Source organism: Aeromonas sp. ASNIH2 (assembly GCF_002934795.1).
Lineage (GTDB): Bacteria > Pseudomonadota > Gammaproteobacteria > Enterobacterales > Aeromonadaceae > Aeromonas > Aeromonas caviae.
Genome location: NZ_CP026406.1, coordinates 2,230,001 through 2,287,289 on the forward strand (window position 1 = coordinate 2,230,001; position 57,289 = coordinate 2,287,289).

Consider the following 57,289-nt stretch of genomic DNA (forward strand, 5'->3'; position numbering starts at 1 on the left):
TGGGCAGGTTGAAGGTTGAGTAACATCAACTGGAGGACCGAACCCACTAACGTTGCAAAGTTAGGGGATGACCTGTGGCTGGGGGTGAAAGGCCAATCAAACTCGGAGATAGCTGGTTCTCCCCGAAAGCTATTTAGGTAGCGCCTCGGACGAATACTACTGGGGGTAGAGCACTGTTTGGGCTAGGGGGTCATCCCGACTTACCAACCCCATGCAAACTCCGAATACCAGTAAGTACTATCCGGGAGACACACGGCGGGTGCTAACGTCCGTCGTGAAGAGGGAAACAACCCAGACCGCCGGCTAAGGTCCCAAAGTTCTGGTTAAGTGGGAAACGATGTGGGAAGGCTCAGACAGCTAGGATGTTGGCTTAGAAGCAGCCATCATTTAAAGAAAGCGTAATAGCTCACTAGTCGAGTCGGCCTGCGCGGAAGATGTAACGGGGCTCAAACCAGGCACCGAAGCCGCGGATTCACGCTAAGCGTGAGTGGTAGGGGAGCGTTCTGTAAGTCTGCGAAGGTGTGTCGAGAGGCATGCTGGAGATATCAGAAGTGCGAATGCTGACGTAAGTAACGATAAAGGGGGTGAAAAGCCTCCTCGCCGGAAGACCAAGGGTTCCTGTCCAACGTTAATCGGGGCAGGGTGAGTCGACCCCTAAGGTGAGGCCGAAAGGCGTAATCGATGGGAAGCAGGTTAATATTCCTGCACGACTTGTAATTGCGATGGGGGGACGGAGAAGGCTAGGTGGGCCAGGCGACGGTTGTCCTGGTGAAAGTGCGTAGGTGGTGTTTCTAGGCAAATCCGGAGACACAACACTGAGACACGAGACGAACGCACCACGGTGCGGAAGCCATTGATGCCCTGCTTCCAGGAAAAGCCTCTAAGCTTCAGATTACAAGTCATCGTACCCCAAACCGACACAGGTGGTCGGGTAGAGAATACCAAGGCGCTTGAGAGAACTCGGGTGAAGGAACTAGGCAAAATAGAACCGTAACTTCGGGAGAAGGTTCGCTCTTGATGGTGAAGTCCCTTGCGGATGGAGCTGTCGGGAGTCGCAGTGACCAGATGGCTGGGACTGTTTATCAAAAACACAGCACTCTGCAAACACGAAAGTGGACGTATAGGGTGTGACACCTGCCCGGTGCCGGAAGGTTAATTGATGGGGTTAGCGCAAGCGAAGCTCTTGATCGAAGCCCCGGTAAACGGCGGCCGTAACTATAACGGTCCTAAGGTAGCGAAATTCCTTGTCGGGTAAGTTCCGACCTGCACGAATGGTGTAACCATGGCCATGCTGTCTCCACCCGAGACTCAGTGAAATCGAATTCGCCGTGAAGATGCGGTGTACCCGCGGCTAGACGGAAAGACCCCGTGAACCTTTACTACAGCTTGGCACTGAACATTGAACCTACATGTGTAGGATAGGTGGGAGGCTTTGAAGGCGTGACGCCAGTTGCGCTGGAGCCGTCCTTGAAATACCACCCTTGTATGTTTGATGTTCTAACGCAGGGCCCTGAATCGGGCTCGCGGACAGTGCCTGGTGGGTAGTTTGACTGGGGCGGTCTCCTCCCAAAGAGTAACGGAGGAGCACGAAGGTTGGCTAATCCTGGTCGGACATCAGGAGGTTAGTGCAATGGCATAAGCCAGCTTAACTGCGAGACGGACAGGTCGAGCAGGTACGAAAGTAGGTCATAGTGATCCGGTGGTTCTGAATGGAAGGGCCATCGCTCAACGGATAAAAGGTACTCCGGGGATAACAGGCTGATACCGCCCAAGAGTTCATATCGACGGCGGTGTTTGGCACCTCGATGTCGGCTCATCACATCCTGGGGCTGAAGTCGGTCCCAAGGGTATGGCTGTTCGCCATTTAAAGTGGTACGCGAGCTGGGTTCAGAACGTCGTGAGACAGTTCGGTCCCTATCTGCCGTGGGCGTTGGATGATTGAAGGGAGTTGCTCCTAGTACGAGAGGACCGGAGTGAACGAACCTCTGGTGTTCGGGTTGTCACGCCAGTGGCACTGCCCGGTAGCTAAGTTCGGAATCGATAACCGCTGAAAGCATCTAAGCGGGAAGCGAGCCCTGAGATGAGTCATCCCTGACCCCTTGAGGGTCCTAAAGGGCCGTTGGAGACCACAACGTTGATAGGTGGGGTGTGTAAGCGTAGCGATACGTTGAGCTAACCCATACTAATTACCCGTGAGGCTTAACCATACAACACCCAAGAAGTGTTTCTGGCCTTGTAGCGAATGAGTGAACTACTTACAAATTCAGTGATAATGACAAGCAACTAGCAAAGTCGTTATTCACGTCAGCTTTCTGGATTAAGATTTTGCCTGGCGGCAATAGCGCAGTGGAACCACCTGACCCCATGCCGAACTCAGAAGTGAAACGCTGTAGCGCCGATGGTAGTGTGGCATTCGCCATGCGAGAGTAGGACACTGCCAGGCACCCAATTTTAGATTACGCATTGAGCGTGGTCTTTACCGGTTAGTGTGCTGATATGGCTCAGTCGGTAGAGCGCATCCTTGGTAAGGATGAGGTCCCCAGTTCGATTCTGGGTATCAGCACCATTAAATAAGAAAGCCTCCCAATCGGGAGGCTTTTTTGTGTCTGCCTTTCAGCCATCCATCGCAAATTGCAGTCCTGCAATGTCGCACCTTCTTGTTGCTGAGATATCTTCCCTTTCTATCCCGTATGCTTTCCGGGCGGCGCTTCTCTATTAAAGGGATCCGGGCTAAGTTGTGGATTGGCAAAGACAACTACGCTTTCGAAGGGGAAAGAACATGCTGATTAGGAATGTGCGTCTGGCGGGCAGGGAAGGGATGTGGCAAATCCTCTGTCAGGGAGGCGTGATCCGGGCCATTGAGCCCATGAGCACTCAGCTGCTCTCTGTCCGCGAGCTTGATGGTGAGCAAGGCCTTGTCATCCCCCCTTTATCGAACCGCACATTCACCTCGATACCACCCAGACGGCTGGCGAGCCGAGTTGGAACTTCTCCGGTACCCTGTTCGAGGGGATCGAGCGTTGGGCCGAGCGCAAGGCGCTGCTGACCCATGAGGATGTGAAACAACGCGCCATCCAGACACTGAAATGGCAGATTGCCAACGGCATCCAGTTCGTGCGGACTCACGTGGATGTTTCCGACCCCAATCTGGTCGCCTTGAAGGCGATGCTGGAGGTGCGGGAGGAGATGAAGGAGTGGGTGGAGCTGCAGATCGTCGCTTTTCCGCAGGAGGGGATCCTCTCCTACCCCAACGGCAAGGCATTGCTGGAAGAGGCTCTCAAGCTGGGGGCCGACGTGATCGGTGCCATCCCCCATTTCGAGTTTACCCGGGAGTACGGGGTCGAAAGTCTGCACTACGTCTTCGATCTTGCGGAGAAGTATCAGGTTCTGGTGGATGTGCATTGCGACGAAATCGATGACGAACAGTCCCGTTTTATCGAGACGCTGGCAACCCTGGCCTACGAGCGCGGTATTGGCCATAGGGTGACCGCCAGCCACACCACCGCCATGCACTCCTACAACGGAGCCTATGCCTCGCGGCTGTTCCGGCTGCTCAGGATGGCGGACATCAACTTCGTGGCCAATCCGCTGGTGAACATTCACCTGCAGGGGCGCTTCGACAGCTATCCCAAGCGTCGTGGGATCACCCGGGTGAAGGAGATGCTGGAGGCGAACATCAACGTCTGCTTCGGCCACGACGACGTGTTCGATCCCTGGTATCCCATGGGCACGGCCAACATGTTGCAGGTGCTGCATATGGGGCTCCATGTCTGCCAGATCATGGGCTACGAGCAGATCAACGACAGCCTCAAGCTGATCGGCAGCCACAGCGCCCGCACCCTGAACGTGCAGGATCGCTACGGCATCGAGGTGGGCAAGCCCGCCAACCTGCTGATCCTTCCTGCAGAGAATGGTTTCGATGCGGTGCGCCGCCAAGTGCCGGTGCGTTATTCCATCCGCCATGGCAGAGTCATCGCCGATACTCGCCCGGCCGAGACGACCCTCCATCTTGTGAATGCAGAATCGGTAGACTTTCGCCGCTAGGGTCTAGCAGGGTCGATTAATTGCCCGGCTGTCCCCTGCTGCCGACATTTTGCATAATGCCAACCTGACAATCTTGGAGACTGCTTGATGCAAACCTGGTTATTTGTCGCTGCCGGAGGCGCCTTCGGTGCCTGCCTGCGTTTTGGCATCGCCGAGCTGATGGCCTGGCTGCTGGGACGCCACTTTCCCTATGGCACCCTGGTGGTCAACGTGGTGGGTTCCTTCATCATGGGGATTGCCTATGCCCTGATCAGCCATGGTCACGTGGTGGAGCACCCGATGAAGCCATTGCTGATGGTGGGTATCCTCGGCGCCTTGACCACCTTCTCCTCCTTTGCCCTCGATACGGTCGTGCTGGCCCAGCAAGGGGCCTATCTGAAGGCGCTGCTCAATATCGGTCTCAATCTGTTCCTCTGTCTGGCCATGGTCGTGCTGGGGATGCAGTTGGTCACAAGCCGGGTTTGAGGTGTCCGCACGCCATCGGCTCTGGTAAACTGGCGGCCATTCTTTGCTCTATGGGTATTTGAGGGATGTCGGAACAGACTACTACTACGCATTTTGGCTATAAAACCGTGGCAGCGACCGAGAAGGAAACCCTGGTCGCCGGTGTCTTTCATTCGGTAGCGGCCAAGTATGATCTGATGAACGATCTGATGTCGTTCGGCATCCATCGCCTCTGGAAGCGCTTTACCATCGACTGCTCCGGTGTCCGCAAAGGACAGAAGGTGCTGGATCTGGCTGGCGGCACAGGGGATTTGACCGCCAAGTTCTCCCGCATCGTGGGTGAGACCGGCCAGGTGGTCCTGGCAGACATCAACGACTCCATGCTGAAAGTGGGCCGCGACAAGCTGCGCAACCTGGGGGTGGCCAACAACGTCTCCTACGTACAGGCCAATGCCGAGGCGCTCCCGTTCCCTGACAACCATTTCGACGTCATCACCATCGGCTTCGGCCTGCGCAACGTCACCGACAAGGACAAGGCGCTTGCCTCCATGTTCCGGGTGCTCAAGCCGGGTGGCCGCCTGCTGGTGCTGGAGTTCTCCAAGCCGGTGAGCGAAGTGATCGCCAAGCTTTATGATCTCTACTCCTTCAAATTGCTGCCGAAAATGGGTGAAATCGTCGCAAACGACAGCGAAAGCTACAAATACCTGGCGGAATCTATCCGCATGCACCCGGATCAGCAGACCCTGGCGGGCATGATGGAGCAGGTCGGGTTCGAGCAGGTGGAGTTCTACAACCTGACCCAGGGCGTGGTCGCCCTGCACCGCGGTTACAAGTTTTAAGGTCGCCTATGCCGATGGATGCTATGGTCACCGCGGTGATCGAAACCAGCCTCAACCAGTTGCTGGCCCTGGACAAACAGAGCCCGGAGCGGTTGCGCAAGCTGACGGGCAAGGTACTCAAACTGGAGCTGCGCGAACTCAAGCCGCTCTGGTTTGTCTTCTCAGAGCGCCGTCTGGATGTGCTGGCCAGGTTTGAAGGGGAGGCGGATGCGGTGCTGAGCCTCTCCCTGACTGCCCTCGGCCTGCTCAAGGAGCCTTCCGCCCTGACCCGCTACATCCGCGAGGAGAAGCTGGACCTGAGCGGTGACCCCCAGCTGGTGCAGGCATTCAGCGCCCTGCTTGGCGAGCTCGATATCGACTGGGAAGAGGAGCTGTCCCGCTACACCGGCGATGTGGTGGCCCACACCCTGTGCAGTGGTGCCCGTCAGGCTCGCCGTTTTGTGGGGCGAGAGTTGTGCCGTTCCCAGCGTCAAGTGGCCGAGTATCTGACCGAGGAGGCGAGGCTTGCCCCGGGTCCGCTGGAAGTGGCGAGCTTCAATGACGATGTCGAAGAGCTGGCCCAACAGATGAAGGCGATCGAGTTGCGGCTTGCTCGCCTCGAACAGCAGGTGAGCTGATGACCCCGAAGGAGTTCAAACGCCTCTATCGCATCGTCAGCATCCTGCTGGAACAGGGCATCGACGAGCTGGTGCCCGCCCGTTATCAGCCCTGGCCTGGCCGTCTGGCCCGTCGCAGTCTGTTCTGGCTCAAGAACAAGCAACAAGGCATGAGCCGTGGCGCCCGTATTCGTCTCGCCTTCGAGGCTCTGGGCCCCATCTTCATCAAGTTCGGCCAGATGCTCTCGACCCGCCGAGACCTGCTGCCCCCTGACATTGCCGAAGAGCTGGCCCTGCTGCAGGACAGGGTGCCTCCCTTCTGTGGTCAGGCCGCCCGTCGCCAGATAGAAGAGAGCCTAGGTTGCCCCGTCGAGACGCTGTTCGATGAGTTCGACGAGACGCCGCTGGCATCCGCCTCCATCGCCCAGGTGCACACCGCCCGGTTGAAGGAGAACGGCCGCGAGATCGTCATCAAGGTGATCCGTCCCGATATCGAGCCGGTCATCGAGGCCGACCTGCGCCTGATGCAGGCCCTGGCCCGTCTGGTGGCCCGTTTCGTGCCCCAGAGCGGACGACTGCGCCCCGTCGAGGTGGTGGAGGAGTATCGCAAGACCATACTCGACGAGCTCAACCTGATGCGCGAAGCGGCCAACGCCATCCAGCTGCGCCGCAACTTCACCGGTTCCGAGGCGCTCTATGTGCCCGAGGTGTTCACGGACCATTGCCGTGAGCAGGTGCTGGTGATGGAGCGTATCTACGGCATTCCGGTCTCCGACATTGCCGCGCTGGAAGCCAACGGCACCAACATGAAGCTGCTGGCCGAGCGCGGAGTGGAGGTGTTCTTCACCCAGGTGTTCCGCGACAGCTTCTTCCACGCTGACATGCACCCGGGCAACATCTTCGTCTCTTTCGAACACCCCGAGAATCCGCTCTGGATCGGCATCGACTGCGGCATCGTCGGCACCCTCAACCGGGAAGACAAGCGCTACCTGGCGGAGAACTTCCTCGCCTTCTTCAACCGCGACTACCGCCGTGTGGCCGAGCTGCACGTGGAGTCTGGCTGGGTACCGCCCGATACCAAGGTGGACGAGTTCGAGTTCGCCATCCGCACCGTGCTGGAGCCCATCTTCGAGAAACCGCTCTCCGAGATCTCCTTCGGCCACGTGCTGCTCAATCTGTTCAACACCGCCCGTCGCTTCAACATGCAGGTGCAGCCGCAACTGGTGCTGCTGCAAAAGACCCTGCTCTATGTGGAAGGGCTGGGTCGCCAGCTTTATCCCCAGCTGGATTTGTGGCAGACCGCCAAGCCCTATCTGGAAAACTGGATGCACGAGCAGGTCGGCCCCAAGGCGGTGTGGAATGCCATCAAGGAGAAGGCGCCGTTCTGGGCGGAGAAACTGCCGGAGCTGCCGGAGCTGGTCTATGAGACCCTGCGTCAGGCCCGCCATCAGCAGCACCACTTCGACCAGATGTTTGCCGATTTCCGTCGCCACAGTCGCCGTCAGGGGCAAGCCCGCTACCTCTTAGGGGTTGGAGCCAGCCTGCTGCTCGCGGGTGTATTCTTGCTGACCCAGAAACAACACATTGAGTGGGGACAAATCAGCCTCGCCGGCGCCGGGTTATGCTGGCTGCTGGGTTGGTTGCGAACCCGTTCCCATTAAAAAACCTGCGCCATCGGGCGCCTATCCGGAGAGAAAGTCATGGGTGGTATCAGTATTTGGCAGTTGTTGATCATCGCAGTCATCGTCGTGCTGTTGTTCGGCACCAAGAAATTGCGCGGTATCGGCGGCGATCTGGGCGCGGCGGTCAAGGGGTTCAAGAAGGCGCTCTCCGATGAGCCGGCCGACACCAAACCCGAGCAGAAAGATGCCGAGTTCCCGACCAAGCAGTTGAACGAGACGGCCAGCAACGCCGAAGCCGCCAAGCAGAAAGACAAAGATCAGGCCTAAGCCATGTTCGACATCGGTTTTTGGGAGCTGGTCGTCATCGGCGTCGTCGCCTTGGTGGTGCTGGGTCCCGAGCGGTTGCCGGTTGCGATCCGCACCGCCAGCCACTGGATAAGGCTGATCCGCAGCACCGCCAACTCGGTCAAGGCCGAGCTGGAACAGGAGCTCAAGTTGCAGGATCTGCACAACGATCTGAAGAAGGCCGAACGGTTGCAGATGAACAACCTGAGCCCCGAGCTGCAGGAATCCATCGAGCAGTTGAAAGCGGCCGCCCAGTCGGTGAATCGTCCCTATCAGGGGGAGAACGAGATCCGCCCGCCTCGGGAGCCCGCCCAGGCCGAGCCAGCCATTCCGGTGGCGGCCTCGGTGCCCGTGACCTCAGAGGTGCCACCGGTCAACAGTCAGCGAGAGAGCGAGCCAGTGCCCGCCAGCGAGTCCGCAGCCAAGGGGGAGGGTAAGCCATGAGTCAGGCAGAACAACCCCTCATCAGCCATCTGGTGGAGCTGAGAACGCGCCTGCTGCGTTCCATCACCGCCATTCTGCTGGTGTTCATTGCGCTGATCTACTTCTCCAACAACATCTACGACTTCGTGGCCCAGCCGCTGCTCAGCCAGCTGCCGGAAGGGACCAGCATGATAGCGACGGATGTGGCGACCCCCTTCATCACGCCCATCAAGCTGACCCTGGTGGTCTCCTTCTTCGTGGCGATCCCTTATCTGCTCTACCAAGCCTGGGCCTTCATTGCCCCCGGTCTGTACCAGCATGAACGGCGTCTCATCATGCCGCTGGTCGCCTCCAGTGCCGTGTTGTTCTACGCCGGCATGGCGTTTGCCTACTACGTGGTGTTCCCCCTGGTGTTCGGTTTCTTCACCAGTACCGCCCCCGCCGGGGTGACGGTGGCGACCGACATCGCCAGCTACCTGGACTTCGTGCTGACCCTGTTCTTCGCGTTCGGGGTGGCGTTCGAGATCCCGGTGGCCACCATACTGCTCTGCTGGACCGGGGTGACCACCCCCAGGAGCCTGAAGGAGAAGCGCCCTTACGTCATCGTCGGGGTCTTCGTGGTCGGTATGTTGCTGACGCCGCCCGATGTCTTCTCCCAGACCCTGCTCGCGATCCCCATGTGGGGCCTGTGGGAGATAGGTCTGTTCTTCGCCCGCTTCTACGTGAAGAAAGAGGACGAGGAGCAGCAACAAACGGAAGAGGGGAGCTGAGGCTCCCTTCCTCTTTTCATGCATCCGTTCGAGGCGTATGGTAAGGCCCCATCGAGTAGATGGTTTTCAAATGCCTGATATGCACCTCGTTTGTCCGGAACCCCTGACTCCATGATCGACATCGGTTTGAACCTGACCAGCAGCCAGTTCGCCGGCGAACAGGCCGACCTGGTGGAACGCGCGCGCGCCGCCGGGGTGGAAGCCTTGATCCTGACCGGCACCGATCTGGCCGGCAGCCGCGAGAGCGCCGCATTGGCCGCCCGCTGGCCCGGTTACTGCTTCTCCACCGCCGGGGTACATCCCCACGATGCCAAAAGCGTCGATGAGGCGACCCTGCCCGCCTTGCGCGAACTGGCGGCCCTGCCCCAGGTGGTGGCCATCGGCGAGTGCGGTCTCGACTACAACCGGGACTTCTCCCCCCGTCCGGTGCAGGACGCGGTGTTTGACGCCCAGCTGGCGCTCGCCGCCGATCTCGGGATGCCGGTGTTTCTCCACTGCCGCGATGCCCATGACAAATTCGTCGAGATCCTGCGCCCCTGGTTGCCCCGCCTGCCGGGGGCCGTGCTGCACTGCTTCACCGGCTCCGACGCCGAGCTGGACGAGTGCCTGGCGCTGGGGCTGCATATCGGGGTGACCGGCTGGCTCTGTGACGAGCGCCGTGGCCAGCTGCTGCGCGAGCAAGTGGCCCGCATTCCGGCGGGTCGCCTGATGATAGAGACAGACGCCCCCTACCTGGTGCCGCGGGATCTGAAACCCAGACCCAAACGCAACGAACCCGCTTTTTTGCCGCACATCGCCCAGGTGGTGGCGGCCTGCCGTGGTGAAGCGCCCGAGGCCTTGCTGGCCCATACCCGGGCCACCTCCGCCGCATTCTTCCAACTTCCGCTTTTGGAGTGATTCATGGCCACAACTCTTCCGGGGGCCTTCCCGGGCCGTCGCCTGCGCCGGGTGCGCAAACATGACTTCAGCCGCCGCCTGGTGCGCGAGAACGTACTGACCGTCGACGATCTCATCTATCCCGTGTTCGTGCTGGAGGGAGAGGGTCAGCGAGAGGCCGTTGCCTCCATGCCGGGGGTGGACAGGCTCTCCATCGATCTGCTGCTCGAAGAGGCCGCCGAACTGGTGGCCCTGGGTGTGCCGGCGGTGGCCCTGTTCCCGGTGACGCCGCTGGAGAGAAAGAGTCTGATGGCGGAAGAGGCCTACAACCCGGATGCCCTGGCCCAGCGGGCGACCCGTGCCCTCAAGGCTCGCTTCCCGGAGCTCGGGGTCATCACCGATGTGGCGCTCGACCCCTTCACCACCCATGGCCAGGACGGCATCATCGATGACGAAGGCTATGTGCAGAACGACATCACCACCGAGATCCTGGTGAAGCAGGCGCTCTCCCATGCCGCCGCCGGGGCCGACATGGTGGCCCCGTCCGACATGATGGACGGCCGCATCGGTGCCATCCGCGCCGCGCTGGAGGAGAATGGCTTCGTCAACGTGCAGATCATGGCCTACTCCGCCAAGTACGCCTCCCACTACTACGGCCCGTTCCGCGATGCGGTGGGCTCCGCCGCCAACCTCGGCAAGAGCAACAAGGCCACCTACCAGATGGATCCGGCCAACGGCAACGAAGCCCTGCACGAAGTGGCCCTCGACATCGCCGAAGGGGCGGACAGCGTCATGGTCAAGCCGGGCATGCCCTACCTGGACATCATCCGCCGGGTGAAGGATCAGTTCGGCGTGCCGACCTTCGCCTATCAGGTGAGCGGCGAGTACGCCATGCACATGGCGGCGATCCAGAATGGCTGGCTCAAGGAGAAGGAGTGCGTGATGGAATCCCTGCTCTGCTTCAAGCGGGCCGGGGCCGATGGCATCCTCACCTACTTCGCCAAGCGGGTCGCCCAGTGGTTGAAAGAGGACGCCCGACGCTGAGGCGGGGAGTGTCCATGCCCTCACAATGCCGGCCCTCGGGCCGGCATTGTCGTCTCTGGTAGATGAAATGCTGGTTTTATGAACAAAATGCCTGAAAAAGTGGGCAACATGCCCGTCTCTTGGCGGCAAAGGCTTGATAAATGGGGTTTCTGCCTACATCTTAGATGGTCCAAGCAGGCTTCTGGACGGCAGGGGCTGCAGAGCATTTAGAGGTACCGCAGATGACTAACCCTTTGCTGACAATGGACTCGCTGCCTCCCTTCAGCCAGATCCAGCCCGATCAGGTGCAACCTGCCGTGACGCAGGCCATCGCCGATTGCAAACAGAAGATTGAGGATGTGCTGGCCCAGAAGGAGCCTCACACCTGGGACAGCCTGATCGCCCCGCTGGAAGAGGTCAACGACCGCCTCTCCCGGATCTGGTCCCCCATCAGCCACCTCAATGCCGTGCAGAACAGCGAGGCGCTGCGAGCGGCTCACGATGCCTGCCTGCCGCTGCTTTCCGAATTCCAGACCTATGTCGGTCAGCATGAAGGGCTCTATCAAGCCTATCTGGCCCTCTCCGAGAGCGATGACTTCCCCCGGCTGGATGATGCCCAGCGCAAGGAGATCCTGAACACCCTGCGCGATTTTCGCCTCTCCGGCATCGGTCTACCTGCCGAGGCGCAGCAGCGCTACGGCGAGATCCAGGCCCGCCTCTCGGAGCTCGCCTCCCGTTTCAGCAACAACGTGCTGGACGCGACCCAGGGCTGGTACAAGCTGGTGACCGACGAGGCCGAGCTGGCCGGTCTGCCCGCGAGCGCCCAGGCTGCCGCGCGCCAGATGGCCGAACTCAAGGGCAAGGAGGGGTGGCTGTTCACCCTGGACATCCCCTCCTACCTGCCGGTGATGATGTACGCCGACAGCCGCGCCCTGCGTGCCGAGCTGTATGAGGCCTTCACCACCCGCGCCTCCGACCAGGGCCCCAACGCCGGCAAGTGGGACAACTCCGCCATCATGACCGAGTTGCTCACCCTGCGCCGGGAGCTGGCCCGACTGCTGGGCTTTGCCAACTATGCCGAGCTCTCCCTCGCGACCAAGATGGCGGACAAGCCGGAGCAGGTGGTGGACTTCCTCACCGACCTGGCTGCCAAGTCCCTGCCCCAAGGCAAGGCGGAGCTGGAGGAGATCCGCGCCTTTGCCGCCGAGCAGCACGGTCAGGACGAACTGGCGGCCTGGGATCTTGCCTATTACGCAGAAAAGCTCAAACAGCACAAGTTTTCGGTCTCTGATGAGCAGTTGCGTCCCTACTTCCCCGCCGGTCGGGTCGTGAAGGGGCTGTTCGAGGTGGTCAAGCGGGTGTTCGGCATGAAGGTGCGCGAGCGTCTCGGCATCGACACCTGGCACCCGGACGTGCGCTTCTACGACATCTTTGACGCCGATGACGAGCTGCGCGGCAGCTTCTACCTGGATCTCTATGCCCGCGAGCACAAGCAGGGCGGCGCCTGGATGGATGTCTGCCTGGGTCGCCGCTACCGTCAGGACGGCTCCCTGCAAAAGCCGGTGGCCTACCTGACCTGCAACTTCAACGGCCCGGTGGACGGCAAACCGGCCCTGTTCACCCACAACGAAGTGGTCACCCTGTTCCACGAGTTCGGCCACGGCATTCACCACATGCTGACCCGCATCGATGTGGCCGGTGTGGCCGGCATCAACGGCGTGGCCTGGGATGCGGTGGAGCTGCCTAGCCAGTTCCTCGAGAACTGGTGCTGGGAATCCGAGGCGCTGGCCTTCATCTCCGGCCATTACGAGACCGGGGAGCCGCTGCCCGCTGATCTGCTGGAGAAGATGCTGACCGCCCGCAACTTCCAGGCGGCGATGCAGATGCTGCGCCAGCTGGAGTTCGCCCTGTTCGACTTCCGTCTGCACCAGGAGTTTGACCCGGCCAGCGCGGATCAGATCCCTGCGCTGCTGGATGAGGTGCGCAGCCAGGTCGCCGTGATGACGCCTCCGGCGTTCAACCGCTTCCAGCACAGCTTCTCCCACATCTTCGCGGGCGGCTACGCGGCGGGCTACTACAGCTACAAGTGGGCCGAGGTACTCTCTGCCGACGCCTTCTCCCGCTTCGAGGAGGAGGGGATCTTCAACCCGGCCACGGGCCACTCCTTCCTGAAGAACATTCTGGAAAAGGGCGGCTCCAGGGAGCCGATGGAGCTGTTCCGTGCCTTCCGTGGCCGGGAGCCCCAGGTGGATGCGCTGCTGCGTCACAGCGGTATCGCCGCGTGAGGTCCCGCCGCCACAGTGAGCCTCGATTGGATGAGCTGCCGCGCCACTGCGGGAGCTTCAAGCAGGTACACATTTGCGGCATAGTGGGATCGAAACGTGATTTTTGATAGAAAAAGGGACCTTTTGGTCCCTTTTTCCAAGCCTTTTTAATATCTTGCGGAGTGCATGTTTGCACTGTCCCCGCCTCTTCAGTAGAGTCGGGTTCTACCTTCCAGGGAGAGAAAGAACCTTGCCATGAGGCGAGCACTCGAGTCTATCTATCAAATCATCTCCAGCCTGTCTCATTCGAGTGGTCAGGGATATTTTGATGCCTTTGTGAGTGAAATCGCCAACGCGGTGGGGGCTGACTTCGTCCTGGTGTCCGGCAAGGATCAGGCGGGTCTGTTCTTTACCGTGCATGCCGCCTATCCCGCCTCCCTCGACATCAACTCCTACAGCTTCCCCCTCGCCGACACTCCGGGGGAGATCGCCATGCAACAGGGTGAAGCCTGGTTCAGTGATCGCACCCGCCAGCTGTTCCCCCACGCCGCCGTGCTGGAGCGCTGCGAGGTGAGAGCCTATGCCGGCGTCGCGCTCAAGAACGCCGAGGGAGAGACCATCGGCCTGTGCAGCGTCATGTTCAAGCGGGCCATGCCGAGAATGGAGAAGATAGTGGGCCTGCTGCGTCTGCTGGCCCCGCTCGCCGGTCGTGAACTGGCGCTGATGTATCAGCAGCGCCAGAGCCAGGAGCAGCCGGCGCAACCGGAACATCACCACTTCCTGGACACCATGATGTCCCATGCGCCCGTGGGCATCGGCAAGGTGGATCTGGGCGGCAAGATCCTCTGGGCGAACCCGGCCATCGAGAAGATGCTCGGCTACAGCCAGGAGGAGCTGCAACAGCTCACCGTCGCCGAAATCAACCATCCGGACGACTGGCAGACCAGCATTGCGCTCTACGACGCCCTCAAGCGGGGGGAGCGTCCCGCGTTTACCCAGGAGAAGCGTTATCTCCATCGGGATGGGACCGTCCTGTGGGGACGGGTGACGGTGACCCTGATCCGCAACGAGCAGATGCACCCCGACTATCTCATGGTGGTGCTGGAGAACATCGATCCCATCAGGCGCCATGCGGAGCAGCTCAAGCTCTCCCACCGGGTCTATGACAACCTCTCCGAAGCCATTCTGGTGTGCGATGCCGACAGTCGCATCATCTCGGTCAATCCGGCCTTCGAGAAGATCACCGGTTACAGCGAGGAGGAGGCGTGTGGCCAGCGGCCCAGCATGCTCAAGTCCGGACTGCACGATCAGACCTTCTATGCGGACATGTACCACGCCCTGGAGCGGGTGGGGATCTGGCGTGGGGAGGTGTGGAACAAGCGCAAGAACGGCAAGCTCTATCCCCAGCAGCTGATGATCAGCGCCGTGCGGGAAGGGGGCAAGATCAGTCAGTACATCGCCATCTTCAGCGATCTTTCCCAGACCAAGCTGGCGGAGCAGAAGATCGCCGCCCAGGCCAACTACGACAACCTCACCGGCCTGCCCAACCGCTGGCTGTTCGGTCGCTGTCTGGCCCGCTTCTGCGAGCGGGGGGAGCGCTTCGCCCTCATGGTGCTCGACCTCAACAACTTCAAGGCGGTCAACAACAGCATGGATCACCATGTGGGCGACGCCCTGCTGCGGGAAGTATCGGATCGGCTGGTGAGCCGGGTGCGCACCGAGGACCTAGTGGCCCGCATCGGCGGCGACGAGTTTGCCTTCCTGGTGCCCGGCATCGTCAACCGCCGTCAGGCCGAGGTGTTTGCCAAGCAGGTGATCGGCGGTTTTGCCCGTCCCTTCATGCTGGCCAACCAGCACCTCTATGTGACCGCCACCCTGGGGATCACCCTCTGTCCCAATGACGGCGGCGACAGCGACGAGCTCTTGCGCAATGCCGAGCAGGCCCTGTTCGTCGCCAAGCGCCAGGGACGCCCCCTCGGCACCTACAACGCCTCCATGCGGGAAGAGGTGAGCCAGCGCCACCAGATGCAGCACGATCTGGCGGAGGCCATCAAGCTGGGCCAGCTGACCATGGCCTACCAGCCCATCTGGGACAACCGCAGCGGCCGGGTCGCCAAGCTGGAGGCCCTGGTGCGCTGGTATCACCCCCACTGGGGTCAGGTCTCACCGGCGGATTTCATCCCGCTGGCGGAAGAGGCGGGGCTCATCCAGGGGCTGGGTGCCCTGGTGCTGTGGCAGTCTTGCCGGGATCTGGCCAGATTGCAGCAGTCCGGCTTCCCGGATCTGCAGATGTCCATCAACCGCTCCACCCTGGAGTTCCAGACCATAGACCCGGAGGCCAACGAGTGGCTCAGGGTGATCCGTCACTTCAACCTGGACCCGGCGGACATCATCATCGAAATCACCGAGTCCCTGCTGATGGAGACCAGCGATCAGCACAGGGTGCGGATCGATGCCCTGCGCGAGGCGGGCTGCAAGCTGGCCATCGACGACTTCGGCACCGGCTACTCGGCCCTCAACTACCTGCGCACCTTCCCGGTGGATCTGGTGAAGATCGACCGCTCCTTCGTGCGCCACATCCCCTTCAACGAGCAGGACAGGCTGCTGCTCGACGGCATCATCAACATAGTGCACAACCTCGGCATGCAGGTGGTGATCGAAGGGGTGGAGACCCGGGAGCAGCTGAACTTCCTCTGCCTGAAGGGCTGTGCCTTCACCCAGGGCTACCTGCTCAGCCGTCCGCTGCCCTATGACGATCTGGTGGAGTACCTGGGCCTCAACCGTCAGGGGATGAACCTGACCACGGTGAGCTGATCTCCCGCTTCTGCTATCATGCCGGCTCCTGCGCCGTGATGAGTCCGTGTTATGCCCCATATTCAGGTTTTCAGTGAAGTCCCCGCCCGCGATGGCGAGCTCGACGCCCTGCGGCTGCGGCTGGCCGGGGTGGAGTTTCCGGCCCCCTTCGCGCTGGTGCTGACCGAGGCACGGCTGGAGCTGCGCAAGCTGGACGAGCCCAAGCTGGGGGCCGTCTATGTGGACTTCATCGAAGGGGCGGTGGCCCATCGCCGCAAGTTCGGCGGTGGTCGCGGCCAGTCCATCGCCAAGGCGGTGGGGCTGAAGTCGGGGGCCATGCCGACCGTGGTGGACGCCACCGCCGGGCTCGGCCGTGACGCCTTCGTGCTCGCCTCCCTCGGCTGCAGGGTGACCCTGATCGAGCGCAGCCCCGTGGTGGCGGCCCTGCTGCAGGACGGCCTGGCGCGGGCGGGCCAGGATCCCGAGATAGGCCCCTGGGTGCGCGAGCGGATGCAGCTGCTGCACGGGCCGGCGGTGGAGACCCTGCTGGCGCTGACCGAACGGCCCGAGGTCATCTACCTGGATCCCATGTTCCCCCACAAGCAGAAGTCGGCGCTGGTGAAAAAAGAGATGCGGGTGTTCCAGTCCCTGGTGGGGGCCGATCTGGACGCCGACGCCTTGCTGCCGGCGGCGCTCAGGATGGCGGAGAAACGGGTGGTGGTGAAGCGGCCGGACTACGCGGGCTGGCTCAACGAGCAGAAGCCGAGCATGGCCATCGAGACCAAGAGCAACCGCTTCGACGTCTATGTGATGGCGGCGCTGGCGGCAGGCTGAATCGAGCGCGCTTGAGGCAAGGTGTCAGATAGCAAGAGGGCCCGCAGCGCGGGCCCTCTTTCGTTGTTCGCACTCGGCGGCTAGAAGCGGATCCGCTTCTCTTCCCCCTGCCAGAGCAGCTCCAGACTCGCCAGATCCGCCAGGCTGAGGCGCTCGCCGCCTTGCAATAGCAGGTACTCGACGCCTTCTCTGGCCTCGATGGTGCGGATCCTGTCTGCCCACAGGCGGCCGTCCCGACCGGTGAGGGTGACCGGCAGCTGCCAGCGGGCGGCGATCTCGAGCCAGTCGTAGAGGTCGCAACTGATGGGTTGATACCCTGTCATGGTGCTTCTCCTACCTCGGCCCCAGGCCCGTCACTGGAAATTGATGCTGGTGGTCGGGGCCGTCACCGGCTGCGCCTTCAGCACCTGCTCCAGCTGCAGCGGGTCGTTGGCCAGCTCGGGATCATCCTCGTCGCCGTTGCAGACCAGCACCATGTCGTAGCTGCCGAGGTTGACGAAGCCCAGCTCGTAGCCGTAACCACCACCCGTCAGGGGAACGACGGGGGCGCTGGCGTAGAAGCCGTTGTCGAGGTCGGCCATGTCGGGATAGGCGTCATCTCCCACAGGGCGCAGTTCGTCGTAGAAGTAGACGAAGGCCTTGTCGGTGAGCTGGCCGCCGCAAAGCCCTGCCGCCACCGTGCCCCTGACGGTGGCGACCTCGGTGTTGTTCACCAGTCGCACCCCTCTGGGCTTGAGCTTGTAATGCTCCTCGTGGCCCGGCAGCACCATGGAGTGGCGCAGGTCGAACTCTGTGGTGAAGGCGCTGAGGCCGTTGGCGGCTATGGTGAAGGCATCCAGCTTGAGCTCGTTGCTCGGCACCTCCAGCGGCTTGATCACGCTGTCATCCTGCAGGACGTAGGAGTAGGGTGTGCCATCCGGGAATTGATTGCCTGCATCCCGGCCATCCAGGATCCGCAGCCGCATCTGGCTGTAGTCGCCGGGGACCACGCTCTGGCTGGCCAGCAGGGGGCGGCTGCTGGAGCCCGGGTATTTCAGCAGATCGATATAGGTGAACAGGGGGTGGCCTGAGGCGTCCAGAGGGATGATCTCTCCCGTCGGCGTGCAGCCATCGTCCTGGGCCGATGTCAGGAAGCTGGCGGTGGTCCAGGCCAGCTCGCTCCCCGAGACGGGGTGGATGCTGATGTTGGAGACGGCGATGCAGACCTTGCTGACCGAATCCACCGGGGCATCGGAGAAGGCCAGGGACATCTCGGCATTCTGCTGGCTGTTGTCGTCACTGCCGCCACCGCAGGCGGTCAGCAGGGCAGTCAGGGCTATCAGGGGTAAATGTTTCATGGTTTCCGTTCCTGTGAGAGAGACAACTCAACTCTAGCCGAGCCGCTGGCACAGGCTAGATGGCAGGGGGGAGCGGAGAACCGGAATTGGGTTGAAAGTACAATAAAATCAACGGTAAGGCGTTGAATGGCGCCAATGATGGCTGCGAAAGGGATTGTCGGAACGGGCGGGAAAAGAAGCGAAGCGGGCGCAGGGCGCCCGTTCAGGCTTCCAGCAGGCGGGTGGACCAGCCCATCTTCTGCTGACGCTCCACTTCCAGGCGCAGCTCGCTGGCCCGCAGGTAGTGCTCGTCCAGCCAGCCCCTGGGCAGGGTCAGGGTCAGGGCATCCTCATCGGCCTGCAGCATGAACTGGGGCACTGTACCCTGGGTGCGGCGCATGCAGAGGATCAGGGAGATGCGCAGGATGCGGGCCAGCCGGATCGCCTGGCGAGCCGTCACGGCTCCCTGTTTCTCCAGCGGCTCCAGCTTGAAGTCGTCCCGCTGGTTGAGCAGCAGGGCCGACAGCAGCTTCTTCTGGGCCGGGGTGAAGCCCGGCATGTCGATGTTGTCGATGATGTAAGCGGCGTGTTGCGGCGCCTTCTTGTACTCGATGCACAGACCAATTTCGTGCAGCAGGGCCGCATAGCGCAGGATCGGGCGACCGTAGCGCTTGGAGAGGCGCCAGGCCGGCTGCAGCTGGGTGAAGGCCTGGATGGCGGTGTCGCGCACCCGCTCGGCGTGCTCCTTGTCCAGCTGGTAGCGGCTGATCAGGCTGTCGGCGGTGCGATCCCGGGCATCACAGTCGTGATTGTTGCCGAGCAGGCCGTAGATGAGTCCTTCACGCAGGGCACCGCCCGCCAGGGTCATGCTCTCGATGTCGAGGGTCTCGAAGATGGCGATCAGGATGGCGAGACCGGAGGGGAACACGGTCAGCCGTTCGGCCGCCAGCCCTTCGAGCTGCAACTGATCGACTCTGCCGCAGGCGATGGCCTGACCCATCAGCTCTTGCAACTTGGGCAGGGTGACCCGCTCGCTCTTGCCCTGGGCCAGCATGATCTCCTGCAGCGCCTGGACGGTGCCGGAGGCGCCGACGCAGGTGCGCCAGCCGAGGACACGGTAGTCCGCAGCCACTTTCTCCAGTACCGCCTTGGCGGCGGCAATGGCCTGGTTGAAGCGCGTCTCGGAGAGCTCGCCATCACCGAAGTGGTTGTTGAGCCAGGTGACGCAGCCCATGTGCAGGCTGTTGAGCAGCTTGGCTTCGCTCTGCTCGCCGATCACCAGCTCGGTGCTGGCGCCGCCGATGTCGATTACCAGCCGGTTGCCTTCCCCTGCCGACGTCCAGGAGACACCTTCATAGATGGTCTTGGCTTCTTCCTCGCCCGAGATGATCTCGATGCTGTGGTTGAGCACCCGTTCCGCTTCGCTGATGAATTCGTCGACGTTGGTGGCCAGGCGCAGGGTGGCGGTGCCCACTACCCGGATATTGTCGGACGGGATGTCCTGCAACTGCTCGGAGAAGAGGCGCAGACAATCCCAGCCCCGCTCCATGGCGGCACGGTTGAGGCGAAAATCGGCATCGAGGCCGGCGGCGAGGCGTACCTTGCGTTTGACCTTGGTGACGGTGCGCAGGGCACCGGCGACCTCGCGCACCACCAGCATGTGAAAGCTGTTGGAGCCGAGGTCGATGGCGGCATAGAGAGGCGAGTTGTGCAACTTGGCCGATCCCTCAGTTCTTGCGGGGGGGACGACGACGGTTGTTGCTGTTGCCACCGCCCTGGCGATCCCGCATGTTGCGGTTCACCGGCTGGCGGTTGCGGAACACCCGTTTTGGTGCGGTGACGTCATCCAGCAGCGCCTCGCGGTCATACTTGCTGACCGGGATGGGGTGGTGGATGTACTCCTCGATGGCCGGCAGGTTGAAGGCATAGTCTTCACAGGCCAGGCTGATGGAGTGACCGCTTTTGCCGGCGCGGCCGGTACGACCGATGCGGTGGACATAGTCTTCGGCATCGTCGGGCAGGTCGTAGTTGAAGACGTGAGTCACGTCGGGGATGTGCAGACCACGGGCGGCCACGTCGGTGGCGACCAGGATATCCAGGGTGCCCTTGGTGAACTCTTCCAGGATCTTCATCCGCTTCTTCTGCGGCACGTCGCCGGTCAGCAGGCCGACGCGGTGGCCGTCGTTCTCCAGCCACGCATGAACGTCTTCACAGACGTGCTTGGTGTTGGCGAAGACGATGGCTTTCTCGGGCCACTCCTCTTCCATCAGGGAGAGCAGCAGCAACATCTTGTCTTCGTTGGAGGGGTAGAAGAGCTCCTCCTTGATCCGCACGCCGGTCATCTGTTCCGGTTCGACCTGCACATGTTCCGGGTGGTTCATGTGTTCATAGGCTAGCTCCTGCACCCGCAGGGAGAGGGTGGCGGAGAACAGCATGCTCATACGCTCGGTGGCGGGGGGCATGCGGCGGAACAGGAAACGGATGTCCTTGATGAAGCCCAGATCGAACATGCGATCCGCTTCGTCCAGTACCACGACCTGGATGTTGCCGAGATCGATGACCTTGGACTTGAAGTAGTCGATGATGCGGCCGGTGGTGCCGATCAGGATGTCGACGCCCTGTTCCAGCACGGCCAGCTGCTTGTCGTAGCCTTCGCCACCATAGGCGAGACCGAGCTTGAGCCCGGTGGAGGCTGACATGCTCTCTGCATCGTTATAGATCTGGACGGCCAGCTCCCGGGTCGGGGCCATGATGATGGCGCGGGGCTGGTTGACGAGGCGCGGCCTGGTCAGCGGATGGGTCAGCAAATAGTTGAATGTCGCCGCCAGGAAAGCCAGGGTTTTGCCGGTCCCCGTCTGAGCCTGACCGGCGAGGTCATGACCTTCAACCAGCAGGGGCAGGGACAGTGCCTGGATGGGCGTACAATAGTGAAATCCCTTTGATTCCAGACCAGCCAGAACTTCGGGTTCGAGGCCCATTTGGGCGAATTTTTCGGTCGTTAGATGTGTTTTGCTCATGGCGGTAGGTTATCAGGTTAGGCTTGCAATAATAAACAGGATCATTTCAAATAGGGCAACTATTGCCTTTGTTGAACCATCAATAAAGCCTTAATTACTGACTGGAGTTGGAGATGAGTGACAAGATTGTTCAGCTGAGCGATGCCAGCTTCGAGGCCGATGTAATCAACGCCGACAGCCCTGTTCTGGTCGATTTCTGGGCCGAATGGTGTGGACCGTGCAAGATGATTGCCCCGATCCTGAACGAAGTTGCTCAGGAATATGAAGGTCGCGTGACCGTGGCGAAATTGAATATCGATCATAACGCCGACACTCCGCCCAAGTACGGCATTCGTGGTATCCCGACCCTGCTGCTGTTCAAGAATGGTGAAGTGGCAGCGACCAAGGTCGGCGCCCTGTCCAAGACCCAACTGAAAGAGTTCCTGGACGGCAACCTGTAATAATCAAGAAGGAGCGCATTGCAATAATGCGCTCCTTGTGTTTTATCACCTAGACGCTCACCCTGATTGGTGCTAGTTTATCGCTCGTTTGCTAACCTTTTTGCCTGACTCTTTGCTTAACTACCAGCCTGGCAAGTCAAATCCGATCAGCATCAATCCAGCAGACTGTCTCCTCATTTCAATCCTTGCTTACAGACTTTCACCACTATGAATCTGACTGAACTTAAGAACACTCCTGTGTCCGAGCTGGTCCAGCTTGGCGAATCCATGGGGTTGGAAAATCTGGCTCGGGCGCACAAGAAAGACATTATCTTTGCAATCCTCAAGGCGCACGCCAAGGGCGGCGAGGATATCTTTGGCGACGGTGTGCTGGAAATCCTGACCGACGGTTTCGGTTTCCTGCGCAGTGCAGACGGCTCTTATCTCGCTGGTCCGGATGACATCTATGTCTCCCCGAGCCAGATCCGCCGCTTCAACCTGCGTACCGGCGACACCATCTCCGGCAAGATCCGGCCGCCGAAAGAGGGCGAGCGCTATTTCGCCCTGCTCAAGGTCAACGACGTCAACTACGACCGTCCGGAAAACTCCCGCAACAAGATCCTGTTTGAAAACCTCACTCCCCTGCACGCCAACGAGCGTCTGCGCATGGAGCGTGGCAACGGTTCCACCGAAGACATCACCGCCCGTGTACTGGATCTGGCATCCCCGATCGGCAAGGGCCAGCGCGGTCTCATCGTTGCACCGCCCAAGGCCGGTAAGACCATGCTGCTGCAGAACATCGCCCAGAGCATCGCCTACAACCACCCGGATTGTGAGCTGATAGTGCTGCTGATTGACGAGCGTCCGGAAGAAGTGACCGAGATGCAGCGGATGGTGAAGGGCGAAGTCATCGCCTCCACCTTCGACGAGCCGGCCTCCCGTCACGTCCAGGTCGCCGAAATGGTGATCGAGAAGGCCAAGCGTCTGGTCGAGCACAAGAAGGATGTGGTGATCCTGCTGGACTCCATCACCCGTCTGGCCCGCGCCTACAACACCGTCATCCCGTCTTCCGGCAAGGTGCTGACCGGTGGTGTGGACGCCAACGCCCTGCACCGTCCGAAGCGTTTCTTCGGTGCGGCGCGCAACGTCGAAGAGGGCGGCAGCCTGACCATCATCGCCACCGCGCTGATCGATACCGGCTCCAAGATGGATGAAGTCATCTACGAAGAGTTCAAGGGTACCGGCAACATGGAACTGCACCTCTCGCGCAAGATTGCCGAGAAGCGCGTCTACCCGGCCATCGACATCACTCGCTCCGGCACCCGCAAGGAAGAGCTGCTGACCGCACCGGACGAGCTGCAGAAGATGTGGATCTTGCGCAAGATCATTCACCCCATGGGCGAGATCGACAGCATCGAGTTCCTCATCGACAAGCTGGCTGCGACCAAGACCAACGACGAGTTCTTCGACTCCATGAAGCGTCAACAGAAGTAACAGCCTCTTCCATGACAAAACCGCGGCCCAGGTCGCGGTTTTTGTTTATCTATTTCACGGCTGGCTTAGTAGTATGAAGCCTCGATGTCACAAGGAAAGGGACGTCATGAAGCTGGTGTTGTTCATATGGATGGGTTGGTTGTGGCTGGCGGCCCCGGTGCATGCCGATTCCCCGCCGCAATTGCAGGCTCCTCTGGTGGCGGACGAGGGACTGGATGGGCATCGGGCGTACCTGGACGGCCGTATGGCGCTCGGGCAGTTTGATGCCATGGACTCGTTGCTTGAGACCCTGTCGGTGGGGCAGCGGGAGTTCCTGTTGTTCCAGTTGCTGGGTGAGCTCAAGTCATCGGGCGCACCCAGCCCGGCGCTGCTGGCCTGGGTGCGGGCACAAGCGGCCAAGGCGCCACAATGGCTGGTGGAAGGGAAGGTGGACGGTTTCCTGGTGCAGCTACCCGCCTACGACTTCCCCGCCCAGGCCCGGCTGGTGCTGAGCCACTGGCAGCAGCTGGCCTGGCAGGACAACTATCGCCAGTTGCTGGAGCAGGATCGCTTCGACTTCAAGCAGGTCTACTACAGCCGCAATCCCGAGCTGGCACAGCAGCAGCAGGCCCTGCTGGCGGTGCTCGATCGGCAGCCGGTATCCGTGCTGCGTCGGGAGGCGCAGCGGCTTGCCGCCCTCAATCTCTTCCTGCCGGACAACCAGTTGCTGCTGCACTTCATCGAACAGACCGGGGAGACGGCACTCTACCTCAAGCTGTGGCGTCAGCCAGTGGATCACGATAGCCTGACTGCACTGCACACCATTTCCCGCTTTTATTCAGGGCAGGAGGCGAGCGATCTGCTGATCGCCGCCAGCCAGAACAGCCGCCTGATGGTCCCCGCCCTGCACCAGCTCAGCCGCCTCTCCCCCTTGCCGGACGTGGCCCAGCAGTTCCTCCTGGCCGAACTCGGCAAGCACCAGTATGGCGGGCTGGTGGCCGGCCTGTTGTTGCAGATGGACGAGCCCAGGCTCCTGGGTCAATTGGCAAACCGGCTGACGCTTCAGGAACGGCGACACGCCTCGTCCGTCATGAGGTCCGATACGGGTACACCGGATACGCCGCCAGGGTTATAATGCGGGACCACCTGATCCCGCTGGGGTACTTGCATGAAATACAAGGACTTGCGTGATTTTATCGCGCAGTTGGAACAAAACGGACAGCTCAGGCGCATCAGTCGCGAGATAGACCCCTATCTGGAGATGACCGAGATCAGCGACCGTACCCTGCGTGCGGGGGGCCCGGCTCTGCTGTTTGAGAATCCCAAGGGCTACACCATGCCGGTGTTGACCAACCTGTTCGGCACACCGGACCGGGTTGCCATGGGCATGGGCCAGCCCAACGTCAGCGCCCTGCGCCAGGTGGGGACCTGGCTCTCCTACCTGAAAGAGCCGGAGCCGCCTCGCGGGCTCAAGGAGCTGATGGAGAAGCTGCCCATCTTCAAGCAGGTGCTCAACATGCCGACCAAGCGGCTCTCTTCGGCCCCCTGTCAGCAGGTGGTGCTGGAAGGGGACGCGGTGGATCTGGATCAGATCCCCATCCAGCACTGCTGGCCCGGGGATGTGGCGCCCCTGGTCACCTGGGGGCTGACCATCACCCGCGGTCCCTACAAGAAGCGGCAGAACCTTGGCATCTATCGCCAGCAGAAGATCGGCAAGAACAAGCTGATCATGCGCTGGCTGGATCACCGGGGCGGCGCCATCGATTTTCGCGAGTGGCAGGAGGCCCACCCGGGCGAACGCTTCCCGGTGGCGGTGGCGCTGGGCGCCGATCCGGCGACCATCCTGGGCGCGGTGACGCCGGTGCCGGACAGCCTCTCCGAATACGCCTTTGCCGGTCTGCTGCGGGGCAGCCGTACCGAGGTGGTGAAGGCGCTGAGCTGCGATCTGGAAGTGCCCGCCAGCGCCGAGATCGTGCTGGAAGGCTATCTGGAGCCGGGGGAGATGGCCCCCGAAGGGCCTTACGGCGATCACACCGGCTACTACAACGAAGTGGACGAGTTCCCGGTCTTCACCATCACCCACATGACCATGCGCCGGGATGCCATCTACCACAGCACCTACACCGGCCGTCCGCCCGATGAGCCGGCGGTGCTCGGGGTGGCGCTCAACGAGGTGTTCGTGCCGCTGTTGCAGAAGCAGTTCCCCGAGATAGTGGACTTCTACCTGCCGCCGGAGGGGTGCTCCTACCGGATGGCGGTGGTGACCATCAAGAAGCGTTACCCTGGCCACGCCAAGCGGGTGATGCTTGGAGTCTGGTCCTTTCTGCGCCAGTTCATGTACACCAAGTTCGTGATCGTCTGCGATGACGACATCAACGCCCGCGACTGGAAGGACGTGATCTGGGCCATCACCACCCGGATGGACCCGGCTCGGGACACCACCCTGATCGAGCACACCCCCATCGACTACCTGGACTTCGCCTCGCCGGTCTCCGGGCTCGGCTCCAAGATGGGGCTGGATGCCACCAACAAGTGGCCGGGGGAGACCAATCGCGAGTGGGGTCAGCCCATCGTCCAGGACGAGGCGGTAAAGCAGAAGATCGATGCCATCTGGGACGAGCTGAAGATCCTCGACTGAGGGATCCCCGATGCGGCGCGGCCATTGTGACGCAAAAGTGCGGTATTGCCGTGCCGAATTGGGTATGCTCGACAGACCTGACCACCAACTGGTCGCCATAAAAACAGTGAAACCATGAGCGAAGCGGGCCGGGCAGGCCCCTCACAAGGACAAGAATGCAACGTATCAAGTGCCGCGTAGAGGAACTGCGCGAATATGTCGACACCATCTGGCACGTGGCGCTGGCGCCGCAGCAGGAGGTGAGCTTCAAGCCGGGCCAGTATCTGCTGGTGGTGATGAGCGATTCGGACAAGCGCCCCTTCTCCATCGCCAACTCGCCGACCCGCTCCGGCGTGCTGGAGCTGCAGATCGGTGCCACTCCCGAGAATGCCTATGCCGGTCAGGTGCTGGCCCGCATGCGCGAGCAGGGAGAGATCGAGGTCGAGCTGGCCGCTGGCAAGGCGTTCCTGCGCGACGAATCCCCCCGACCGCTGATCCTGATGGCGGGCGGCACCGGCTTCTCCTATGCCCGCGCCATCCTGGAATACCTGATCGGCAGCGGCAGCAAGCGTCCGGTGTTCCTCTACTGGGGCGTACGCCAGGCGCACTGGCTCTACGAGCTGGAGCAGATGCAGCAGTGGGAGCGCGACTACGCGCCGCTGACCTTCATTCCCGTGGTGCAGGAGCCCGAGAGCGACTGGACCGGCAGGACCGGGCTGGTGCACAAGGCCATCATGGATGACTTCGTCAGCCTGCATGACTACGACATCTATGTGGCGGGCCGCTTCGAGATGGCCGGTGCCGCGCGGGAAGAGTTCAAGGTGCTGGGCGCCGAGCCCGAGCGCATCTTCGGCGATGCCTACGAGTTTATCTGACCACGGCCAACCGCAGAGCGTCGATCTGCCCCCTTATCGTCTTGCGAGAGAAGGGGGGATGAGAAACTCGTTGTCCCCATAAAAACGACAAACCCCAGCCTGGCTGGGGTTTGTGCTATCTACGGCGGGTCACGCCGGATCATTCGCCCTTGGCAGCGAGCTGCTGCTCGAGCTGGGCCAGCTTGGCCTCGAGGGCGGTCAGCTTCTCCCGGGTGCGCAGCAGCACCTTGGTCTGCACGTCGAACTCCTCGCGGCTCACCAGATCCAGCTTGTTGAGCTGAGCCTGCAAGACCTGACGGGTCTTTTTCTCCACCTCTTCACCCATGCTGCGAATGCCGGGGGGCAGGGCGTTGTGTATCTGTTTGGCGATCTCTTCCAGTTTTTTCGGGTCGATCATGGGGGTCTCCTTAAGCAATGGCGCCATTCTACCGACAAATCGTCCCCTTTGCCGAGATCGGGGCGGCTTTTTGCGCCATGGATCCCATCGGGCTCTGGTCGGGTCTGGTTGATGTACCCTGGCTGCTACCCTGTGACACCGGGAATCAATTCCAATTCCTTGATGGTGTACACAAAAAAATCAGATCAGATGACTGACCAGAGGCTTATTAATTGTTGCGTTGCTGTTAATATGATTCGGTCGGGTTTGAACCCTACCCCGTCAGGCTCATCATGGATAACAACATAAAAGAGATAAGGATACCTGATTACCCATGATTAGCAGTCAGTTACCACGAACTATACTGATCTTACGTACAGTTATCGAGGTGCGAGATCATGGCCAAAAGCAAAATCCAATTCCAGAAAGGCTACAGCCTGTTTGAGTTTCTCAAGGACTATGGCACTGAGGCTCAGTGCGAAAACGCGCTGTTCACTTGGCGTTTTCCTAACGGCTTTGTCTGCCCTGAATGTGCCAACAAGACCTGTTGTCGCCTGAGAAGGCGGCCACGTGTGTGGCAATGCAATCACTGCCGTCACCAGATGTCATTGACTGGAAACACGATTTTCGCAAACACCAAGCTCCCACTGACCAAGTGGTTTCTGGCAATGCACCTGTTGTCACAAACCAAAACAGGCTTGTCAGCGATGGAGCTAAAGCGCCAGTTGGGCGTCAAATATGACACCGCCTGGATGCTCAAGCACAAGCTGCTGCAAGCCATGAAAGAGTCCGATGACAAGCAGCCCATCAGCGGCATCATTCAGCTCGATGATGTCTACTGGGGTGGCGAGCGCCGTGGTGGCAAACGGGGTCGGGGCGCGGCAGGCAAGACGCCGTTTGTGGCAGCAGTGGCCCTGAACAAGGAAGGACATCCAATCAAGATGCGGATGACGGTGGTCGATGGTTTCAAAACCAAGTCCGTTGCTGATTGGGCAAAACGGCATATTGCCAGTGGTAGCGCGGTGATATCCGATGGATTGGCCTGTTTCAAAGCGGTCAAGGAGGCCAATTGTGAGCACCTGGGAGTTGTCACCGGGGGCAACCTGGACTGGCTGGATCATCCGGCATTCAACTGGGTAAACACGATGATAGGAAATGTGAAAAACTCGCTGCGGGGCAGTTGCCATACGCTCGGAGCGAAGCATTTACCAAGGCATCTTGCGGAATACTGCTTCCGGTTTAATCATCGTTTTGACCTCAATAGCATGTTGGTAGAATTGGGGCATGCAGTCGTGGCAAGCCCTCCGATGCCATATCGGCTCTTGAAGCTGGCTGAGGGTCATGGGTAATCAGGTAAGGATATGAAGAAAAAGCTAATTTACGCGGCCGTCGTCAGTGCGCTGCTGAGCGGTTGTGGTGGCAGTGACGACAACACAGGCGATATCTCAAGCTATCTCGATTATCTGCTGAGCGGCTCCAATGCAGTCCGACCCAGCGCCCTGGCAGCCCGTGCGACCGACGGTACCCTGAAATTCTCCACGGAAACGGCGGATCTCTCCAACCCGGTGTCCGCCCTCTCCACCTTGGATGGCTGGTCGACTACCCAGGCGATCCAGATAGTGCCGGTGACGGCCTCCGGCATCCAGGTCAAGGCGCCGGCCGCTGCTGAATTCGCAGCCTCCGTGGCCCCCCTCTACCTGATGGAGCTGGAGTTTGACAGTGCGGCCCTGCGTCCGAGCGGCGTGAAAAAGGTGCTGACCTACGGGGTGGACTTCGTGGTGGCCGAGACGACCGGGAAGCTGAATCTGGTGCCGCTCAAGCCGCTCAACCCCTCTTCCTACTACATGATAGTGGCGACCGATACCCTCAAAGACAGCACGGGTGCCCCCCTGCGACCGGGTAGCGACTACAGCAACTACAAGACCAGCACCGGCAGCAACGCCCAGGAGCAGACCATCAGCGGCCTGATTGCGCTGCAGGAAGGGCTGTTCAAGGCTGCCACCGGCATCACTAGCGACCACGTGATCTTCTCCGACTGGTTCGGTACCCAGTCCGGCGCCGACGTGCTGGTGGCGGTGAAAGGGGCGGCCGCATCCGTGCTCAAGAGCCCGACCCTGGACGCTGCCGCCCTGTGGAAGCAGGACGCCTTGGGCAATACCAGCCTGCCTGGCACCTATACCCTGTCGGTGAGCGGCGGCAGCCCCTTCCTGACCCAGCTGGACGCCGAGAACTTCCTGCCCCAGGAGCAGAAGGATGCGATTGCCGCCGCTTTTGGTGACGGCACTCCACTCCACAATCTGGCCTTGGGTACCACCGTCTACAGCGGCACCGTCAAGCTGCCCTACTTCCTCTCCTCCCCGACCACCGCCGGCTCCTGGGACAAGGCGAAGACCCAGTCCTGGCACGGTGCCATCCCCAGCCTCTACGCCATCGCGAACGCCCTGAAGGCCCAGGATGCCGAAGTGATCGGCGGCCTGGTGGGGGCGGGTGTGGATCCGGCCCTGCTGGGCGAACTCATCGCCGATCCGAGCCGTCAGGCCGAGCTGCTGGCGGAGGCGAGCAAGTTGATCGGGGTGACCCTCACCTCCGGCGGCAAGGCGCTGGATCCCGAGATGAATATCGGGCGCTTCAACCCGCTGCCGGCATTGGAAGAGGTGCAGTCCGTCCCGATGCGGATCTTTGCCGCCGCACCGCTGGCGAACATCACCGACGTGATCATATATCAGCACGGCGTCACCTCGGTGAAGGAGAACGCCTACGCCCTGGCCCTTGGCCAGATTGGTGCCGGTGCCCAGGCGAGCAAGAACGTGGCCGTGGTGGTGATCGATCATCCGTTGCACGGTGAACGCGGCTTCGCCCTGACCGGCAGCATGGACTCGGTGACCACCTCCGACAACCCGACCCCCTACCTGAACCTGAGCTACCTGACCGTGGCCCGCGACAACCTGAAACAGAGCGTGGCGGATCTGCTGGGCCTGCGTCTGGCGGTGGGGCTGGCCAATGCCAAGGGGGCTATCGGCACCGCTGGCAGCCTCAAGGTACACTTCCTGGGTCACTCTCTGGGTGCCATCGCGGGGGCCAACCTGCTGGCGGTGGCCAACCAGTCTGTTGGCAACCCGACGGCAGACGCCCTGTTCAAGTTCGACACTGGCGGCCTGGCCATGCCGGGTGGCGGCATAGCGCCGCTGTTGCTGAACTCGCCGACCTTCGGCCCGACCATCCAGATGAGCGTGCTGACCGCTGGCAGTGCGGCCCTGAAGGCAGCCTTCACCGCCTACGCCCCGAACTGCAAGACGGCGGTGCCGACCTGCTTCGTCAACGAGTTCCTGCCGAGCCAGGATGCGGCCACCCAGGCCACGGCGGCCAGCACCCTGCAGAGCTACAGCTTCGCGGCGCAGTCGGTGCTGGATTCGGCAGACCCCATCAACTTGGGGAGCGGCATCGCGGCGGACTTCCCGCTGTTTGCCACCGAAATCGTCGGCGACGGCGCCCTGAGCCTGTCGGATCGAGTGATCCCGAACAGCATCGCCACCGCCCCGCTGGGTGGCACCGAGCCGCTGTTCAAGGTCCTGGCCCTGCAACCGCTGACCGCCACCGGCGCCGCCAACCACAGAGCGGCCCGCTTTGTGGCCGGGGGGCACAGCTCGCTGCTGGCACCTGACGAGAACTTCGATCCGACCGGCGCCGTCACCACCGAGATGCAGACCCAGTTCGGCAGCTTCTTCGCAAGCGGCGGTACCGCGGTCAAGGTGACCGACGGCAGCCTGCTCAAGCAGTAAGCCGGCCGACCAATAAAAACGCCGCCCCTTGGGGCGGCGTTTTTTTATGGCAAATCGGCTCAGGCTGGCCTGTGGTGCCTGTCCAGCCAGCCTTGGGCAAGGCCGACCAGCAGACCCGCCAGGTGAGCCATGTTGGTGGTCGCTTTGGTTGCCGAGCCGTTGCCGGCAACCAGGCCTCACCCCGGCCTGTGGTGCCTGTCCAGCCAGCCCTGGGCAAGGCCGACCAGCAGGCCGACCAAATGGGCCATGTTGGCGGTGGGGGTGCCGAGCATGTCCAGGAAGCCGAGTACCAGCCAGACCAGCATGAAGCCCATCAGGGCTGGCGGCATGGCGAGGCCGCAATCCGGTTGCAGCCTGGTTCGCAGCCAGCTGTAGCCGAGCAGGGCATAGACCACCCCGGAGAGGCCGCCAAAGCGCGGGCCGCTGACAAAGAACTCGGCGATATTGGGCAGGGCAGCCCCGACGATGAGCAGGATGAACAGCTTGCCGCTGCCGAGGCGCTGCTCTATCTGGCCACCGAGATACCACCACCACAACAGGTTGAACACCAGGTGCAGCACCGAGAAGTGGATGAAGGCCGGGGTGACGTAGCGCCAGGCCTGCCAGTCGGTGAACTGGGCCAGGGTGGGGTGGAAGGCGAGCTCGTCGAAGATGGGCAGGCCGATGGCATCCAGAGCGTAGATGGCCAGGCAGGCGATGATGACCACCAGGGTCAGGGGGCCCGCCTGGTGGAGGAAATCGGTGACCGGATCCGTCATCCCCTTGCTGTAGTCGATCCGGGCATCGGCATGGCCGGATTGCCAGGAGGCCTCCATGTAGCGGGGGTGATTGGGTTCGCTCAGGAAGCGCTTGACCTCCTGCTGGGCCTGGGCGAGGCGCCGTTCGTCTGCCAGCCAGACCGAGACGCCAAGCTCTGACTGGGTCAGCTCGCACGGAATGCCCAGGGTAGCGAGATAATCCACCAGCGCCTGGGCCATGCGGGCGTCACCCAGCACCAGCAGTTGGATCATGCCGGTTGAGGAGGAGCGACCCGCCTCTGTCATGCGTCCCCCGCCTGGATGGGGAACTCCCTGCGCCAGGCCTCGAAACCGCCATCCAGGCTATAGACCTCGTCATAGCCTTGTTGCAGCAGGTACTGGGCCGCCCCCTGGCTGCTGTTGCCGTGATAGCACATCACGATGACAGGGGTATCGAAGTCCACCTCGTTCATAAAGCGAACCAGGGTGCCGTTGGTAAGGTGGAAGGCGCCGACTGCGTGGGCCGTCTCGAAGGATTGGGGATCGCGAATGTCCACGAGACGGGCTTCGCCTGCGCTCAGCTTCTGGTGGGCATCATGGGCGCTGATATGGGCAAACTGGTCCATTGAGATGTCCTGAAAATGGAAGGTTGAAGGGCAGTTTACCGCAAGCGGCGGTTTGCGCTAAGTGTGCAATGGAGGCGGCATCCAGGGGATCGCAATTTTCTTCAATATCGGGCCGCCCGGGCCGGGTAGGCTCGGGCTTCCCTCAATTGAATGAGCATCATCCATGGAATTCAGTCTGCTGTTATCCATGGCCGGGTTTGCCCTGGCCATGTCCATCTCCCCGGGGCCGGTGAATCTGGTCGCCCTTGGCACCGGCGCCCGGTACGGTTTCACGGCCAGCCTGCGCCACGTGGTGGGGGCCACCCTCGGCTTCATCCTGCTGCTCCTGCTGATGGGGCTGGGTCTTGGCGGCGCCCTGTCCCGCTGGCCTGTGGCGCTGGGGGCCATTCACTGGGGCGGCGTGCTCTTTCTCGGCTGGATGGCCTGGCAGTTGCTGGTGGACAGCGGCGAGGTGAAGGAAGTAGAGGGTGTGCCCCCCGCTTTCTGGTACGGGGCCTTGATGCAGTGGCTCAATCCCAAGGCCTGGCTCGCCGCCAGCATGGGGATGGGAGCCTATGGGATCGCGGGCGGCATGAGCCAGATCGCCCTCTTTACCGGCATCTATCTGGTGATCTGCCTCGGCTCCATCGCCTGCTGGGCCTATGCGGGCAGCCGATTGCAGGGGTGGCTGGTCTCTCCTCGCCGATTGCGCTGGTTCAATCGGGCCATGGCGCTCTTGCTGCTGCTCAGCGCCGCCTATCTGGTGCGCTCGTCCTGAGGGACGAGCTGCGCTTTGTACTGGCCCGGGGTGGCGGCCACCCGGCGTTTGAACTGGCGCTGGAAGTGGGCCTGATCGGCAAAACCGCTGGCAAGGGCCACTTCCGCCAGGGGCTGCCCCTGGCGCAGCAGGGTGCGGGCGTGGCGAATGCGCTGATCGAGCAGGTAGGCGTGGGGCGTCATGCCGTAGTGGCGGCTGAAGGCGCGCACGAAGTGGGAAGGGGTAAGCCCGGCCACCGCACTCAGCTGTGCCAGGGTGAGGGCGCAGGCACTCTCGTCCTGCATCAGCTCGGCGGCTCGCTGCAGGTGCCGGGGAGGGCGGTCATCCCACTTGGCCGGGGTGAGCCTGGCCAGAAGCTGGCGGCTGAAGAGGTGGCAGGCCACTTCGCGAGCCAGGGGATCCGGCTCCTCCACCAGTTGCCGATGAAGCCGGCAGAGCCCCTGGTAGAGCAGGGGATCCCGGCTTGCGGTCATGTCGAAGGGGCGAAACGCGTTGCCGAGCCCGGCCTCCTCCTGCTGGCGCTGCAACCAGAGGTTGTCGATGTAGAACATCAGATAGGACCAGGGCTGGTCCGCGACGGGATTGCAGGCGTGCACCTCTTCCGGGTTCATCAACACCAGGCTGCCGCGGCCGACCTCTTGCAGGCTGCGCTGGTTGAGGTAGTGGCTGTGGCCGCCGGTGATGGCGCCGATGGAGAAGTGGGGGTGGCTGTGCTTGTCATAGCAGACGCGCCGGCCATCCTGCACCGCCCGCGCCTCGATGAAGGGCAGGGCGGGATCGTGCCAGAAGTGGTGCTGATCCTGCGTCGCCCGCGCACGGCTCACGATGTGCTCCTCGGCGGGGGGCTGTTCCCCTGCCTGGCTCGGGGAGCGCGGCAGGGGAAGGGTGACGATGGTTGCTGCATCCTCAGCCGCCGAGATAGGCCTGGCGGACGGCGGGGTTGGCCAGCAGGGCCTCTCCCGTGTCTTGCAGCACCACCCGGCCGTTCTCCAGCACATAGCCGCGATCCGCCAGCTTGAGCGCCTGGTTCGCGTTCTGCTCCACCAGGAAGATGGTCATCCCCTTCTGGCGCAGTTGCTCTATGGTGTCGAAGATCTGCTGGATGACGATGGGCGCCAATCCGAGGGAGGGTTCATCAAGCAGCAGCAGGCGCGGCTTGCTCATCAGGGCGCGGCCGATGGCCAGCATCTGCTGCTCGCCGCCGGACATGGTGCCTGCCCGCTGCTCCAGCCGCTCCTGCAGGCGGGGGAACAAGGTAAATATCTGATCCAGCAGGCCGCGCTGCTCCGCCTTGTCGACGAAGAAGGCCCCCATCAGCAGGTTCTCCTCCACCGTGAGGCGGGCGAAGATGCGGCGCCCCTCCGGCACCACGGCGATGTCCTTGCGCATGATGCGGGCGGTGGTGAGAGAGTCTATTTGCTCCCCCTCGAACCAGATGGAACCGCTGCTGGGCTTGGGCTCGCCACACAGGGTCATCAGCAGAGTGGTCTTGCCGGCGCCGTTGGCGCCGATCAGGGTGACGATTTCCCCCTCTTTCACCTCGACGCTGACGTCGTGCAGCGCCTGAATTTTGCCGTAGTGGGTCGATACGTTGCGAAGTTCTAACATCTTTTTGTCCTTACGACTCGCCCAGATAGGCCTTGATCACCGCCGGATTGCTGCGGATTTCGTCCGGTTTGCCGTGGGCCAGCGGGGTGCCCTGGTTGACCACGAAGATGCGGTTGGAGATCTCCATCACCAGCTTCATGTCGTGCTCGATCAGCAGCACCGAGACCCCGAACTCGTCCCTCAGGTTGGAGATGAGCTCGTTGAGCTCGTCGGTCTCCTTGGGGTTGAGGCCTGCGGCCGGTTCATCCAGCATCAGCAGTTCGGGCCGGGTCGCCATGCAGCGGGCGATCTCGAGGCGGCGCTGCTGGCCGTAAGCCAGGTTGCCCGCGGCGCGGTTGGCGAGATCCTTGAGGCCCACCTTTTCCAGCCAGAAGGCGGACTGCTCCAACCCCTCTTTCTCGGCACGGCGGAAGGAGGGGGTCTTGAACAGGCCGGCGATGAAGCCGGTATTGAGATGCCTGTGCTGGGCCACCAGCAGGTTTTCCACCGCCGTCATCTCCTTGAACAGGCGCACGTGCTGGAAAGTCCGCACTATGCCCTTGCGGGCGATGAGGTGGCCGGGCAACCCCTGGATCTCCTCACCCTTGTAGCGAATGACACCGCCACTCGGGCGATAGAAGCCGGTCAGGCAGTTGAAGATGGTGGTCTTGCCCGCCCCGTTGGGGCCGATGATGGAGATCACCTCCCCCTTTTCCACATCCAGCTTGACGCCGTTGACCGCGAGCAGGCCGCCAAAGCGCATCGACAGATCTGAGACATCCAACAATGGTTGATTGTTGCTCATTTACGCAGCTCCATATGGGGTCGACTCATGGGCAGCAGTCCCTGCGGCCGCCAGATCATCATGAATACCATCAAGAGACCGAACATCAGCATGCGATATTCGTTGAACTCGCGGGCGAGCTCCGGCAGCACCGTCATCACGATGGCCGCCAGCACCACCCCGATCTGGGATCCCATGCCCCCCAGCACCACAATCGCAAGAACGATGGCCGACTCGATAAAGACGAAGGATTCCGGGCTGATGAAGCCCTGGCGCGAGGCGAAGAAGCTGCCGGCAAAGCCCGCGAAGCAGGCGCCTATGGTGAAGGCGGTCAGCTTGATGATGGTGGGGTTGAGCCCCAGGGACTTGCAGGCGATCTCGTCTTCCCGCAGCGCCTCCCAGGCACGGCCGAGCGGCATGCGCAGCAGGCGGTTGATGACGAACAGGGTCGCCACTACCAGCACCAGGGCCATCAGGTAGAGGAAGATCACCTTGTGGTTGGCGTTGTAGGCGATGCCGAAGAAGTCGTGGAAGGTGCCAAAGCCCCCATCCTTGACGGTGCGGTTGAACTCCAGGCCCCCCAGGGTCGGTTTCGGAATGCCGGAGATCCCGTTCGGACCGCCGGTCAGGGTGGTCATGTTGTTGAGCAGGATGCGGATGATCTCGCCAAAGCCCAGGGTGACGATGGCCAGGTAGTCCCCCCGCAGCCGCAGCACCGGGAACCCGAGCAGGAAGCCGAAGGTGGCCGCCAGCAGACCTGCGATGGGCAGACACTCCCAGAAGCTCAGACCGAAGTAGGTGTTGAGCAGGGCGTAGCTGTAGGCGCCGACCGCATAGAAGCCGACATAGCCGAGGTCGAGCAGACCGGCGAGGCCCACCACCACGTTCAGTCCCAGCCCCAGCATGATGTAAATCAGGGTGAGGGTGGCCAGATCGATGGCGCCGCGAGAGGCCATGAAGGGCCAGCTCACCGCAAACAGCAGCACCAGCACGGCGGTGAGGTTATAGAGCTTGGGGGCCTCTTCGGGGCTTGGCAGCACCAGCTTGGTGAAGCCGACGGAGAAGCCGCTGATGGAGGCCTGGAACAGGCGGCTTATCTGGCCGCGCAGCATCTGGAACCAGAAGACGATGGTGGCGCCCCCCAGCAGCCAGGCCAGCGACACATCGAGGCGGCTCACCACCAGCAGGCGGGAGCCATCGGTCTCCAGCTTGAAGCCGAGCAGCCAGAAGGAGAGCACCAGCAGCACCAGGCTGGCGATGCAGGCATGGATAAATTGACGTTTCATCAGACTTTCTCCACTTCCGGACGGCCGAGAATGCCAGTGATGGTCATGAACAGCAGCACGAGGGCATGCATAGATTGGTTTTTCATACCTTCTCGACCTCCGGACGACCCAGGATGCCGGTGGGCATGAAGAGCAACACGAAGATGAGCAGGGCAAAGGCCATCACATCCTTGTACTCGGTGCTGAGATAGCCCGCGGTGAGCGCTTCCACCACGCCGAGCAGCAGGCCGCCCAGTACGGCACCGGGAATGCTGCCGATGCCGCCCAATACCGCGGCGGTGAAGGCCTTCAAGCCCGCCATGAAGCCGAGATAGGGGTTGATGACACCGTAGTACATGCCGAGCAGCACCCCCGCGACGGCGGCCAGGGCGGCCCCCAGTACGAAGGTGATGGAGATGACCACGTGGGTGTCTATCCCCAGCAGGTTGGCCATCTTGATGTCTTCGGAACAGGCACGGCAGGCACGCCCCATGCGGGAGCGGCCGATAAACTGGGTCAACGCCAGCATGGTGACGAAGGTCACCACGAAGATGATGAGCTGCATGTAGGAGAGGCTGGCCTGGAAGCCATCCTCGCCGCCGAGGGTCCAGCCCCCGGAGATCAGAGTGGGCATGGCGATGTCACGCGAGCCCTGGGCCATCCGCATCATGTTCTGCAGGAAGATCGACATGCCGATGGCGGAGATGAGGGGGATCAGGCGGTTGCCGCCCCGCAGTGGACGATAGGCCACCCGTTCTATGGACCAGCCATAGCTGCCGGTGATGATGATGCTGACCAGGAAGGCGCCCCCCAGCAGCAGCACGGTGCTGTCGATGCCCATCATCATGAGCCCGGCCATCACCATGAAGGCGACATAGGAGCCGATCATGTAGACCTCGCCGTGGGCGAAGTTGATCATGCCGATGATGCCGTAGACCATGGTGTAGCCGATGGCGATCAACGCATAGGTGCTGCCTATGGTCAATCCGTTCAGCAACTGCTGAACCAGATAAAGAAGGTGTTCGGACATACCGCGTTCCCTGTGTACTTGCCCGCAAAGAAAGGAGGGGTGACTCACGTCACCCCGACCGGCAGATTATTTGAGTTGAGTGGAGGTACCGTCGGCGTGCCACTGGAACACACCGAATTCGAAGCCTTTCAGATCACCGTTCGGTGCCCAGGTCAGGGGGCCCATCACGGTGTCGATCGGTGCGGCCTTGATGGCGGCAGCCACGGCAGCCGGATCATCCTCGCCCGCCTTGGCGATACCGGCCGCCAGGGCCTGCATGGCGGCGTAGGTGGTCCAGACGAACGGACCGGAGGAGTCCTGACCCTTGGCCTTGAACGCTTCCACGATGGGGGCGTTGGCGGGGACCAGATCGTATTTGTTCGGCAGGGTCACCAGCAGGCCTTCGGAAGCCGGGCCGCCGATGGCGGAGATGTCCTTGTTGCCCACCCCTTCCGGACCCATGAACTTGGCCTTCAGACCCTTTTCGCCAGCCTGGCGCAGGATCAGACCCAGCTCGGGGTGGTAGCCGCCGTAGTAGACGAAGTCCACGTTCTCTTTTTGCAGCTTGGCGATCAGGGCGGAGAAGTCCTTGTCGCCGGCGGTGATGCCCTCATAGGCCACGACCTTGACGCCGGCCTTGTCCAGGGCCGCTTTCACGCTGGAGGCGATGCCTTCACCGTACTGTTTCTTGTCGTGGATGACGGCCACGCGCTGGGGTTTGACCTGCTCGATGATGTACTTGGCGGCGGTCGGGCCCTGGTCGCTGTCCAGACCGATGGTGCGCAGGGTCAGCTGGTAACCGCGCTCGGTGATCTTGGGGTTGGTGGAGGCGGGGGTGACCATCAGGACCCCTTCATCTTCATAGATGTCGGAGGCGGGCAGGGTGTTGTCGGAGCAGAGGTGGCCGACCACGAACTTGACGCCGTCGTTGATCACCTTGTTGGCGATGGCCACGGCCTGTTTGGGATCGCAGGCATCGTCATAGATGACGGCTTCGATCTGCTTGCCCTTGATGCCGCCCGCCTTGTTGATCTGCTCGACCGCCATCTTGCCGCCGGTGAACTGCATGTCACCGTACTGGGCGACCGGGCCGGTCAGGGGGCCGGCGATGCCGATCTTGATGGTATCGGCCGCATTGGCCATGGAAACTGATCCAAACAGAGCCAAAGAAACCGCTGCTCTGACTGCCATTTTGCTGAAGTTATGCATTGATTCGTCCCTTAATCAGTGAATTGTTTCATTTTATGCACGTCATTCCGAGCCTGTGTCCCGCCAGCCCGGCGATAGATAAGGTTCTATCATTCCTCGCCGGGCAATAACAAGATGTTAAAGATACTAACCGGAGCAGGCGCGAGAGGGGTTTTGTGAAACTAACGCGCAGTTTATTGTTGTTTATTGGAGTTTAATGTTGCCGTGATGGTGCAACATACAGATAACAAATTGTCATGGTGACAATTTACAGAGTAAAAAACTGACGATATTTCATTCTGCGTCCGCTCTCATTTTGACCAAAATCCGTTTGCGCAAAAAGAAATGACCGCATAGATTAGCCAGCATTGATAATTCACTGGCAGTGCCCGTTAAAACCAAGCCTTTATTCGGGAAATCTGCTACTGTTCCGCCTTTGTTATTCAGGAGACAGAGATGGCAACTATCAAGGATGTCGCCTCGCGCGCAGGCGTATCCATCTCCACCGTCTCACATGTACTCAATCACACCCGTCGGGTCAGCGAAGACGCAACCCAGAAAGTGCTTGAGGCGGTGGCAGAGCTGAACTACGCGCCCAACTCGGTGGCGCGCAGTCTCAAGATCAATTCGACCAAGACCATTGGCATGCTGGTGACCACCAGTGCCAACCCCTTCTTCGCGGAAGTGGTACAGGGGGTGGAAGCCTACTGCTTCGAGCAGGGTTACAGCCTGATCCTGTGCAACACCGAGAACCAGCCGCCCCGCCAGCAGCACTATCTGCGCATGCTGATGGAAAAGCGGGTGGACGGTCTGCTGGTGCTGGGGACCGATATCGACACCCAGTTCAGGGACATGCTGCGTATCCACAAGAAGGTGCCGCAGGTGGTGCTGGACTGGGGCAACGAGTGCGATTTCGCCAACGTGATCAACGACAACGCCCGCATCGGCGCGCGTCTGGCGGTGCGCCATCTGCTGGAGCAGGGCCACACCAACATCGTCTGCATCACCGGCCATCTCGCCAAGCCGACTACCCAGCAACGGCTGGACGGGGTGCGCGATGCCCTGGCTGAACAGGGGATGACCCTGAAAGAAGAGCAGATCTTCGAAGGGGACTACGAGAGCCAGAGCGGCTTCGATGCCATGCAGCGCATCCTGGCCCTCACCCCTCGCCCGACCGCGGTCTTTGCCTTCGACGATCCCATGGCCATCGGTGCCATCTGCGCCGCCTGGGAGGCCGGGGTCAAGGTGCCGGACGATATCTCCATGATCGGCTATGACGACGTGGAGATGGCGCGCTTCTCCAGCCCGCCGCTCACCACCATCCGCCACCCCAAGGCCGAGCTCGGTCTGCTGGCGGTGCAGCAACTGGTGAGCCGGATCCGTAACAAGGAGCTGGAAGTGGAGTCCATGACGGTGCAGCCCGAGCTCATCGTCCGCCGCTCGGTCAAGTCCCTGCGCTGACGGCGCCACGGGTGCCATGAACAAGAAACCCCCTCGCCAGCGAGGGGGTTTCTGTTTTTGGGCTCCTCTCGTATCTGGGGCGTCAGGCCTTGAGGCCGAGCCGCCTGGCGAGGCGGTGCAGGTTGCCGCCATCCAGATCCAGCGCCCGGGCGGTGGCGGCCCAGTTGCCGTCATGGGCCGTCAGGGTCTGCTCGATGAGCTGGCGCTGGAACAGATCGGTGGCGGCGCGAAGGCCCAGGCCGGCAATGGCCGGAGAGGCGGGCTGGCTGACGGTGTCGGCGGGCAGGGATGGGCCCGTCGGCCCCAGGTTGAAGTGGTGGGGTTCCAGGGTCGGCGAGGGGCTCCCCTGTTCGGCCCTGGCCAGCACGGCGGCGCGGTGGATGGCGTGCTCCAGCTCCCGCACGTTGCCGGGCCAGTCGTGGCGCTCGAGCAGTTGCAGCGCCTGTGGCTGGATACGCAGCTGCTCCAGCCCCAGGCCGAGCCGGCAGCGCTCGCAAAAGTAACCGGCCAGCAGGGGAATGTCGCCTGGGCGTTCCCGCAGTGTAGGGGCGTGGATCGGGAACACGCTCAGCCGGTGGTAGAGGTCGGCCCGGAAGGCCCCCTCGACCACCGCCTGTTTCAGATCCCGGTTGGTGGCCGCCAGGATGCGCACATTCACTTTGAGCGGGGTGTCGTCACCGATCCGCTGCAGATCGCCGTATTGCAGCACCCGCAGCAGCTTGGCCTGCAGCGCAAGCGACAGCTCCCCTATCTCGTCGAGAAACAGGGTGCCCTTGTCCGCCAGCTCGAACTTGCCCGCCCGGTTGTGGATGGCGCCGGTGAAGGCCCCCTTCACGTGGCCGAACAGCTCGCTCTCGGCCACGGATTCGGGCAGGGCGGCGCAGTTGAGGTAGACCAGGGGGGCATGGGCGCGGGGTGAGCCGCCATGCACCGCCTTGGCGATCAGCTCCTTGCCGACCCCGGTCTCCCCCAAAATCAGCACGTTCAGCTCGGAGCTTGCCACCACGTCTATCTCGTGGCGCAACCGGGCCATGGCGGGGGAGTGCCCTATCATCTCCGGCTGCTCGGGGCCGGGCCGGGTGCCGGCCAGGGGCTCGCTGCTTTGGCGGGCGAGCCGCTCCAGCAGCAGGGCGTTGTCGAGGGCGGCGGCGGCCAGGGCCCCCACCAGACGCAGTTCCTCGTCGCTGATGCCGTCGAACTGGGTCGGGTTCATGCCGTCTATGGTCAGGGCGCCGATCAGCGCCTGATCCGAGAACAGCGGCAGACCGACACAGGCGTGCACCTTGAAGTCGTCGTGATCCGGCAGCAGGCCGTCATAGGGGTCGGGCAGGCTGCTGTCGGCAGGGAAGCGCACCACATCCCCGGCGCGGGCGATGGCCTCGAGGCGCGGGTGATCCTTGAGGGCGAAGCGGCGCCCCAGCACGTCCTGCATCAGGCCGTCGATGGCGAGCGGGATGAACTGGCCCCCCTCGTAGCGCAGCAGGGCCGAGGCATCCGATTTCAGCAGGCTGCGCACGCTCTGGATCAGGCGGTGGAAGCGGTCCTGATGAGAGATGCCGAGTTGCAGGTCGAGGGCGATGCGCGCCAGGCTGTCGGTCGAGATCACGATAATTGTCCAAATGACAGTGTATTTGTGATTTTGACTATAAAGGTGTGGTGTCTTAATGACAACGAGTGATATGCGAAACCATTAAAAACAACGAGTTACATTTTGGCACGTCCGCTGCAATAGCTGGTTCAGTTGAACATCCACTATTGCATTCGAGGAACTGCCTGATGAGCATTCACGTCAAGAACAACATCCACTGGGTCGGCCAACGGGACTGGGAGGTACGCGACTTCCACGGCACCGAGTACAAGACCCACAAGGGCACCAGCTACAACAGCTACCTCATCCGCGAAGGGAAAAACGTGCTGATCGATACCGTCGATCACAAGTTCAGCCGCGAGTTCGTGCAGAACCTGGCGGCCGAGATCGATCTCGCCGCCATCGACTACGTGGTGATCAACCACGCCGAGGAGGATCACGCTGGCGCCCTGACCGAGCTGATGGCCCGCATCCCAGGCACCCCCATCTATTGCACCCACAACGCCATCGACTCCATCACCGGCCATCATCACCACCCGGAGTGGAACTTCCACCCGGTCAAAACCGGTGACAGCCTGGACATCGGCAACGGCAAGCAGCTGGTGTTCATCGAGACCCCCATGCTGCACTGGCCCGACAGCATGATGACCTACATGACCGAAGATGCGGTGCTCTTCTCCAACGACGCCTTCGGCCAGCACTACTGCGACGAGCACCTGTTCAACGACGAGGTGGACCAGACCGAGCTGATGGAGCAGTGCCAGCGCTACTACGCCAACATCCTTACCCCCTTCAGCCCGCTGGTGACCGCCAAGATCAAGGAGGTGCTGGGCTTCAACCTGCCGGTGAGCATGGTGGCCACCTCCCACGGCATCGTCTGGCGCGAGGACCCCACCCAGATCATCCTGAAATACCTGGAGTGGGCCGACCACTATCAGGAAGACCGCATCACCCTCTTCTACGACTCCATGTCCAACAACACCCGCATGATGGCCGACGCCATCGCCCAGGGCATCCACGAGGTGGACCCGGGCGTGGCAGTGAAGATCTACAACGTGGCCCGCCACGACAAGAACGAGATCCTGACCCAGGTGTTCCGCTCCAAGGGGATACTGGTGGGCTCCTCCACCATGAACAACGTCATGATGCCCAAGGTGGCGGGTATGCTCGAAGAGATCACCGGCCTGCGTTTTCGCAACAAGCGTGCCTCGGCCTTCGGCAGCTACGGCTGGACCGGCGGTGCGGTGGACCGGATCCAGACTCGCCTGATGGATGCGGGTTTCGATATCAGCATCTCCCTCAAGGCCAAGTGGCGGCCGGATGGCTCGGCGCTGGCCGAATGCCGCGAACACGGTCGCCAACTCGCCCGCCAGTGGGCGCTGCATCCGCTGGAGGCGCCCCGCCCGATCACCACAACCCAGGCAACCGTGACGCCAGTATCCGTGCCAGCCAAGACCACGCAAGCCACTCCGGCTGCCGCCGAATGGGATGACGACCAGGCCATGCTCTGCACCGTCTGCCAGTGGGTCTATGACCCGGCGCTGGGGGAGCCGGATCAGCTGGTGGCACCGGGCACCCCCTGGGCCCAGGTACCGGAGAGCTTCCTCTGCCCGGGTTGCGGCATCGGCAAGGAGGTATTCGAACCCTGCGCCGTGGAGGCCTGTGTATGAGCGCAGCAATTCAAACTGACGCTGGCATCAGCCGGGAGATAGTGGTGATCGGCAGCGGCTTCGCTGCCCAGCAGCTGGTCAAGAGCCTGCGCAAGCTGGACTGGGATCAGCCCATCCGCCTCATCACCGCCGACAGCGGCGACGAGTACAACAAGCCGGACTTGAGCCATGTGGTGAGCCGGGGCTGCGCCGCCGCAGCCATGACCCGTCTTAGCGGCAGCGACTTTGCCGAGCAGCAGCGCATCGCGCTGCTGCCCCACAGCCCGGTGCTCGGCATCGATCCAGCCCGGCGGTTGGTGCTGACCGAGCAGGGGGAATTCCCCTACGGCAAGCTGGTGCTGGCCACCGGGGCGAGCGCGGTGCGCCCCGATCTGCCGGGCAGCGAACACCTGGTCACCCTCAACAGCCAGCAGGAGTACGCCGCCATCGAGGCGCAACTGCGCCAGGCCCGCCGCATCCTGGTGCTGGGGGCTGGGCTCATCGGCTGCGAGCTGGCGATGGACATGGCGAGCGCAGGAAAAGAGGTGACGCTGGTGGATCTGGCCGACAGCCCCTTAAGCGCCCTGCTGCCCGCCGCCCTGACCCAGCCGCTGCAACAGGCGCTGCGCAGCCAGGGGGTCAGCCTGCAGTTCGGGACAGGTCTCGCCAGGATAGATGCCCAGCCGGGGGATGGCTGGCGCGTCACCCTGAGTGACGGGCGCGTCAGCGAGCAGGATCTGGTGATCGCCGCGATCGGCCTGCGGCCGAATCTGGCCCTGGCCCGGGGGGCCGGGCTGGAGGTGGATCGCGGCATCCTGGTCGATGATCGGCTGCAGACCAGCGATCCCCACATCTTCGCGCTGGGGGATTGCATGCAGTGGCAGGGTCAGCTGCTCCCCTTCCTGCAACCCATCGTGCTGGGGGCCAATGCGCTGGCGCGCACCCTGCTCGGCACACCGACCCTGCTGGCCCTGCCGCCCATGCTGGTGAAGGTGAAGACGCCGCGCTACCCGCTGCAACTGGCGGGTCGTACCCGGGGTGAAGATCTCGCCTGGCAGTGCCGCTGGAACAGCCACGGCATGGTGGCCGAGGCGCGCGACCAAGCCGGCGAGCTGTGCGGCTTCGTGGTGGGGGGCGACCAGATGAGCGCCGCCTTCCCGCTGCTGCGTCAGCTGCCCCGTTGAACCATTAATAGCCGAAGGCCGGGCTGACCCGGCCACTCGAGGAGAATTGATATGGCCATGCAACTGATTCCATCTCACTGGGTGGTGCGCCGCTCCACCCCCTTCTTCACCCGCCAGAATGTGCCCCAGGCCCTGCTCACCCACCACAACACCGCGGCCGGGGTGTTCGGCCAGCTCTGCGTGATGGAGGGCACCGTCACCTATCACGGCTTTGCCGACGAACAGGCCGAGGAGCCCGAGGTGAGCCTGGTGATCCGGGCCGGGGAGTTTGCCACCAGCCCGCCCCAGTACTGGCACAGGGTCGAGCTGTCGGAGGATGCCCGCTTCAACATCCACTTCTGGGCCGAGCAGGCAGAATCCGACCAGCCGCTGTTCCACAGCCGCAAATAACGGGGTTTAAGGCTGAGGGGGCGGAGCGGGCAAATGCCCCCTCTGCCCATGCAGATCAAAATCATCAACTCAGATGTTGGTTATCCTGCCCCCTCGATTCGGATGAGCACTGTGAGGGAAGCATGAGCCTGTTGGAAGCCCTGACCATGACCTCGGGTCTGGTCTATCTGGTTCTGTTGTTGTGGCAGGGCCGCAGCGGTTGGGGCTGGACGCTCTCTCTGCTGTTGGCCGCCGCGCTCTGGCTGCTGGTGGCGGATTCGGTACTCTGGCTCGCACTGGGGCTGGTGGCCACGACCCTGGCGCTCTGGCTGCGCTATCGCCCCCTACTCATGCTGGCCCACATAGACAGTCAACGTCTCAGAACGGCCACCAGGCAGCTATTGCTGCTGTGTTGGGTGTTGGTGGCGGTTCAATATGTTGTTCATATCGGACAGTTGGGGCTGGGGATGACCCCCTGGCTGGTGCGCCCCGACGTGGTGGACGGTTTCCTGCCCATCGCAGGTGGTCTCGGGCTGCGGGCCTGGCTCGGGCAGGGGCTGACGGACCCCCATCACCCGGCGGCCACCGTCACCGTGCTGGTGCTCTCCCTGTCGGCCCTGCTGCTGGGTCGGGCGTTTTGTGCCTGGTTCTGCCCGCTCGGGCTGGTGGGGGAGTGGCTGCACGGCCTGCGCTCGCGCCTGTTGCCGGGGGAGTGGACCCCGCCGCGCTGGCTCGATGCCGTGTTGCGCGGCCAGAAGTTTCTGGTGCTCGGTTTTCTGCTCTTCATCATCTTGCTGGCGGTACCCGCCGCCGCCCTGCCCGGCTACCTTGCCAGCCCCTACCATCAGGCGGCGGACATGAAGATGGGGGCCTTCTTCTTCAACCTGACCCTGATCTCGGGCCTGTGCCTTGGCTGGGTGCTGCTGCTCACCGCCACCTTCCGGCAAGGGTTCTGTCGCTACCTCTGTCCCTATGGCGCCTGGATGGCCCTGCTCGGCCTGCTGACCCCGCTGCGCATTCGCCGTGACCCGGCCCGTTGCTTGCGAAGCCTGGGCCACGACTGCGACAAGTGCAGCCGGGCCTGCCCGTCTCGCATCCAGGTACACCAGCTTATCGCGGTGCGCAGTCTCGAGTGCACCAGCTGCCAGAGCTGCGTGGCCGCCTGCCCCAAGCGGGCCGATGCCCTGCATCTTGGCACACAAGGGCAGCGACTCGCCCCCCGCCAACTGCTGGGGCTGCTCTGTCTGTTGCTGCTGGTGTTGCCGCTGCTCGCTTACGGCTTGCTGGATCTCTGGGTCAGCCAGACACCGATCCCTGACCGTTACGAGCTGTTGCAGCGGCTGCCCTGGCTGAGCCACTGAGGGGGGAAAGGGCAAAAGGTGGATGATGGGGGGATCTTTCGGATTGGCGATAATAAGCTGTATAAAAATCCCCCGCCAAATTGTTAGCGCCATCCCACTTCCTGATTACCCATGATTAGCAGTCAGTTACCACGAACTATACTGATCTTACGTACAGTTATCGAGGTGCGAGATCATGGCCAAAAGCAAAATCCAATTCCAGAAAGGCTACAGCCTGTTTGAGTTTCTCAAGGACTATGGCACTGAGGCTCAGTGCGAAAACGCGCTGTTCACTTGGCGTTTTCCTAACGGCTTTGTCTGCCCTGAATGTGCCAACAAGACCTGTTGTCGCCTGAGAAGGCGGCCACGTGTGTGGCAATGCAATCACTGCCGTCACCAGATGTCATTGACTGGAAACACGATTTTCGCAAACACCAAGCTCCCACTGACCAAGTGGTTTCTGGCAATGCACCTGTTGTCACAAACCAAAACAGGCTTGTCAGCGATGGAGCTAAAGCGCCAGTTGGGCGTCAAATATGACACCGCCTGGATGCTCAAGCACAAGCTGCTGCAAGCCATGAAAGAGTCCGATGACAAGCAGCCCATCAGCGGCATCATTCAGCTCGATGATGTCTACTGGGGTGGCGAGCGCCGTGGTGGCAAACGGGGTCGGGGCGCGGCAGGCAAGACGCCGTTTGTGGCAGCAGTGGCCCTGAACAAGGAAGGACATCCAATCAAGATGCGGATGACGGTGGTCGATGGTTTCAAAACCAAGTCCGTTGCTGATTGGGCAAAACGGCATATTGCCAGTGGTAGCGCGGTGATATCCGATGGATTGGCCTGTTTCAAAGCGGTCAAGGAGGCCAATTGTGAGCACCTGGGAGTTGTCACCGGGGGCAACCTGGACTGGCTGGATCATCCGGCATTCAACTGGGTAAACACGATGATAGGAAATGTGAAAAACTCGCTGCGGGGCAGTTGCCATACGCTCGGAGCGAAGCATTTACCAAGGCATCTTGCGGAATACTGCTTCCGGTTTAATCATCGTTTTGACCTCAATAGCATGTTGGTAGAATTGGGGCATGCAGTCGTGGCAAGCCCTCCGATGCCATATCGGCTCTTGAAGCTGGCTGAGGGTCATGGGTAATCAGGTCCCACTTTGCTCATATTGCAATTGATCATATAGCGCTCCCCACCATAATGGGTGCTGTTATTTGGCGTTGTTAATATCAATTGGATGAGCAACAACATGAATATCAAGGTCAGCTATCCCAAGTGGTTTACCCTGGACCATAAGATCGCGTTCTTCTTCCCGCTGTAATTCCCCGCGGCGGCGCGGCATGCCTGCCATGCCACGAGCCCGCCTCCATTCCTGAACTGAAATAGCTGCACCTATCTTCGCCTTTTTATTCTGACGAGGCGATGTCGTGCACCCATTTCCCAATATTTCCCACCTGCCGGACATTCTATTTTCGGCGGGGGAAGAGACTCATTCTGAATATTTAAATCTGGGGTGTTTATATTATGGAAAACTTCAAGCATCTGCCCGAACCCTTCCGTATTCGTGTCATCGAGCCGGTCAAGCGCACCACCCGTGCCTATCGGGAAGAGGCCATTGTCCGGGCGGGCATGAACCCCTTCCTGCTGGACAGCGAAGACGTCTTCATCGACCTGCTGACCGACAGCGGCACCGGCGCCATCACCCAGGACATGCAGGCCGCCATGCTGCGCGGTGACGAGGCCTACAGCGGCAGCCGCAGCTACTATGCCCTGCAACAGGCGGTGCAGGAGATCTTCGGCTACTCCCTGACCATCCCCACTCATCAGGGGCGCGGCGCCGAGCAGATTTACATCCCCGTGCTCATCAAGAAGCGGGAGCAGGAGAAGGGGCTGGATCGCAAGAAGATGGTGGCCCTCTCCAACTACTTCTTCGACACCACCCAGGGCCACACCCAGATCAACTGCTGCGTGGCGAAGAACGTCTACACCAGGGAGGCGTTCGATACCTCGGTCACCGCCGACTTCAAAGGCAACTTCGATCTGGTGAAGCTGGAAGAGGCCATCCTGGAGGCGGGCCCCGCCAACGTGCCCTACATCGTCAGCACCATCACCTGCAACTCCGCCGGGGGGCAGCCGGTCTCCATTGCCAACCTGAAGGCGGTGTACGAGATCGCCAGAAAGTACGACATCCCCGTTATCATGGACTCCGCCCGCTTCGCCGAGAACGCCTACTTCATCCAGCAGCGGGAGCCCGGCTACGCGAACTGGACCATCGAGGAGATCACCAGGGAGTCCTACAAGTACGCCGACGGCCTCGCCATGTCGGCGAAGAAGGATGCCATGGTGCAGATGGGGGGGCTGCTGTGCTTCAAGGATGACAGCATGCTGGACGTCTACACCGAGTGCCGCACCCTGTGCGTGGTGCAGGAGGGCTTCCCGACCTATGGCGGCCTGGAAGGGGGCGCCATGGAGCGCCTGGCGGTGGGCCTGCGGGACGGCATGCGCCAGGACTGGCTGGCCTATCGCATCGGCCAGGTGCAGTACCTGGTGGACGGGCTGGAGGCCATCGGCGTGGTGTGCCAGCAGGCAGGGGGCCATGCGGCCTTCGTGGATGCGGGCAAGCTGCTGCCCCACATCCCGGCGGATCAGTTCCCGGCCCACGCCCTGGCCTGCGAGCTCTACAAGGTCGCCGGCATTCGCGCGGTGGAGATAGGTTCCCTGCTGCTGGGGCGCGACCCCGCCACCGGCAAGCAGCACCCCTGACCGGCGGAGCTGCTGCGCCTGACCATCCCCCGTGCCACCTATACCCAGACTCACATGGACTTTGTCATCGAGGCCTTCGGCGAGGTGAAGAAGAACGCCCACCGGGTGAAGGGGCTGGACTTCATTTACGAGCCGGCCGTGCTGCGTCACTTCACCGCCAGACTGAAAGAGGTCGAGCATAACGACCCGTCAGCCGGCAAGACGCAGAAAAAATTGATAGAAGCATAACGAGTCAGGGGCACAGATTTTTCTGTGCCCTTTTTTTTCACTGCTCTGTGAAAGATTTGGAGTGACACACATGACATCAACACCGTCCGTCATCGGAGGGGCCTGCATCATTGCCAGCGTCTGTGTCGGTGCCGGCATGCTGGGGCTGCCGAGCGCGGGAGCCGTGGCCTGGACCAGCTGGTCAACCCTCGCCATCATTCTTACCATGGTCGTCATGACGGTTTCAGGCTGGATGCTGCTGGAAGCCCTGAAACCCTACGCATTGACCGCCTCCTTCAACTCGGTGACCAAGGATCTGCTCGGTCACAGGATCAATCTCTTCAACAACCTCACCGTCTATTTCGTGGGCGGCATTTTGCTCTATGCCTACATCACCTCGTCGGGTCTCATCCTGGGCGGCCTGCTGGGCATCGACAGCCAGCTGGCCTCGGTGTTGTTCGTGCTGGTGTTCTCCTGGTTCGTCTGGCATTCGACCCGGGCGGTGGACAGGATTTCGGTCGTCCTGATCGTCTTCATGGTGCTGAGCTTCGTGTTCGGGGTCTCCGGGCTTGCCAGCAAGGTCGACACCGCCAAGCTGTTCAACTCCTTTGCCGAGGAGCTGGGCCGCGCCCCTTACGCCCTGGCCATGTTGCCGGTGGCGCTCACCTCGTTTGGCTATCACCATTCGGTCGCCTCGATGCGCGCCTATTACGGTGAGGAGCAGAAAGCCAGGCAGGCGATCCTGGGGGGGACCCTGATCGCCCTGGCCCTCTATCTGCTGTGGCTGCTCAGCATCTTCGGCAACCTGCCTCGTCCCGCCTTCGGCCCCGTCATCGCCAAGGGGGGTGACGTGGATGTGCTGCTGGGGGCGCTGGCCTCGGTGATCGAGTCCAGGCAGGTCTCCCAGGCCATCAACCTCTTCTCCATGGCGGCCATCCTCTCCTCCTTCATCGGGGTGGGGCTCGGGGTGTTCGACTATCTGGCGGATCTGTTCCGGTTCGACAACAGCCGCCGGGGGCGGGCCAAATCCTGGGCGGTGACCTTCCTGCCCCCCCTGGCGCTCTCCCTGATGTTCCCGTTCGGCTTCGTGGTGGCCATCGGCTATGCCGGGGCCGCGGCGACCGTCTGGGCCTGCATCATCCCGGCCCTGCTGGCGAAAAAGTCCCGGGAGCTGGCCCCGGACGAGGCTGGGTTCAAGGCCCCCGGCGGCCAGCCCATGGTGGTGGCCGTCATCGTCTTCGGGGTGCTTACCGCCATCTTCCACCTGATGGCCATGGCGGGTCTGCTGCCCGTCTACACCGGCTGACCCTGGTGTGCTGAACCTGGCCCCATCCCGAACATATTCCACGGATGGGGCGCAGGATCCGGCCCGTTTCCCCCCATTTCCCCTCCGGATTTGATACCCGAAGGCATGCAGGGTAAAGTCCCCCGGCGCCAGCAGTGGCGAACGCAGGAGAAGCACGGCGGTGTGCCGTGACCAGTCGACAATCCGTTTGGGGGAGTAATGGAACAGAAACCATCGTTGGTGGGCGGGGCATGCATCATTGCCGGCGTCTGTGTGGGGGCCGGCATGCTGGGGCTGCCGAGTGCGGGGGCGGGCGCCTGGACCCTCTGGTCCATGCTCGCGGTAGCACTGACCATGGTGGTGATGACGGTCTCCGGCTGGATGCTGCTGGAGTCCTATCGGGGCTATCCCCTGCGCGTCTCCTTCGATACCGTGACCCGGGATCTGCTGGGGGAGAAGGTCAACGCCCTCAACAATCTCAGCGTTTATTTCGTCGGCGGCATCCTGCTCTATGCCTACATCACCTCGGCCGGTCTCATCATCGACGGCATGACGGGGATGGGCAGCCAGTGGGCGTCCGTGCTCTTTACCCTGGCCTTCTCCCTGCTGGTGTGGCACTCCACCCGGGCGGTGGACCGCATCTCGGTGTTGCTGGTGATCCTGATGGGGCTGAGCTTTGCCTTCGGCATCTCGGGCCTGTCGATGAACGTGCGCCTCGATCTGCTGCTCGACCGGGTGGGCAGCGAAGTGAGCTACGCCCCCTATGCCCTGGTGATGCTGCCGGTGGCGCTCACCTCGTTCGGCTACCACCATTCGGTCTCCTCCATGCGCGCCTACTACGGTGAAGAGCGCCGTGCCAGCCGCGCCATTCTGGGGGGCACCCTGATCGCGCTCGCGTTTTACCTCATCTGGCTGGTGAGCGTCTTTGGCAACCTGCCCCGCAGTGAGTTCGGCCCGGTGATCGCGGAGGGGGGCAACGTGGATGCCCTGCTCAAGGCTCTCGGTTCGGTGATCGAGTCCAAGGCGGTGGCCAGCGCCCTCAACGCCTTCTCCATGGCGGCCATCCTCTCCTCCTTCATCGGGGTGGGGCTCGGGGTGTTCGACTACCTGGCGGATCTGTTCAAGTTCGACAACAGCCGGGGTGGCCGCGCCAAGTCCTGGGCGGTGACCTTCCTGCCGCCCCTGGTGCTCTCCTTGCTGTTCCCGTTCGGCTTCCTGGTGGCCATCGGCTATGCGGGCGCCGTGGCGACCCTGTGGACCTGCATCATCCCGCCCCTGCTGGCCTGGAAGGTGCGGGCGGCCCGGCGCGAAGAAGGTGGCGAGGGCTTCCGCGCCCCCGGCGGCCTCTTCATGATCGTCCTGGTGATCCTGTTCGGCGTGCTGACCGCCGCCTTCCACCTGCTCAACATGGTGGACCTGCTGCCCGCCTACAAGGGCTGAGCCGTTACCCGGGTCGCAGTGCCAGCACACAATGACAAAGAAGGAGCCTCATGGGCTCCTTCTTGCTTGTCACACAGGCAATATTGGCGTCGGTTACTGAATGCCGACCGACAGGGAGTGGGGGACCTTGGCGCCTTTACGGGCGGTGGCGCGCATCTGGTAGACCTGGATCAGGTACTTGCCCGACTTGGGCAGGGTGCCTTGCCATTTTGTGTCCACGTTGCCGCCGCCCAGTGCCTCGGCCTGACCCGGGATGGCGCCCGGCGCGAAGACGTTGAAGTTGGCATTGGTACTGCCGGTGATGGCGACCGTCATGGTCTGGCCTTCTTTGGCGCCCAGGGTGTAGTTGATGGTGTCATAACCGGAGAAGGTGCCATCAACCTTGGCGCTGTGCGCGCCTTTGGCGAAGTGCACCGGCACCGTGGTCACCTTGTCTGCCGCCTGAACCGAGGCCGCCATCATCATGGCCAGCAAGGCGGCCGTTACTGCTTTTTTCATTATGTATTGCTCCTGTGATCGGGCCCTGGCACGGGCCTCAAGGGGAAGATATGCCTGAACGATGACGCGACTCCATCGAAATGATGGGGCGGTCGGAGTGGGGGATGTTGCAAGATTTGGGGTATGTACAGACGGACATGGTGCCTTTTGGCCGCAAGCCAGATGAACACAAGGTCGCTGGGGTTTTATATGGTGAGTTCCCTGATACAGGGGGCGTTTTTGTCAACGTGGTGTTGACGAACAGGGTGCCCGCTGCGGCCATGACTCTGCGACAGAATTGATCGCCCCGGGTCTCCTGCATGGTCAGGGCGCGGGAAGGCGTGCGGAAAAAGAGGACGTTAAGGTTGGCTGGTGCCCTCAGCCGCCATGGCCTGCTGCTCATAGCGCGCCACCGTGCCGTCCTGCTTCATTTGCCGGATCACGCTGGCAAGGGGGGCCAGCAGATCCTGATGCCGTTCGTGCAGGTAGACGTAAGAATCGGCCAGCTCCATCACCCCGGCGGAGTAGATGCCGGCATAGCCCGGGTCCTGGCGCGTCAGGGCGGCCAGGGCCTGGCTGGCAATCAGGGTCTGCTCCACATAGAGGTCACTGCGCCCCTTGAGCAGCTTGCCCATCCCCTGCTCGGCGGTGGCGATGGCAAAGAGCCGGTCCGGTGCCACCACCTTGCCCAGCATCATCTCCGGCAGCTTGGCGCCACGGCGAAACTCGACCCGATAACCGGTGCCCTGCAGGCTGTGCCACCCCTGCAGCTGGATCCCGGGCTGGTGGGCATAGGCCTGATAGGAGACGGCGAAATGGGGCTCGGGCACGCGCTGGAGGGTGCGGGTCTGCTGCTGGTAGCTGGCGGCGCGGTGGATCTCGCCATCGACCTGTCCCTGCTCTGCCAGCAGGGGGGCCCGTCCCCCGGGGTAGCCCTGGTACTGGAAGTCATAGCCCAGGCGGACGAACGCGTCCCGATAGATGAGATCGAGCCAGCGACCATAGGGGGACTCCCTGGTTTCAAGGGAGCTCACCAGTGTGATGTTGCCCCTGCCTTGCGCCCCCCATACCTGGAAGGCCAGCAGCAAGAGCAGTGAAAGAGCGAAGAAGCGGTATCCTGAAACCTGCGCCATGGTGTCCCTGTCAGAGCGGTGGTTGCAAAGGGTGACAGTCCTATCCTAGCCCAGGGGGTTGCCCGGTCCAGCGCTTTCTGCCGTCCGCCCGTGGATACCCTCCGGGCCGCCTTGCCCGAATGAACGACAACAAAGGGAGATAGCCAGCGCCGCTCACAGGCTGGCGAAATCCACCTCGGGCAGGGTTTCGAAGCCGGGGCGGGCAAACAGATAGCCCTGCATCAGGCTGACGCCCATCTCCCGCAGGCAGGCCATCTCGTCGCGGGTCTCGACCCCTTCCGCCAGCGGGGTGATCTGCAACTCCGTAAACAGCGCCAGACAGTGGCGAACGATGGCCTGACGGATCGGGTCCTGGTCGATGCCGCGCAGCAGGTGCATATCGAGTTTGATGATGTCGGGGCGAAAATCGGCCAGCAGACTCAGGCCCGAGTAACCGGCGCCAAAGTCGTCGATCGCCGTCTTGAAGCCCAGGGCCTGATAGTGATCGACGATGCCGCGAACATGGCGGTTGTCCTGCACCTGTTCCACCTCGGTGAACTCGAACATGATCTGCTCGATGGGGAAGAGGTGCTCGCGGGCCGCCTGCAACGTGGTGCGAATGCAGCGCTCCGGGCGATAGACCGCATTGGGCAGGAAGTTGATGCTCAGCATGCCCCGCATGTCGAGGCGGGCGGCCAGCGCAATGGCCTTGATCCGGCACAGCTGATCGAAGCGGTAGCGGTTGTCATCGTTGACCCGGTCAATCACGCTCTGCGCCGACTCGTTGTTGAGCCCCCGCACCAGGGCCTCGTAGCCGAAGAGGGTGCGCTGGCTGCAATCGACAATGGGCTGGAAGGCCATGGTGAAATCGAAGTCGAGATCCACCTGCTCATGACACTGCTGGCAGAGGCTGGAGAACGGGGCGGCAGGTATGTCCATGACGTTCCTTTCAAGGCGTGGGGTCGCGAGAGATTGCCTCAAAGGATAACAGCTCCTCTCTCGCCGGCAGAGGTTATTCATTGGCGCTGGCGGGTGTCTAGGTGCGGATTGTGCGGCAAAGTCGGGGCCATGATGGATTCGACAATGACCGATCAATACCAAGCAGCATACTCCGTAGGCCTCCGTAGGCCTCCGTCGCCCCGTAGGTTCGATTAGCGCAGCGTAATCGGACGAACGAGAGGCTGTTGTTGCGGTTGTAGCCGTGAGTCTGCGGCGGCCAGCCGGAGGGGGGAATTCGGCTGGCCGTTATGGCGGGAGAATCCATTGACGCGAACGTCCGATTACGCCTGACGGCTAATCAAACCTACGAGATAACCTACTGCAATTTGGTAGATAAATAAATATCCCCGACTTCATGTAAACGAGTAACAATATCCTTCCCATCCTTTTGACGAAAATTATATAGAACCTTTCTTGATAGCTCTGGGTCATTCTTTTCTATTAAATATAAATATATAACATAAAGAATAGATACACCTTTGTGAATTCTATTCCATTTGTTTTCTTTGTCTAGCCATATGTTTAGGAATGGAACAACGGGAATTCAGATAATAAGTGCGACACTCATGGATGAATGGCGAGAGGTGGCCAACTGCTGATTGGTGGTACCCTTCTGCTCGCCAAAGTAAAAGCAGTACCTGATTACCCATGACCCTCAGCCAGCTTCAAGAGCCGATATGGCATCGGAGGGCTTGCCACGACTGCATGCCCCAATTCTACCAACATGCTATTGAGGTCAAAACGATGATTAAACCGGAAGCAGTATTCCGCAAGATGCCTTGGTAAATGCTTCGCTCCGAGCGTATGGCAACTGCCCCGCAGCGAGTTTTTCACATTTCCTATCATCGTGTTTACCCAGTTGAATGCCGGATGATCCAGCCAGTCCAGGTTGCCCCCGGTGACAACTCCCAGGTGCTCACAATTGGCCTCCTTGACCGCTTTGAAACAGGCCAATCCATCGGATATCACCGCGCTACCACTGGCAATATGCCGTTTTGCCCAATCAGCAACGGACTTGGTTTTGAAACCATCGACCACCGTCATCCGCATCTTGATTGGATGTCCTTCCTTGTTCAGGGCCACTGCTGCCACAAACGGCGTCTTGCCTGCCGCGCCCCGACCCCGTTTGCCACCACGGCGCTCGCCACCCCAGTAGACATCATCGAGCTGAATGATGCCGCTGATGGGCTGCTTGTCATCGGACTCTTTCATGGCTTGCAGCAGCTTGTGCTTGAGCATCCAGGCGGTGTCATATTTGACGCCCAACTGGCGCTTTAGCTCCATCGCTGACAAGCCTGTTTTGGTTTGTGACAACAGGTGCATTGCCAGAAACCACTTGGTCAGTGGGAGCTTGGTGTTTGCGAAAATCGTGTTTCCAGTCAATGACATCTGGTGACGGCAGTGATTGCATTGCCACACACGTGGCCGCCTTCTCAGGCGACAACAGGTCTTGTTGGCACATTCAGGGCAGACAAAGCCGTTAGGAAAACGCCAAGTGAACAGCGCGTTTTCGCACTGAGCCTCAGTGCCATAGTCCTTGAGAAACTCAAACAGGCTGTAGCCTTTCTGGAATTGGATTTTGCTTTTGGCCATGATCTCGCACCTCGATAACTGTACGTAAGATCAGTATAGTTCGTGGTAACTGACTGCTAATCATGGGTAATCAGGAAGCAGTATCACCATGAGCTATCAGCAGTTGACCGAGGGGCAACGATACCAGTTATCGGTGCTTCGCGCACAGGGGATGTCCATCCTTGCCACCGCACGCGCCATTGGCGTTCATCGCTCCACCCTCTACCGGGAGCTGCGTCGTAACGCCGGGCCGCAGGGCTACCAGCCAGACAATGCGCATCAGCACGCCACCCACCGACGGGCCAGTGCGGCCAAATCTCGGCTATCTGCCGATGTCATCCAGTTTGTCGAGCTGACACTCGCCTGGTGGTGGAGCCCGGAGCAGATAAGCGCGGTGGGCAAGCAGATAGGCCTCATGGTGAGTCACGAGTGGATATACCGCCATGTGGCCGCCGACAAAGCCCGGGGTGGCCAGTTGTACCGCCATCTGCGCCAGGGCCACAAGCGCTACCGCAAGGGGGCGAGCAGCCTGCGTTCTCCCATCAAGGAAGCCCGCTCTATTGATGAACGGCCGGCTATCGTCGATAGCCGGGAGCGGCTCGGTGATTGGGAGGCGGACACGGTGCTGGGCAAGCAAGGCACAGGTGCACTGGTCACCCTGGTGGAGCGCAAGAGCCGGCTCTATCTGGTCAAGCGGGTCGCGAGCAAACAGGCTGGGGTGGTGCGGGATGCGATAATCGAGATGTTAACGCCCTACATCGAGCAGGTGCATACCATCACCTTTGACAACGGCGGCGAGTTTGCCGAACACAAGGCGATAGAGGAAGCGCTGGGTGCCGAGACTTACTTTGCGCACCCTTACTCTTCGTGGGAGCGCGGTCTGAACGAGAACAGCAATGGGCTGTTGAGGCAGTTTATCCCAAAGGGAACAGACCTGAGAGAGGTCACGGACGAGGATGTCAGGAGAGCGGAGCAGTGGCTCAACCTACGACCTCGGAAATGTCTCGGATTCAGGCAGCCTGTCAAGGTATTCGAAGAGTACTGTCAGGCGGCATAGGCGAGTGTCGCACTTCGAAGTTGAATTCGCGATACGTCAGTGGGAGAGATCTCACTAAAAACTGGGAATAGCGCCTTAAATGGCGAAG

The 57,289-nt window shown here is 61.6% G+C and carries 48 protein-coding genes, 1 tRNA gene, 2 rRNA genes and 2 pseudogenes (1 of these 53 only partly in view); 35 read left to right on the forward strand and 18 right to left on the reverse strand.

Annotated features, from left to right (window positions below):
- From C3F36_RS10460 to C3F36_RS10535, 16 genes and pseudogenes are all read left to right on the forward strand, one after another.
- Positions 1–2,207, forward strand: a 23S ribosomal RNA gene (locus tag C3F36_RS10460) (it extends 682 nt beyond the left edge of the window).
- Positions 2,208–2,328: 121 nt separating this feature from the next.
- Positions 2,329–2,443 (forward strand): 5S ribosomal RNA (gene rrf, locus C3F36_RS10465).
- 47 nt (positions 2,444–2,490) lie between these two features.
- A tRNA-Thr gene (locus tag C3F36_RS10470) sits at positions 2,491–2,566 on the forward strand.
- 213 nt (positions 2,567–2,779) lie between these two features.
- Positions 2,780–4,044 (forward strand): annotated as a pseudogene (locus C3F36_RS10475) (cytosine deaminase).
- An 87-nt stretch (positions 4,045–4,131) separates the two neighbouring features.
- A complete protein-coding gene (gene crcB / locus C3F36_RS10480; protein ID WP_104455027.1) occupies positions 4,132–4,509 on the forward strand; it encodes a fluoride efflux transporter CrcB in 378 nt (125 codons plus the stop codon).
- Between the two features lie 65 nt (positions 4,510–4,574).
- Positions 4,575–5,327, forward strand: coding sequence for a bifunctional demethylmenaquinone methyltransferase/2-methoxy-6-polyprenyl-1,4-benzoquinol methylase UbiE (ubiE, locus tag C3F36_RS10485; protein ID WP_010672355.1), 753 nt, complete (start codon positions 4,575–4,577; stop codon positions 5,325–5,327).
- Between the two features lie 8 nt (positions 5,328–5,335).
- Positions 5,336–5,944, forward strand: coding sequence for a ubiquinone biosynthesis accessory factor UbiJ (locus C3F36_RS10490; RefSeq protein ID WP_029313421.1), 609 nt, complete (start codon positions 5,336–5,338; stop codon positions 5,942–5,944).
- Positions 5,944–7,584, forward strand: coding sequence for a ubiquinone biosynthesis regulatory protein kinase UbiB (gene ubiB / locus C3F36_RS10495; RefSeq protein WP_041212050.1), 1,641 nt, complete (start codon positions 5,944–5,946; stop codon positions 7,582–7,584). Before C3F36_RS10490 ends, ubiB begins: the two co-directional genes overlap by 1 nt.
- Positions 7,585–7,623: 39 nt before the next feature.
- Entirely contained in the window at positions 7,624–7,872 is a 249-nt protein-coding gene (tatA, locus tag C3F36_RS10500) for a Sec-independent protein translocase subunit TatA (protein ID WP_010672358.1), read from the forward strand.
- 3 nt (positions 7,873–7,875) lie between these two features.
- Positions 7,876–8,334: a Sec-independent protein translocase protein TatB gene (tatB, locus tag C3F36_RS10505; RefSeq protein WP_104455028.1), complete on the forward strand. Its 459-nt coding sequence runs from the start codon at positions 7,876–7,878 to the stop codon at positions 8,332–8,334.
- Positions 8,331–9,083, forward strand: a complete 753-nt coding sequence (tatC, locus tag C3F36_RS10510) for a twin-arginine translocase subunit TatC (protein ID WP_104455029.1) — start codon at positions 8,331–8,333, stop codon at positions 9,081–9,083. Before tatB ends, tatC begins: the two co-directional genes overlap by 4 nt.
- Positions 9,084–9,194: 111 nt before the next feature.
- Positions 9,195–9,980 (forward strand): TatD family hydrolase, encoded by a 786-nt coding sequence (locus tag C3F36_RS10515; RefSeq protein ID WP_104455030.1) that lies wholly within the window; start codon positions 9,195–9,197, stop codon positions 9,978–9,980.
- Between the two features lie 3 nt (positions 9,981–9,983).
- Positions 9,984–11,003, forward strand: a complete 1,020-nt coding sequence (gene hemB, locus C3F36_RS10520) for a porphobilinogen synthase (RefSeq protein ID WP_039041081.1) — start codon at positions 9,984–9,986, stop codon at positions 11,001–11,003.
- 221 nt (positions 11,004–11,224) lie between these two features.
- Positions 11,225–13,267: an oligopeptidase A gene (gene prlC, locus C3F36_RS10525; RefSeq protein ID WP_104455031.1), complete on the forward strand. Its 2,043-nt coding sequence runs from the start codon at positions 11,225–11,227 to the stop codon at positions 13,265–13,267.
- Positions 13,268–13,501: 234 nt separating this feature from the next.
- Positions 13,502–16,060: a putative bifunctional diguanylate cyclase/phosphodiesterase gene (locus tag C3F36_RS10530; RefSeq protein WP_104455032.1), complete on the forward strand. Its 2,559-nt coding sequence runs from the start codon at positions 13,502–13,504 to the stop codon at positions 16,058–16,060.
- 51 nt (positions 16,061–16,111) lie between these two features.
- Positions 16,112–16,873, forward strand: coding sequence for a class I SAM-dependent methyltransferase (locus C3F36_RS10535; protein WP_246878003.1), 762 nt, complete (start codon positions 16,112–16,114; stop codon positions 16,871–16,873).
- A gap of 80 nt (positions 16,874–16,953) precedes the next feature.
- On the opposite strand, the gene C3F36_RS10540 is transcribed toward C3F36_RS10535, so the two are convergent.
- The 4 genes from C3F36_RS10540 to rhlB all read right to left on the reverse strand — a co-directional run bounded on the left by C3F36_RS10540 (position 16,954) and on the right by rhlB (position 21,206).
- Positions 16,954–17,196: a Rho-binding antiterminator gene (locus tag C3F36_RS10540; RefSeq protein ID WP_104455033.1), complete on the reverse strand. Its 243-nt coding sequence runs from the start codon at positions 17,194–17,196 to the stop codon at positions 16,954–16,956.
- Positions 17,197–17,226: 30 nt separating this feature from the next.
- A complete protein-coding gene (locus C3F36_RS10545) occupies positions 17,227–18,210 on the reverse strand; it encodes a DUF4382 domain-containing protein (protein WP_104455034.1) in 984 nt (327 codons plus the stop codon).
- A 202-nt stretch (positions 18,211–18,412) separates the two neighbouring features.
- Entirely contained in the window at positions 18,413–19,903 is a 1,491-nt protein-coding gene (gppA, locus tag C3F36_RS10550) for a guanosine-5'-triphosphate,3'-diphosphate diphosphatase (protein WP_104455035.1), read from the reverse strand.
- Between the two features lie 13 nt (positions 19,904–19,916).
- Positions 19,917–21,206: an ATP-dependent RNA helicase RhlB gene (rhlB, locus tag C3F36_RS10555; protein ID WP_104455036.1), complete on the reverse strand. Its 1,290-nt coding sequence runs from the start codon at positions 21,204–21,206 to the stop codon at positions 19,917–19,919.
- 113 nt (positions 21,207–21,319) lie between these two features.
- On the opposite strand from rhlB, the gene trxA reads away from it, so the two are divergent.
- The 5 genes from trxA to fre all read left to right on the forward strand — a co-directional run bounded on the left by trxA (position 21,320) and on the right by fre (position 26,590).
- Positions 21,320–21,646, forward strand: a complete 327-nt coding sequence (gene trxA / locus C3F36_RS10560; RefSeq protein ID WP_010672369.1) for a thioredoxin TrxA — start codon at positions 21,320–21,322, stop codon at positions 21,644–21,646.
- Positions 21,647–21,853: 207 nt separating this feature from the next.
- Entirely contained in the window at positions 21,854–23,119 is a 1,266-nt protein-coding gene (gene rho / locus C3F36_RS10565; protein WP_010672370.1) for a transcription termination factor Rho, read from the forward strand.
- A 106-nt stretch (positions 23,120–23,225) separates the two neighbouring features.
- Entirely contained in the window at positions 23,226–24,233 is a 1,008-nt protein-coding gene (locus tag C3F36_RS10570; RefSeq protein ID WP_052815128.1) for a hypothetical protein, read from the forward strand.
- A gap of 33 nt (positions 24,234–24,266) precedes the next feature.
- A complete protein-coding gene (ubiD, locus tag C3F36_RS10575; RefSeq protein WP_052815127.1) occupies positions 24,267–25,736 on the forward strand; it encodes a 4-hydroxy-3-polyprenylbenzoate decarboxylase in 1,470 nt (489 codons plus the stop codon).
- Positions 25,737–25,891: 155 nt separating this feature from the next.
- Complete coding sequence (gene fre, locus C3F36_RS10580; RefSeq protein WP_010672373.1) at positions 25,892–26,590, forward strand: NAD(P)H-flavin reductase; 699 nt, start codon at positions 25,892–25,894, stop codon at positions 26,588–26,590.
- A gap of 139 nt (positions 26,591–26,729) precedes the next feature.
- Here the strand turns inward: fre and ubiK are convergent, their stop codons facing one another.
- The gene (ubiK, locus tag C3F36_RS10585; protein WP_010672374.1) at positions 26,730–26,987 is read right to left on the reverse strand and encodes a ubiquinone biosynthesis accessory factor UbiK; all 258 of its coding nucleotides are present in this window, start codon (positions 26,985–26,987) and stop codon (positions 26,730–26,732) included.
- Between the two features lie 377 nt (positions 26,988–27,364).
- Here ubiK and C3F36_RS10590 point away from each other — a divergent pair, with 377 nt between their 5' ends.
- A complete protein-coding gene (locus C3F36_RS10590) occupies positions 27,365–28,315 on the forward strand; it encodes an IS1595-like element ISKpn3 family transposase (RefSeq protein ID WP_043851557.1) in 951 nt (316 codons plus the stop codon).
- A gap of 12 nt (positions 28,316–28,327) precedes the next feature.
- Positions 28,328–30,745, forward strand: coding sequence for a VolA/Pla-1 family phospholipase (locus tag C3F36_RS10595; RefSeq protein WP_104455037.1), 2,418 nt, complete (start codon positions 28,328–28,330; stop codon positions 30,743–30,745).
- A 176-nt stretch (positions 30,746–30,921) separates the two neighbouring features.
- On the opposite strand, the gene glpG is transcribed toward C3F36_RS10595, so the two are convergent.
- Both glpG and glpE read right to left on the reverse strand, forming a co-directional pair.
- Positions 30,922–31,755, reverse strand: a complete 834-nt coding sequence (gene glpG, locus C3F36_RS10600; protein ID WP_029313427.1) for a rhomboid family intramembrane serine protease GlpG — start codon at positions 31,753–31,755, stop codon at positions 30,922–30,924.
- A gap of 29 nt (positions 31,756–31,784) precedes the next feature.
- Entirely contained in the window at positions 31,785–32,108 is a 324-nt protein-coding gene (gene glpE / locus C3F36_RS10605) for a thiosulfate sulfurtransferase GlpE (RefSeq protein ID WP_005307320.1), read from the reverse strand.
- A gap of 163 nt (positions 32,109–32,271) precedes the next feature.
- On the opposite strand from glpE, the gene C3F36_RS10610 reads away from it, so the two are divergent.
- Positions 32,272–32,865 carry a LysE family translocator gene (locus C3F36_RS10610; protein WP_053288912.1) on the forward strand — a complete coding sequence of 198 codons (594 nt, stop codon included), beginning with the start codon at positions 32,272–32,274 and terminating at the stop codon, positions 32,863–32,865.
- On the opposite strand, the gene C3F36_RS10615 is transcribed toward C3F36_RS10610, so the two are convergent.
- The 6 genes from C3F36_RS10615 to C3F36_RS10640 form a co-directional block, all read right to left on the reverse strand.
- Complete coding sequence (locus tag C3F36_RS10615) at positions 32,844–33,689, reverse strand: helix-turn-helix transcriptional regulator (RefSeq protein WP_104452078.1); 846 nt, start codon at positions 33,687–33,689, stop codon at positions 32,844–32,846. The two genes, C3F36_RS10610 and C3F36_RS10615, sit on opposite strands and share 22 nt — an antisense overlap.
- Positions 33,690–33,771: 82 nt before the next feature.
- Complete coding sequence (locus tag C3F36_RS10620) at positions 33,772–34,473, reverse strand: ABC transporter ATP-binding protein (protein ID WP_053288910.1); 702 nt, start codon at positions 34,471–34,473, stop codon at positions 33,772–33,774.
- Between the two features lie 10 nt (positions 34,474–34,483).
- On the reverse strand, positions 34,484–35,257 hold the full coding sequence (livG, locus tag C3F36_RS10625) for a high-affinity branched-chain amino acid ABC transporter ATP-binding protein LivG (RefSeq protein WP_010672381.1): 774 nt from the start codon (positions 35,255–35,257) through the stop codon (positions 34,484–34,486).
- On the reverse strand, positions 35,254–36,522 hold the full coding sequence (locus tag C3F36_RS10630) for a high-affinity branched-chain amino acid ABC transporter permease LivM (RefSeq protein ID WP_039041002.1): 1,269 nt from the start codon (positions 36,520–36,522) through the stop codon (positions 35,254–35,256). Before C3F36_RS10630 ends, livG begins: the two co-directional genes overlap by 4 nt.
- A gap of 82 nt (positions 36,523–36,604) precedes the next feature.
- Positions 36,605–37,531: a high-affinity branched-chain amino acid ABC transporter permease LivH gene (livH, locus tag C3F36_RS10635; protein ID WP_010672383.1), complete on the reverse strand. Its 927-nt coding sequence runs from the start codon at positions 37,529–37,531 to the stop codon at positions 36,605–36,607.
- Positions 37,532–37,597: 66 nt separating this feature from the next.
- Positions 37,598–38,719: a branched-chain amino acid ABC transporter substrate-binding protein gene (locus tag C3F36_RS10640; protein ID WP_039041003.1), complete on the reverse strand. Its 1,122-nt coding sequence runs from the start codon at positions 38,717–38,719 to the stop codon at positions 37,598–37,600.
- Between the two features lie 435 nt (positions 38,720–39,154).
- Between C3F36_RS10640 and C3F36_RS10645 the strand changes: the two genes are divergently transcribed.
- A complete protein-coding gene (locus tag C3F36_RS10645) occupies positions 39,155–40,159 on the forward strand; it encodes a substrate-binding domain-containing protein (protein ID WP_042017407.1) in 1,005 nt (334 codons plus the stop codon).
- Between the two features lie 82 nt (positions 40,160–40,241).
- Here C3F36_RS10645 and norR read toward each other — a convergent pair whose 3' ends face one another.
- On the reverse strand, positions 40,242–41,765 hold the full coding sequence (gene norR, locus C3F36_RS10650; protein ID WP_104455038.1) for a nitric oxide reductase transcriptional regulator NorR: 1,524 nt from the start codon (positions 41,763–41,765) through the stop codon (positions 40,242–40,244).
- Between the two features lie 170 nt (positions 41,766–41,935).
- Between norR and norV the strand changes: the two genes are divergently transcribed.
- The 9 genes and pseudogenes from norV to C3F36_RS10695 all read left to right on the forward strand — a co-directional run bounded on the left by norV (position 41,936) and on the right by C3F36_RS10695 (position 51,984).
- Positions 41,936–43,417, forward strand: coding sequence for an anaerobic nitric oxide reductase flavorubredoxin (gene norV / locus C3F36_RS10655; RefSeq protein ID WP_104455039.1), 1,482 nt, complete (start codon positions 41,936–41,938; stop codon positions 43,415–43,417).
- Positions 43,414–44,580 carry an NADH:flavorubredoxin reductase NorW gene (gene norW, locus C3F36_RS10660; RefSeq protein WP_104455040.1) on the forward strand — a complete coding sequence of 389 codons (1,167 nt, stop codon included), beginning with the start codon at positions 43,414–43,416 and terminating at the stop codon, positions 44,578–44,580. The genes norV and norW overlap by 4 nt, the downstream gene beginning before the upstream one ends.
- 51 nt (positions 44,581–44,631) lie before the next feature.
- Positions 44,632–44,970, forward strand: a complete 339-nt coding sequence (locus C3F36_RS10665) for a DUF1971 domain-containing protein (protein ID WP_041212030.1) — start codon at positions 44,632–44,634, stop codon at positions 44,968–44,970.
- 122 nt (positions 44,971–45,092) lie between these two features.
- Positions 45,093–46,310, forward strand: a complete 1,218-nt coding sequence (locus tag C3F36_RS10670; protein WP_104455041.1) for a 4Fe-4S binding protein — start codon at positions 45,093–45,095, stop codon at positions 46,308–46,310.
- Between the two features lie 175 nt (positions 46,311–46,485).
- Positions 46,486–47,436 carry an IS1595-like element ISKpn3 family transposase gene (locus C3F36_RS10675; RefSeq protein WP_043851557.1) on the forward strand — a complete coding sequence of 317 codons (951 nt, stop codon included), beginning with the start codon at positions 46,486–46,488 and terminating at the stop codon, positions 47,434–47,436.
- 102 nt (positions 47,437–47,538) lie between these two features.
- Complete coding sequence (gene tnaC / locus C3F36_RS24160; RefSeq protein WP_223302601.1) at positions 47,539–47,610, forward strand: tryptophanase leader peptide; 72 nt, start codon at positions 47,539–47,541, stop codon at positions 47,608–47,610.
- A gap of 203 nt (positions 47,611–47,813) precedes the next feature.
- A pseudogene (gene tnaA / locus C3F36_RS10685) lies at positions 47,814–49,280 on the forward strand (tryptophanase).
- Between the two features lie 70 nt (positions 49,281–49,350).
- Positions 49,351–50,565 (forward strand): aromatic amino acid transporter, encoded by a 1,215-nt coding sequence (locus tag C3F36_RS10690; RefSeq protein WP_104455042.1) that lies wholly within the window; start codon positions 49,351–49,353, stop codon positions 50,563–50,565.
- A gap of 198 nt (positions 50,566–50,763) precedes the next feature.
- On the forward strand, positions 50,764–51,984 hold the full coding sequence (locus C3F36_RS10695) for an aromatic amino acid transporter (protein ID WP_041214146.1): 1,221 nt from the start codon (positions 50,764–50,766) through the stop codon (positions 51,982–51,984).
- Positions 51,985–52,077: 93 nt separating this feature from the next.
- Here C3F36_RS10695 and C3F36_RS10700 read toward each other — a convergent pair whose 3' ends face one another.
- The 4 genes from C3F36_RS10700 to C3F36_RS10720 all read right to left on the reverse strand — a co-directional run bounded on the left by C3F36_RS10700 (position 52,078) and on the right by C3F36_RS10720 (position 56,165).
- On the reverse strand, positions 52,078–52,482 hold the full coding sequence (locus C3F36_RS10700) for a hypothetical protein (protein ID WP_010672394.1): 405 nt from the start codon (positions 52,480–52,482) through the stop codon (positions 52,078–52,080).
- Positions 52,483–52,820: 338 nt separating this feature from the next.
- Entirely contained in the window at positions 52,821–53,594 is a 774-nt protein-coding gene (locus C3F36_RS10710) for a hypothetical protein (protein WP_104455043.1), read from the reverse strand.
- Between the two features lie 153 nt (positions 53,595–53,747).
- Positions 53,748–54,512: an EAL domain-containing protein gene (locus C3F36_RS10715; protein WP_104455044.1), complete on the reverse strand. Its 765-nt coding sequence runs from the start codon at positions 54,510–54,512 to the stop codon at positions 53,748–53,750.
- Between the two features lie 702 nt (positions 54,513–55,214).
- Entirely contained in the window at positions 55,215–56,165 is a 951-nt protein-coding gene (locus tag C3F36_RS10720; protein ID WP_043851557.1) for an IS1595-like element ISKpn3 family transposase, read from the reverse strand.
- Between the two features lie 88 nt (positions 56,166–56,253).
- Between C3F36_RS10720 and C3F36_RS10725 the strand changes: the two genes are divergently transcribed.
- On the forward strand, positions 56,254–57,201 hold the full coding sequence (locus tag C3F36_RS10725; RefSeq protein WP_104454191.1) for an IS30-like element ISAs2 family transposase: 948 nt from the start codon (positions 56,254–56,256) through the stop codon (positions 57,199–57,201).
- Positions 57,202–57,289 lie beyond the last annotated feature (88 nt).

Excerpts from the sequence above, each read along its gene's own strand:
- crcB (WP_104455027.1), top strand. The coding sequence starts at position 4,132 with ATGCAAACCTGGTTATTTGTCGCTGCCGGAGGCGCCTTCGGTGCCTGC.
- ubiE (WP_010672355.1), top strand. The coding sequence starts at position 4,575 with ATGTCGGAACAGACTACTACTACGCATTTTGGCTATAAAACCGTGGCA.
- C3F36_RS10490 (WP_029313421.1), top strand. The coding sequence starts at position 5,336 with ATGCCGATGGATGCTATGGTCACCGCGGTGATCGAAACCAGCCTCAAC.
- ubiB (WP_041212050.1), top strand. The coding sequence starts at position 5,944 with ATGACCCCGAAGGAGTTCAAACGCCTCTATCGCATCGTCAGCATCCTG.
- tatA (WP_010672358.1), top strand. The coding sequence starts at position 7,624 with ATGGGTGGTATCAGTATTTGGCAGTTGTTGATCATCGCAGTCATCGTC.
- tatB (WP_104455028.1), top strand. The coding sequence starts at position 7,876 with ATGTTCGACATCGGTTTTTGGGAGCTGGTCGTCATCGGCGTCGTCGCC.
- tatC (WP_104455029.1), top strand. The coding sequence starts at position 8,331 with ATGAGTCAGGCAGAACAACCCCTCATCAGCCATCTGGTGGAGCTGAGA.
- C3F36_RS10515 (WP_104455030.1), top strand. The coding sequence starts at position 9,195 with ATGATCGACATCGGTTTGAACCTGACCAGCAGCCAGTTCGCCGGCGAA.
- hemB (WP_039041081.1), top strand. The coding sequence starts at position 9,984 with ATGGCCACAACTCTTCCGGGGGCCTTCCCGGGCCGTCGCCTGCGCCGG.
- prlC (WP_104455031.1), top strand. The coding sequence starts at position 11,225 with ATGACTAACCCTTTGCTGACAATGGACTCGCTGCCTCCCTTCAGCCAG.
- C3F36_RS10530 (WP_104455032.1), top strand. The coding sequence starts at position 13,502 with ATGAGGCGAGCACTCGAGTCTATCTATCAAATCATCTCCAGCCTGTCT.
- C3F36_RS10535 (WP_246878003.1), top strand. The coding sequence starts at position 16,112 with ATGCCCCATATTCAGGTTTTCAGTGAAGTCCCCGCCCGCGATGGCGAG.
- C3F36_RS10540 (WP_104455033.1), bottom strand. The coding sequence starts at position 17,196 with ATGACAGGGTATCAACCCATCAGTTGCGACCTCTACGACTGGCTCGAG.
- C3F36_RS10545 (WP_104455034.1), bottom strand. The coding sequence starts at position 18,210 with ATGAAACATTTACCCCTGATAGCCCTGACTGCCCTGCTGACCGCCTGC.
- rhlB (WP_104455036.1), bottom strand. The coding sequence starts at position 21,206 with ATGAGCAAAACACATCTAACGACCGAAAAATTCGCCCAAATGGGCCTC.
- trxA (WP_010672369.1), top strand. The coding sequence starts at position 21,320 with ATGAGTGACAAGATTGTTCAGCTGAGCGATGCCAGCTTCGAGGCCGAT.
- rho (WP_010672370.1), top strand. The coding sequence starts at position 21,854 with ATGAATCTGACTGAACTTAAGAACACTCCTGTGTCCGAGCTGGTCCAG.
- C3F36_RS10570 (WP_052815128.1), top strand. The coding sequence starts at position 23,226 with ATGAAGCTGGTGTTGTTCATATGGATGGGTTGGTTGTGGCTGGCGGCC.
- ubiD (WP_052815127.1), top strand. The coding sequence starts at position 24,267 with ATGAAATACAAGGACTTGCGTGATTTTATCGCGCAGTTGGAACAAAAC.
- fre (WP_010672373.1), top strand. The coding sequence starts at position 25,892 with ATGCAACGTATCAAGTGCCGCGTAGAGGAACTGCGCGAATATGTCGAC.
- ubiK (WP_010672374.1), bottom strand. The coding sequence starts at position 26,987 with ATGATCGACCCGAAAAAACTGGAAGAGATCGCCAAACAGATACACAAC.
- C3F36_RS10590 (WP_043851557.1), top strand. The coding sequence starts at position 27,365 with ATGGCCAAAAGCAAAATCCAATTCCAGAAAGGCTACAGCCTGTTTGAG.
- C3F36_RS10595 (WP_104455037.1), top strand. The coding sequence starts at position 28,328 with ATGAAGAAAAAGCTAATTTACGCGGCCGTCGTCAGTGCGCTGCTGAGC.
- glpG (WP_029313427.1), bottom strand. The coding sequence starts at position 31,755 with ATGATCCAACTGCTGGTGCTGGGTGACGCCCGCATGGCCCAGGCGCTG.
- glpE (WP_005307320.1), bottom strand. The coding sequence starts at position 32,108 with ATGGACCAGTTTGCCCATATCAGCGCCCATGATGCCCACCAGAAGCTG.
- C3F36_RS10610 (WP_053288912.1), top strand. The coding sequence starts at position 32,272 with ATGGAATTCAGTCTGCTGTTATCCATGGCCGGGTTTGCCCTGGCCATG.
- C3F36_RS10620 (WP_053288910.1), bottom strand. The coding sequence starts at position 34,473 with ATGTTAGAACTTCGCAACGTATCGACCCACTACGGCAAAATTCAGGCG.
- livG (WP_010672381.1), bottom strand. The coding sequence starts at position 35,257 with ATGAGCAACAATCAACCATTGTTGGATGTCTCAGATCTGTCGATGCGC.
- C3F36_RS10630 (WP_039041002.1), bottom strand. The coding sequence starts at position 36,522 with ATGAAACGTCAATTTATCCATGCCTGCATCGCCAGCCTGGTGCTGCTG.
- livH (WP_010672383.1), bottom strand. The coding sequence starts at position 37,531 with ATGTCCGAACACCTTCTTTATCTGGTTCAGCAGTTGCTGAACGGATTG.
- C3F36_RS10640 (WP_039041003.1), bottom strand. The coding sequence starts at position 38,719 with ATGCATAACTTCAGCAAAATGGCAGTCAGAGCAGCGGTTTCTTTGGCT.
- C3F36_RS10645 (WP_042017407.1), top strand. The coding sequence starts at position 39,155 with ATGGCAACTATCAAGGATGTCGCCTCGCGCGCAGGCGTATCCATCTCC.
- norV (WP_104455039.1), top strand. The coding sequence starts at position 41,936 with ATGAGCATTCACGTCAAGAACAACATCCACTGGGTCGGCCAACGGGAC.
- norW (WP_104455040.1), top strand. The coding sequence starts at position 43,414 with ATGAGCGCAGCAATTCAAACTGACGCTGGCATCAGCCGGGAGATAGTG.
- C3F36_RS10665 (WP_041212030.1), top strand. The coding sequence starts at position 44,632 with ATGGCCATGCAACTGATTCCATCTCACTGGGTGGTGCGCCGCTCCACC.
- C3F36_RS10670 (WP_104455041.1), top strand. The coding sequence starts at position 45,093 with ATGAGCCTGTTGGAAGCCCTGACCATGACCTCGGGTCTGGTCTATCTG.
- C3F36_RS10675 (WP_043851557.1), top strand. The coding sequence starts at position 46,486 with ATGGCCAAAAGCAAAATCCAATTCCAGAAAGGCTACAGCCTGTTTGAG.
- C3F36_RS10690 (WP_104455042.1), top strand. The coding sequence starts at position 49,351 with ATGACATCAACACCGTCCGTCATCGGAGGGGCCTGCATCATTGCCAGC.
- C3F36_RS10695 (WP_041214146.1), top strand. The coding sequence starts at position 50,764 with ATGGAACAGAAACCATCGTTGGTGGGCGGGGCATGCATCATTGCCGGC.
- C3F36_RS10700 (WP_010672394.1), bottom strand. The coding sequence starts at position 52,482 with ATGAAAAAAGCAGTAACGGCCGCCTTGCTGGCCATGATGATGGCGGCC.
- C3F36_RS10710 (WP_104455043.1), bottom strand. The coding sequence starts at position 53,594 with ATGGCGCAGGTTTCAGGATACCGCTTCTTCGCTCTTTCACTGCTCTTG.
- C3F36_RS10715 (WP_104455044.1), bottom strand. The coding sequence starts at position 54,512 with ATGGACATACCTGCCGCCCCGTTCTCCAGCCTCTGCCAGCAGTGTCAT.
- C3F36_RS10720 (WP_043851557.1), bottom strand. The coding sequence starts at position 56,165 with ATGGCCAAAAGCAAAATCCAATTCCAGAAAGGCTACAGCCTGTTTGAG.
- C3F36_RS10725 (WP_104454191.1), top strand. The coding sequence starts at position 56,254 with ATGAGCTATCAGCAGTTGACCGAGGGGCAACGATACCAGTTATCGGTG.